Source organism: Janthinobacterium sp. GW460-12-1-14-LB5 (assembly GCF_059423585.1).
Genome location: NZ_JBWKYD010000021.1, coordinates 1 through 57671 on the forward strand (window position 1 = coordinate 1; position 57671 = coordinate 57671).

Genomic DNA, 57671 nt, shown 5'->3' on the forward strand with positions numbered 1-57671 from the left:
TAAATACCCCTTCAGGACAGATGGTTTATTTAATTTCGATCCAAAAAAACACATCATATCAGTCGATGACATGATTTCTATGGCACGAAACCTTTCAATAGAAGAACTTGAAAATCTTGTTAAAAAAACAGAGCAGTACATTAATACAGAAGGGAAAGTCAAGCAAACTCAATACGGGAAAATCTTCTTCATTTCTGCGACCTCGATCGCCGTACTATTTTATTTCGGAATGCAGTATAGAGATAATTTTATCTTGATTCCTGGAAGCAATCTAATTGAAAAAAAGATTAATCAGGCAAAAATTGAAGGTACAACCGCGACTACGGAAAGCGCTGATTTCGCAGTGGTGATTCCTTTTGCTCGCCCCAGCTTAACGAAGGAAGATGCACCGGACGGCTTCACTAACGTCATTGCACTTTCAAACTCATCGCCGTTAAAATCTAAAAATCAGGACCTTGTCTTTTCAGCAGGCAGATGCAGATTCATCGGAAGCATTACTTGGGAAGACAAAAATTCTCTCACGGCCTCGGCATCAATAACATCACTTAATTGTGTCTTGGACAACCGCGACACTTATGAACTTCAAAACAAATCTGGAATAGAGATTGGCTTTCTTGAACCAATCAATGCGCCTGCAACAAGACGTTTGCACTTGATCAAGGAGGATAATATCTTCACCTTACCAAAAGAGGAAAAATATTTACTTCGGCTAGCTCAACCTATTCAGGATCTTGAGTACAAAGGAAAATCTATTGTAGCGTGGTGAGTTTCATAAAATCCATCTCAAAATTATAGGCAATACATAGCTGTTGCTAAAAATGGCCGCCAAACAGTCCGCTGGGGGATATATGACGGTATTGGAGTCCTTGCCCTCTCACAACGCGAGGGCGTTGTCTTTAGCGACTGCAGCTACCTCAGTGTCGAACAAGAACCGATCATGATGCAATGCCGCCATCTGTCACCAGCATATCCCGATACTATGGCACGCTAGGGGCCGCAAACCCGTTAAGTCTATCGGTCGGCATGCTTACGGATTCTGCGCAAGCTATGATTTATTTCAAGCAATCATGAATCTTTCTCCAAGCCAATATCTATATACCAGACAAAGAAAGCCATATTGCTGTTCAGTGGCCGTAGTAATAACGAGCATGTTGGGTGCGATACCATGACACTTTAATATTCTCCCCAAACTCCAGCACCACCGCCCCCGTCACATCCGTGCGCAGCCGCGCAATGCCCATGTCGCCATAGCGCGCATACACTTGCGGCTTCGGATGTTTATAGCGGTTCCGGTGTCCGACCTGGAAAATTGCCAGGGCCGGATGGACGGCGTTCAGAAATGCCGGTGTCGACGAGGTGCCGCTGCCATGATGCGGCGCCAGCAGCACGTCGGCCGCCAGATCGCCTTCGGCCGAGCGCGCCAGCAATTGCGCCTCTTGCGCCGCCTCGATGTCGCCGGCCAGCATAATTGCATGCTTGCCGGCCGTGATTTTCACGGTGCAGCTGCGGGCGTTCGGTTTCAGGGAAATGTCCGTGTGGCTGGCGGGCAAGGGATGCAGCATGGCGAAGCGCACGCCTTCCCAGCTCCAGCTTTGACCGGTCACGCAATGCAGATACGGACGCCGGGCTTGGCGCCGGGCTTCGACGGCCGGGTGGCCATCGAACAGGGACGAAGCCAGCCAGCCCACGTCTATATTTTCCAGCAGAGAGATAGCACCGCCCGCGTGATCGAGGTCGCTGTGCGAGATGATCACGCCGTCGAGCTTGCTGATGCCCCGTGCGCGCAGATACGGCACGATGACACGGCTGGCGCCGTCGGAATCGAGACTGTAGGCGGGGCCCGTGTCGTACAGCAGTCGGTGATCGTGGGTTTCCACCAGTACGGCCATGCCTTGTCCCACATCAAAGGCCGTGATCCACATCTGGCCCGGCGACGGGCTCGATGGCAAGGCCGTCAGCAGCGGCAGCCAGCCCAGCATGCCGGCCCAGCGCTGCGGCCATCCCCGTGGCGCCAGCAGCCAGGCCGTGCCGAACAATGCCCAGCAAAAACTCCACCATGGCGGTGCCGGTGCGGTCCAGACGGCAAAGCGGCGCGCACCGAGCCACTCCAGCACCTGCGCCAGCATCTGCACGATGGCGTGCGCCAGCAACAAGAGCCCATCGGACAAAGGCGCCGGCAGCAGGCTGCCCGCCAGGGACAAGGGCGTGACGACCAGGCTGATGACGGGTATGGCCAGCGCATTGGCCACGGGGCTGACCAGCGAGACTTGTGAAAACAGCAGCATCGTCAACGGCACCAGCCCCACCGTCACCACGTATTGCGTATGCGCGCCGAGCGCCACGGCCGCGCGCAGGCGCCGCCAGCGGCCGGCGTTCTCCGGCAAGCGTGCCGTGGTGCGGCCCGCCGTCGCGTATAGCATGGTGGCGACGGCGCCGAACGACAGCCAGAAACCGGGCCACAGCACGGCCCACGGGTCGAGCAGCACGACCACGCCCAGCGCCAGGCACAGGATATGGACGATGCTGGTGATGCGCCCCAGCCACAAGGCCAGCGCCACCACCAGCAACATATACAAGGTGCGCTGCGCGGGCACGCCGAAGCCGGCCAGCAGCACGTACACAAATGCCGCCAGCGCACCGGCCAGCGCCGCCACCTTTTGCGCCGGCAACAGCAAGGGCAGTTGCCGGTCGGTAAAGAATGAGCGCCGCCACAGCGCGCCTGCGCCCAAGGCGAACAAGCCCGCGATCATGGTAATGTGCAAGCCCGAAATCGAAATCAAGTGGCTTACACCCGTGCGGTTGAACACTTGCCAGTCCGACTGCGGGATGGCGCGCTGATCGCCCACCACCAGCGCCACGATCACGCCCGCATACTGTTTATCTTCCAGGCTGCGCACTATGCGCGCACGCAATGCCGCGCGGCTCGCTTCCACCACATTGCCGAAAGCGGGCACGAAGGCGGCCACGCGCACGTTCGGCGTATCGGCGCGCGGCTGCGGCCGCACATAGCCTGTGGCGCGTACGCCCTGCTCCAGCAGCCATGCCTCGTAATCGAAACCCATGGGATTCGCGTTGCCGTGCGGACGCTGCAGCCGCACCGTCAGCCGCCAGCGCTCGCCCGGCTGCACGTCGCCCACCTCGTTCGTCACTTCATCGCGAAAACCCGCGTACCAGGACAGCGCGATCAAAGGCGGCACCTTCGCGCCAACTGCCTTCTCCACGGCAAAATTGAAGCGCACGCCCTGCTCGAAGCGGTACGGCAGGCTGGCCACCGTGCCCGTGACGATGATGTCCTGTCCTTCGTCAGCCAGCGCCAGTTGCGGCGCCATGGCGGCCTGGGCCAGCCAGGCGGCCCAAAAGTAGCCCAAGGCGGCGCCGTAGCACAAGCCATGGATGGCACCCGGGCGCCACTGCCATTGGCACATCAACAAGGCATACCCGGAGGCGACAACCATCAAGCCCAACAGTACCCAGCCGGCAACGGCCGGCAATTCTGCCTGCATCTGCAGCAGAGCCGCACCGCATGCAAAACCAAGGATGCCCATGCGCATGATACGGCCTTGCGTTCAAATGCCGACACGAAGAAATAGGTGCTGCCTGGGGAAGAATAGACTGTGCGGCCAAGGCCTGGCACTTCATCAGCTCTTGGTTGAGATGCGTCAATATCAAGCGACTTACTCTGGCGAAGAGCCGTAATTTTCTTGCATACAAGAAGCTTCCGCGTACGATGATCAAAAGCCCCCTCACTACTTGCAAGGAAAATCATGTACGAAAGCCACTATACGCATCACTTTTTCCGTCTGTGGGGCGCGCGGGAAGGCGCGGAGGGTCTCGCTCCAGACACTGTATTGCTGGGCAATAGCCAAAATGACTTCGATGCCAAGTTTGGCGATCTCGCGGGACAAGTCGGACTTCGCTACTTCCTGGTGGAATTCAAGACCGACCGCGCCGGCATCGCCCAGGAAGTCGGCATCACGGGCAAGCCTCACCGTCACGCGCTGTACCAGCATTTGCGCAATGACAGCAACTGTGAACTGTTGGCCAGCGTAGGCCATTTTGCGGGCTATCCGGAAAACGGTCTCCTGGTATTTGAACCTTACGGCCACGCTGTTGCTCAACGCCAACCACGCAAGGACATCGTGGACGGCATCATGCTCAACGACAAACCTTGGCATGCGCTCGATTACGCACGCAAGCCTCTCGCCTTCGATGCCTTTTACACCTTGCTCAATAATATCGATGGAAGCTTGACCACGGCGCCGTCTGGTTTTTTCAGCAATGGCATTGGCCTACCCTTGAAAAAATTCGAGGAATATATCGAATGCATGTACCAGCACCTGGAGCAGGTAGTGGACGACAAGGGCACCATGCTCCTGGGAATTACGCACCCCGGCACCGGCGTTTTCATTTACTTCAAAGAAACCGTACCACAGTTGATCACCAGGCTGCACTCGGCATTTAATGCGCTGCGAGCAACGATCCCGCCACGCCCAACGCCGCCTGCCAATCCAGCCGGCACCCCTTGATTTTCTAGCTTTTTCTTTCCCTATCATCCGTCATGTCCTCCTTTCGGCGCCACCGTGCAACGCCACGGCTGCGCCGCAAGGTGCTAGAGTCAGCGCAATTGCCACGCGGTATAATCGGCCTCGCTTACTTCAACACCCAGGCACGACATGACTTCCTCCGCACTTCCTCCCGATACCTCCACCGACCTTTCCGACAGCACTGAAGACAATAACGACGCCACCCTGGTCGCGGAACTGGGGGAACTGGCCGAGCATATCCGCCTGGTGAAAATGGAAGGCCGCGTCTTCGTGCGCTTTTCCGGCGTCGTCAAGGCCGGCCACCTGGTGGTGCCGTATGCACTCGTGCCGGCGCAGGGGGTGCTGGCGCGGCCGGCCAAGTGGCGCAAGATGGACCGCGAGACCAAACTGGCCCTGGTGCGCGAGCGGGCCAGTGCGGCCGTCTTCGAGGAACTGCGCCAGCATGTGGTCGATTTCGTCGCCGATATCGCGGGCCTGAGCGAGGACGTGGACACGGACCCGATGGTCTTCCTGCACACGCTGGCCGACATGCAGACGTCGGAGCCGGCCGGCATGGTGTTCGACCGCATCCGCCAGCGCTTCAATCACGCCATCGAGCGCCAGCAGGAGGAGCAGCACGCGGCGCGCACGCGCCAGAGCATCAACCTGGCCGAGTATCCGGCCTCGTTCGAGATGGCGCGCCGCCTGCCGCGCCGCTTCATCGCCCTGCTGGGCCCGACCAATTCCGGCAAGACGCACCGCGCCATGGAAGCACTGGTCAAGGCGAAAAGCGGCATCTACCTGGCGCCCTTGCGCCTGCTGGCACTGGAAAACTACGAACGCCTGCAGGACGCCGCGCCGCATGGCAAACCGCTGGCCGTGAGCCTGATCACGGGCGAGGAGCGCAGGGTCGTCGACGGCGCCACGCACGTGGCCAGCACGGTGGAAATGCTGGATACGAAAACCGTCGTCGAGGTGGCCGTCATCGATGAAATCCAGATGCTGGCCGACCCGGACCGGGGCGCCGCGTGGACGGCGGCCGTCTGCGGCGCGCCCGCCCACACCGTCTACCTGGTGGGGGCGCCGGAAGCGCGGCGCGCCATCGAAGCGCTGGCCGAGCGCCTGGACTGCCCGCTGGAAGTACATGTATTGAAACGCATGGCGCCCCTGTCGATGGAGCCGACGGCCGTGCGCAAGGTGCGCAACCTGCGCCGCGGCGACGCCGTCATCGCCTTTTCGCGCCGCGAAGTGCTGATGTGGCGCGACATGATCACGGAGACGGGGCTGTCCGTGGCCACCGTCTACGGCAACCTGTCGCCCGAGGTGCGGCGCGCGCAGGCGCAGCGCTTCCGCGACGGCACGGCCGATATCGTCGTCGGCACGGATGCGCTGGCGATGGGCCTGAACATGCCGATCGCGCGCATCGTCATGACCACCTGCGTCAAATACAATGGCCGCGAAGAGGAAGAGATTTCGGCCGCGCTGGCGCGCCAGATCGCCGGGCGCGCGGGCCGCTACGGCGTGCATGAAGAGGGCCTGGTGGCCGGCTACGACAACGATACGCATGAAGTGATGCGCGCGCTGCTGAAGGAAAAACTGCACCCGCTGAACACCAGCGGCTTCGCCGTGGCGCCCTCGCTGGAACACCTGCACCGGATTTCGTCCGTGACGGGCGAGCTGTCGCTGTCTAAACTGCTGCGCCGCTTCATCCACAATATCGACGTGCCGGACGGCTTTTTCTTCCCGCGCATCACGGAAGACCAGAAGGAGCGCGCCGTCTGGCTCGACACCCTGCCCCTTTCCGTGGCCGACAAATTTACTTTGTCGCTGGTGCCGATCTCCAGCAAGGTGCCGTCCTTGCAGACGGCGTGGGAGCACTGGGCGAAGAATCTGTCGCAGGGAAAAACGAGCACCTTGCGCCAGCACGCGTACGGCGGCGGCACGCAGAACCTGCAGCAGGTGGAAGACACCTGCCGCTACTATTCCGCGTACGCCTGGCTCAGCTACCGCCTGCCCGAATTCTTCCCCGATATCGCGGTCGCGCAAAACCTGTCGCGCGATGCGTCCGAACGGGTCGACTCCATCCTGCGCGCGCACAACGCGGCCTCGCGCGGGCGGTCGAAGAAATTCAAATAAGCGTCAGCTGACTGGCCAGAACCAGACCTCGCCGCAATCCCAGTAGCATTCGGTGCCGCACACCTTCACGCCGATGGACGGCAGCAGGATGTCGATATGCCCGCCCGCGCCGCCCAGGTAACCGGGAATGCGGAAGAAGGCGACAACGCCCTGGCGCTGGCCGATGCCGGCGTTGGCCGCGTCGCGAGCGAATTTTTCGGGCGCGCCGAACAGCGCGGGGCTGGCCAGCATGTGCGCCAGCCTGGCCTGTCCCGGTTCGATCAGCGCGCCCTTGAACGGCCCCCTGCGAATCGCCATGCGGCCTTTCAGCTGTATGCCCGCCTTGATCAGGGCCAGGCTGACGCGGATGGCGCAGGTGTTGGCAAAGCTGTCCTTGCCGATCAAATCGTCCCAGCCGATTTCACCGAACAGCGCCGCCTGGTCGACGGCGGCCACGCTCGAATAATTCTCGCGCAGCGTGATGAATGCAGGTTTCACGTCAGCCTCCCGTCGCCCCTGCACGGCAGGGAACATCAGGCCGATTGTACGAGGATGCGGCAGCCCCGCACTGAGCAAGGTCAAGCATTGGCTTGAGGAAAGCCAGCTACCCGCTAATGATGGGGACAGTTTGGAGACGGGCGACTTCCGGCCCTTGGCGTTGCACCACATCAATGCAAGGCGGCCGCCAGCGGCCTGGGTGACGACAATGACTGAGCTGGAACAAACATGTGCCAGCCGCGCTCTACCACCGCCACCAGATACGACCTATTCTGATCTCATTCCCTATGCGGGATACCTCGCCACCGGCGTTGCGTCTCCTGAACGCACCAGACAGCGCCGCATTTAAATCTTATACCGGGTTGACGACAATGTGCATTGAGGAGATCAAGAATTTTTCCACTATCGCCGCAGCGGTAATTGTACTGATTGGCAATCTGATACTTTTTGTGCTGGTTTTCAAAAAAGAAAGGCTATTTGAAACCGAGCGGCAAAAATTTTCATTAGTACTAACGAATGTTGAACAGCAGCACGCCAAGAAACTTCAGGATGAGCGACATGATTTTGAAAGGAAACAGCAGGAACTTGTCGAGGAGCAGAATAGACTGAACTATCAATACTCTCAGAAGCTGCAACGACAACGGGCCGAACTGGATGCCTGGAGAACTGGCTATGAAGTCGAAACAAAAATAAGGAATGACGCCCTGCGCAACCTCAGAACGGCCGTTATCACGCTGTTTGACGGCTTCCAGAACATGCTTCAGCTCGCAATGCGGGTGGATGACCAGGAAATTCTCGGGGTGCTTGCCAAGTGTGTTAAAGCGCTATCCGACCTCGATCACGCTATCGATGCGGCAAAGAGTATTGTGCGCAATGATATTGAAGCCGAGAAACTCCACCGATTACACATCATTAAGCGATTTTTCCTAAGAGTGATTCTGGACTTAACAAGAAGAAAAACAGAACGGATATCGCAAGCGCCGGCACTTCGGAAAATGGAGATCCGCCTGAAAAAACGTAAAGAAGTCACCATGCACTATCTTCAATCGGTCATGGAAGAGCGGCCCAGGGCACCCGACATTGGTGCCTCAGAATGACATGGTATTCCATGCATGAGAATGCCGAGCCGCACGCAGCCCCCTTACGGTTTGGCCGCCGCATAATGCAGCTTGAGCACCAGCCCGTTATGGTCATCGGCCATGTAGATATCGCCGTCCTGGCCCTGTTTCACGTCGACGGGCGCGCCCCTGCCCTGCTTGCCCTTGCGCTCCCAGTTGCCGATCAACTCGACGGACTTGCCCAGCGGCGCGCCGGCCTTGTCGGGCAGCAGCGCCACCAGGCGGTGGCCGTTGCTGCGGTAGCCGTGGTAGCCGATGATCAGGCTATTCTTGTACAGCGCCGGGAAGCGGCTGGCCGTATAAAAGGTCATGCCCAGCGGCGCGGCGTGGCCGGGCAGCAGACGCTCCGGCGCCGCATACTGGGCGTCGCAAGCCGTCTTCGGGTATTCGGGACTGGCCACATTGTCGTCGTAGCAGTATGGCCAGCCGTAGTGGCGGTCGGCCTTGATCAGGTTCAGCTCCTCATGCGGCAGGTTTTCGTCGCTTTTGAGTTGCGGCATGGCGGCCTGGATGGCGTCGCGCGCGTTTTCCGCCTGCCACAGTTCGCCCGTGGCCGGGTGGAAGGCCAGCGCCATCGAATTGCGCAAGCCGCGCGCGTGCGTGCGCCAGCTCGTCACCGTGCCGGCCGGCCAGGCCATCGTGTATTCGCGGATGGCGCCCAGCGCCTCAAGGCCTTCCGCCGAAGGACAGGCCTTGGCCGGATCGGGCGCCTTGCCATCGTTCTCGCAATGGTCGGTGCTCGAACCCACGTTCACGTACAGGTCGCCCTTGGGGCTGAAACGCATGTTCGTCAGCAGGTGCAAGCCCAGGCCCGGCAGGCGCGGCGTCTTTGCCGTGCCGCCGATGATGTCGGTGGTGGCGCGGGCGGGATCGCGCAGGTCGAAGCGGAAGATGCGCCCCACCTCGCCCACGTAGACCAGGCCGTCCGGCCCCTGCACGATGCCGTTCGGGCGATCGAGCTTGTCGAGCAGCAGCTTGCGCTCGTAGCCCGGCCCGGCCGCCTTGCGCTGCAACAGCCACAATTTGCCCTGCTTCGGCGTCCATCCCGCCATGTCCGTGACGAGGATGTCGCCGTTCGTCAGCGGCAGCACGCCGCGGGGGAATTTCAGGCCGTCGGCCAGCACGGCCACGCAAAAACCGGCCGGCGTGGTCACGTCGAGGCGCGGCATGCCGTCGCACTGGGCATTGACGGCCGCCAGGGCGGGCGCCAACGCGCTGGAAAGGCAGGCTGCCAGGGCGCCCGCGAGCATTTTCTTGTTCATGGTCTCATTCCATCAAGGGTAATCGGGACAGCACGGCGCGCGCGTTGGCGCTGGTCGCAGCCGCCACTTGCGCAATATCAAGGCCGCGCAATGCGGCCAGCACGGCGCCGATACGGGGCAATTCTTCGGGACTGTTGCGGCCCGGGTGGATCCAGGCGGGGGAAATGTCGGGCGCGTCCGTCTCCAGCACGATGGCGTCCAGGGGCAATTCCGTGGCCATGCGGCGTATCTGCAAGGCCCGCGTAAAGGTCATGGCGCCGCCGAAACCGAGCTTGAAACCGAGGGCTATATAGCCCTGCGCCTGCTGGAAGCTGCCGTTGAACGCATGCGCGATGCCGCCATTCGGGCGGATCTGGCGCGCGTGCTTGAGGACGATGTCCTGCGAGCGGCGCACGTGGGCCAGCACGGGCAAGTCGAAGTCGCGGGCGATCTTCAGCTGCTCGCGCAGGAAATGCTCCTGCTTGATGCGCATGGCCGGTTCGCACAGCATCGGAATGAAGAAATCGAGGCCGATCTCGCCGATGGCGACAAAGCGCGCGTCGTTCATGGCCAGCGCCACGGCTTCACGCAGGGCGATCAAGTCGTCTTCCGTGGCGTGCGGCACGTAGATCGGGTGGATACCGAGCGCATAGCAGGCATTGGGCGCCGTTGCCGCCAGATCGCGCACGATGCTGAAATTGGCCCGCTCGACGGCAGGAACGACGATCATCGCCACGCCCTGCGCGGCCGCGCGCGCCGCCACCTGCGGCGATTCGCTGCCGAATTCGTGCGCGTCGAGGTGGCAGTGCGTGTCGATCCACATGGCGGCTCCTTAGTACTGGTACGGCTGCAGCCCTTCGTCCGTCAGGCGCAGCACGCGGTCGCAGCGCCTGGCCAGTTCGATATCGTGCGTGACGATGACGAAGGCCGTGCCCAGGGTGCGCGACAGTTCCAGCATCAGGTCGAAGATCTGTTCGGCCGTGGCGTGATCGAGGTTGCCCGTCGGCTCATCGGCCAGCACGCAGGCCGGCTGCGTGACGAGGGCGCGGGCCAGGGCCACGCGCTGGCGCTCGCCGCCCGACAACTCGCCCGGCGTGTGCGTGACGCGCTTGGCCAGGTTCACGCGCGTGAGAATCTGCTGCGCCAGCTCGGTGGCCGGGGCGCGCTTCATGCGCCGTATCATCAGCGGCATGGCGACGTTGTCGAGCGCGGAAAACTCGGGCAGCAGGTGGTGAAACTGGTAAACGAAGCCCAGCGAGGCGTTGCGCAAGTCGCCGCGCGCCTTTTCGCTGAGGGTGGCGAAATCCTTGCCCAGCAGGGTCACCTTGCCGCTGGTGGGCGTATCGAGGCCGCCCAGCAGGTGCAGCAGGGTCGACTTGCCCGAGCCGGAGGCGCCGACGATGGCGACGCGCTCGCCGCGGTGGACGTCGATGTCGATGCCGGCCAGCACCTGCACCTTGTAGCTGCCCTGCGTAAAAGTCTTGCCCAGGCCGCGGCAGCTAAGGACGGCAGAATCGGCGGTGGCGCCGTTGGAGGCAGGTTTGTTCAGATCGGTCATGGTCGTAGTCAGTGGTTTATTCATAGCGCAGGGCTTCCGCAGGTTTGACGCGGGCGGCCCACCAGCTTGGGTACAGGGTCGCCAAAAAGGCGAGAATCACGGCCAGCACGCCGATCTTGGTGACGTCGGGCCAGCGCAGGTCGGACGGCACGGTGCTGATGAAATAGATGTCCTTGGAGAGGAACTGCACGCCCAGCAAATGCTCGATGAAGGGCACGATGACGTCGATGTTCATGGCCACCAGCACGCCGCCGCCCACGCCCAGGATCGTGCCCAGGATGCCCACCAGCGCGCCCTGGATCATGAAGATCTTCATGATGGAGCGGGGCGAGGCGCCCAGCGTGCGCAAAATCGCGATATCGGCCTGCTTGTCCGTCACCGTCATCACCAGGGTCGAGACGAGGTTGAAGGCCGCCACGGCGATGATCAGGGTCAGGATGATGAACATCATGCGCTTTTCCGTCTGCACGGCGGCGAACCAGTTGGCGTTCAGCTTGGACCAGTCGCGCAGCCACAGGTCGCCCGGCATGGATTTCTTCAATTCGGCGGCCACTTGCGGCGCCTGGTTCATGTCGGCCAGGCGCAGACGCAGGCCGGACGGGCCGTCGAGGCGCAGCAAACGCTGGCCGTCTTCGATATTGATGAAGGCCAGGCCGGCGTCGAATTCATTGTGGCCCGCCTGGAAGATGCCGCTGACGGTGAAGCTGCGCATGCGCGGCAGCACGCCGGCCGGCGTGACCTGGCCCTGCGCCAGCATCAAGGTCACTTTTTCGCCGAGGTTGACGCGCAAGGCGCGCGCCAGCTCGATGCCCAGCACGATATTGAAGGTGCCCGGCTGCAGGGCCTTGAAGCTGCCCATGCGCGTCTGGCCGGCCACGTCCGAGACGTTCGGCTCTTCCTCGGGCAGCACGCCGCGCACGATGGCGGGACGCAGCGCATCGTCGCGCAGCAGCATGCCTTGCGTTTCCACAAACGGCGCCGCGCCCTTCACGGCGGGATTCTTGAAGGCTTGCGCCGCCTCGGCGCGCCAGTCGGGCATGCTGCCGCTGTTGTCGAACACTTCCACGTGGGCCAGCACGGACAGCATGCGGTCCGTCACTTCCTTCTGGAAGCCGTTCATCACGGACAGCACGACGATCAGCGCCGCCACGCCCAGGCCGATGCCGGCCATGGAAATGAGCGAGATGAAGGAGATAAAACTGTTGCGGCCACTGCGCTTGCCGGCCCGCGTGTAGCGCAGGCCAACCAGCCATTCGAAGGGAAGATTTTTTAACATGCTTGTGAGGTGATTGATTCTTGTATAAGCGACATGCCACCGTACTGACCCAACAGCGAAGTGCCGGGGTCGGACCCTGAGGGTCCGACCCCAGGTTCTGCCTTGGGGCTGATTTTCTTATTCATAGCGCAGCGCCTCGGCCGGCTTGACTCTGGCGGCGCGCCAGCTCGGGTAGATCGTCGCCACCAGCGCCAGGCCAAAGGCGATCAGGCCGATCTGCGCCACGTCCAGCCAGTGCACGTCGGACGGCACGGCGCTGATCTGGTAGATTTCCTTGGAAATGAAGTGCAGGCCGAAGATGCCTTCGATGAAGGGCACGATGACGCCCACGTTCAGCGCCAGCACGACGCCACCGATGACGCCCAGGGCACTCCCCAGCAAGCCCACCAGCGCGCCCTGGATCATGAAAATCTTCATGATGGAGAACGGCGAGGCGCCCAGCGTGCGCAAAATGGCGATGTCGGCCTGCTTGTCGGTGACCGACATGACCAGGGTCGAGACCAGGTTGAACGCGGCCACGGCGATGATCATGCTGAGGATGATGAACATCATGTTCTTCTGGCTTTGCACCAGCGCATACCAGCTGGCGCTGGCGCGCGACCAGTCGCGCATCCACAGCTGGCCCGGCATCGAGGCCTTGAGTTCGCGCGCCACCTGGGGCGCCTGGTTCATGTCGTGCAGGCGCAGGCGCAGGCCGGACGGGCCGTCGAGCTGCAGCAGCTGCTGCGCATCAGCCATATTGACGAAGGCCAGGCTGCCATCGAGTTCATTATGACCTGCCTCAAAGATGCCAGCCACCTTGAGCGCGCGCATGCGCGGCATGACGATGCCGTTGGCCGGGTCGCCGGCCCTTGGCTCGCGCTCCAGCATCAGGGTCACGTTCTGCCCCACCTGCACGCCCAGCGCCTTGGCCAGGTCGATGCCCAGCACGATGTTGTACGAACCGGGCGTGAGATCCTTGAAACTGCCCTGCTTCATCTGGGCGGCCACGCTGGAAACGGTGGCTTCCTGCTGCGGCAGCACGCCGCGCACGATGGACGGGCGCATGGTTTCGTCATTGAGCAGCATGCCCTGGGTTTCCACGAACGGCGACACGGCTTTCACTTGCGGGTTGGCGTAGGCGGCGCGCTCCTGCGCCTGCCAGTTGGGCATGGAGCCGCTCGTGTCGAACACCTCGACGTGGGCCAGCACCGACATCAGCCGGTCGGTGACTTCCTTCTGGAAGCCGTTCATGACGGAGAGGACGACGATCAGGGCGGCCACGCCCAGGCCGATGCCGGCCACGGAAATGAGGGAGATGAAGGAAATGAAGCTGTTGCGGCCACTGCGTTTCCCGGCGCGCGTGTAGCGCACGCCGACCTGCCACTCGAAAGGAAATTGTTTGATGATGCTCATGCGCTCCCGCGACAACGATGATATGCGAGCGCGCAGTGTGCCACACAATGGGCATTTTATGCATGAACTCTGCGTGAAACAGGGCACCCCGCGCTATTTCCGGCCCCGCGCCGGCCCGAAAACCGGCAACAACTGCCGCGCCAGCGCATGTTGACGCCGCCCGGGCCGGACGGCGCCATCAGCCGACGCGCCGCAACAACAACTTCAACTAGTTACATGCGCAACAAAAAGTACGTCCATATACTTGTTTATCGACGGCGCCGGTTTCATGGGCAGCTCATCCGCGTTTGCCTTGCCTGGAACTGCGCCCGCCATGCCAACGCCTTTCACTACAACACGACACTACTCGATAGGATATCTATGACATTCGCGCGCTCAGGCGTCCTGGCGGCGCTCATCGCGGCCGCCTCCGCCATGCCGGCCCTTGCACACGCTGCCGACGGCACCATCACCTTCACGGGCCAGGTCACGGCCCAGACCTGCACCATCAACGGCGGCGCCGGCAAGGACTTCACCGTCGCACTGCCCCCGGTCTCGGCCTCCTCACTCTCGATTGACGGCGCGACGGCGGGCCGCACGCCGTTCCAGATCGTGCTGACGGCCTGCACGTCGGCCACGGGCAATGTGTCAGCCTATTTCGAAGCAGGCACGACCATCGATACGGCGACGGGCCGGCTGAAAAATGCGGCGGGTACGGCGACCAAGGTGCAAATCGGCCTGCTCAACTCCGACGCCACCACCGCGATCGTGCTGGGCGCGGCACAGGCGGCGCAGAACTCGCAGAGCATGGTGATCGCCAGCAACACGGCCACCCTCAATTACTTCGCCCAGTACGTGGCGAGCGGCGGCGCGGCCGGTGTCGGCACGGTCAGTACCTCCGTCATGTACACGATGTCCTACCAGTAACTACCAGTAACCATCAGGAATTGACGCGGTGTCAAGCGGTGCCCCGAAAATGCGCCGGTTGGCGAAGAGACAGAACGAAATACGAATGCAATATGTAATTAAAATTACAAGATACGCGATGGCAAAATGACAGTGCGCAACAAATTATCCAGAACGATTGCGGTTTTCGCCTTGTCATGCATGATGGCGGGCGCGCATGCGTCTGTCGTGATCGGCGCGACGCGCGTGATCTATCGCGCCAGCGACCGCGAAGTCACCATCAAGCTGGCCAATGAAGGCAATGCGCCGGGACTGGTGCAGGCGTGGCTCGATACGGGCAATCCGAACGCCCTGCCGGACGAGTCGAAAGTGCCGTTCACCTTGCTGCCGCCGCTGTTCCGCCTCGATCCGAAGAAAGGCCAAAGCCTGCGCCTGATCTACACGCAGGAACCGTTGCCGCAAGACAAGGAATCCTTGTTCTGGCTCAATGTGCTCGAAGTGCCGCCGCGCGCCGGCGCCGCCGCCAACGGGGACAGTCCGAATTTCCTGCAACTGGCGTTCCGCACGCGCATCAAGCTGTTCTTCCGTCCCACGGGACTGCCGGGCAAGGCGGACGATGCCGCCGCCCTCGTGCGCTGGCGCTTCAAGCGCCTGGAGAATGGCCGCTACGTGCTGGAGGGCAATAATCCCACGCCGTACCACGTGACGTTCAGCAAGCTCACCGCTGCCGACGGCCTGGCGAGCTGGAGCAACGACACCGGCGCCATGCTGGCCCCCGGCACCAGCGCGGACTTCGACCTCGGCAACGCCGCGCCGCGCGCCGCCGTGCCCACGCAGGTCGACTACACTTATATCAACGATTATGGCGCCGGCGTGAGCGGCAAGGCCCTGCGCAAGGGCACGACCGAGTAAGCCATGCGTACCCGGGAACAGTCTGCGCCCCCGCGTGCCGGAACGCGGCTTGCGCTCAGGCGCGGCCACGCCGTGCTGCTGGGCGCGCTCGCCGCATGGGGCGCCCCGCCCGCCTGCGCCGCGCCGCCCGCGGTGGCCGATGTTGCCGAAGTGCAATTCAACAGCGATTTCCTGATGAAGCCGCAGGGCCAGAGCGTCGACGTGGCGCGTTTCGCGCGCGGCAATCCGGTGCCGCCCGGCGCCTACACGGTCGACCTGTACGTCAACGGCCGTTGGGTGGGCCACGATGCGCTGCGTTTCGTCACGCATGCGGGCGCCGCCAGCGCCACGCCGTGCCTGGACAGGACCGCGACCGCGCGCCTGGGTCTCGACCTGGAGAAGCTGTCCGCCCCGGCGCGCGCCGCACTGGCGGCCCCCCCGGGCGGACTCTTGCGCGAATCTAGCCGACCTGGTCGACGGCGCGACGCAAGCGTTCGACCTGTCCGAGCTGCGGCTCGACCTGGGCATTCCGCAAGCCTCGCTGCTGCGCCAGCCGCAAGGCTACGTGAGCCAGGAATTCTGGGACGAAGGCGTCGCGTCGGCCACGCTCGGCTACAGCCTGAATACCTTTCACGTGGCCGGCGCCGGCGCGGCGGGCACGCAGACCTACCTGGGCCTGAACGGCGGCGTCAATCTCGGCAGCTGGCACCTGCGGCAAAATACCGCGCTGACGTGGCAGACGGGCGGGCAGCGCAGCCGTCAGAACATCGCCACCTACCTGCAGCACGAGCTGCCCGCCCTGCGCAGCCAGCTGACGCTCGGCGATGCCTTCACCGACGGCGCCGTGTTCGACAGCATCGGCATACGCGGCGTGGCCCTCGCCAGCGACGACCGCATGCTGCCAGGCTCGCTGCGCGGCTATGCGCCGCTGATACGCGGCGTGGCCTTGAGCAATGCCCGCGTCAGCGTGACGCAGAACGGCAACAAGCTGTACGAGGCCACCGTGGCGCCAGGCCCCTTTGAAATCAACGACTTGTACGCCACCGGCTACGGCGGCGACCTGCTCGTCACGGTAACGGAAGCCGACGGCAGCGTGCACGGTTTTCCCGTGCCGTACGCGTCGGTGGCGCAATTGTTGCGCCCAGGAACCACGCGCTTCCACGTCGCCGCCGGCCAGTTGCGCGACGCGCAGTCGAACGGACGCCCCCATCTGCTGCAGGGCACGGTGCAGCACGGCTTCAGCAATTTTCTCACCGCGTATGCGGGCATGATCGTTGCCGATGGCTACCTGGCCGGCTTGCTGGGCACGGCGTTCAACACGCCCGCAGGCGCCGTCGCCGTCGACGTGACGGGCGCACGCGCGCGGATTCGCGGCCTGGACGGCACCACGGGCCAGAGCGTGCGGCTCGGCTACAGCAAACTGCTGCCCGCCACCGGGACCAACTTTGCGCTGGCCGCCTACCGCTACTCGTCGAGCGGCTTCTGGGCCTTGCGCGACGCCATGCTGGCGCGCAGCGAAGCGGCCGCGGGACGCGACCCGGGTGCCGTCGGCCGCCGGCGCAACCAGCTGCAACTGACCATGAACCAGAGCCTGGCGGACGGCTGGGGCAATGCCTATGTGCTGGCGTCGACGCAGGATTACTGGAACCGGGGCGGCGCCACCGTGCAGTTCCAGCTGGGCTACAACAATACGCGGCGCGCGCTCGGCACCAGCCTCAGCTACAACGTGTCGCTGTCGCGCCAGCGCAACGGCCTGACGGGACAAATGCAGAGCCAGGCCTTCGCCAGCGTGTCGCTGCCGCTCGGCACGGACGAGCACGCGCCGGCCTTGTCGACGTTTCTCATGCACAACAATACAAACGGCTCGTCCGCGCAGGCGATGCTGAACGGCTCGGCCGGCGCGGATAACGCCTACACGTACGGCGTCATGGCGAATCGGGCGCCGGGTTCCAGCACGGTTGGCGCGAACGGCCAGTATCGCAGCCCGTACGCGACCTTCTCCGCCAGCGCCAGCGGCGGCGCGGCGTATTCGCAGCTGTCGGCGGGGGTGACGGGCGCCATCGTCGCGCACCCGGGCGGCGTGACCCTGGCCAACAACCTGGGCGACACGATAGCCGTAGTCGAGGCGAAAGGCGCGACTGGCGCCCGCGTCAGCAATGCGGCCGGCGTGCGCATCGACGGCTTCGGCTATGCGGTGATTCCATACTTGTCGCCGTACAGCCTGAACACGGTCGACATCGATCCGAACGGAATGCCTCTCGACGTCGAATTCAAGTCCACCAGCCAGCAGGTGGCGCCGCGCGCGAATGCGGTGGTGATGCTGCGCTTCGACACGCTGACGGGCCGGGCGGCGGTGATCGCGGCCCGCTTGCCGGACGGCGCGGCGCTGCCCTTCGGCGCGGCGGTGTATGACGCGCAGGGGCAAGGCGTGGGCGCGATCGGCCAGAACAGCCGCATCTTCGTGCGCGGTGTGGCCGACGAGGGCATGCTCACGGCGAAATGGGGCGACGCCGCCGACGAGCAATGCGCGTTCGCGTATCGCCTGCCGCCCAAGGGCGAAGACAGGGGCGCGTATGCGCATATCGACGCCGTGTGCCGTGCGAAGGGCGTCATGGCAAGCCAGGCAATGGCGCGGCGGTCCAACGGAGGAACAATACAATGAACAGCCTGCTTTCATGCTACTTTAGCAAGAAATTGTCCGGTGTGCCGCTCGTGTGGGCCGCCAGCTGTGCCGGCCTGATCTTGAGCGCGCCGGCGCAGGCGAAGAATTGCACGATCACCCCCGCTGCCACGACGATCACCTTCGGCACGGTGACGGTGCCGCGCAATGCGCCGGTGGGCACGCAGATCGGTGCGACGCAAACTTCGTCGGGAACGTGGACGTGCCCGGCGAATCCTTCTACAAACCCCGACCTCCCCAACATACACGGCTACAACGTGGGCATTACCCCGTCGCGGGCCGCCATCAGCTTGCCCGCCACGTGGGTATGGGATACCGGCATCGCGGGGATCGGCATCGAAGTGATGGACACGACCTACCTTGGTCCCGACAACTATAACGGCCTTATCTCCAGGCTGGGCTACACGGGCGGAATTAACTATTATGTGCCCTTCGTCGAGCCCGCCCTGACGTATACCAGCACCTTGGCGAGCGGCTCCTTCGGGTTCAGGTATCGGCTGGTCACCACCGCCGCGCCGGTGACCGTGGGCGGCCCGATTCCCACGATTGAGCTGGCTTCCCTGGGCAGCAACGACCGCACCGGCGGTGGTTCGACGACCATGACGACCGACGTCAAGATTTATCTGGGCAGCACGACGATCATCGCGAATGGCGCCACGTGCACGCTGAGCGCGCCAGCGAGCGTGGTCTTGCCGGCCGTCAAGGCAAGCGCATTGAACCCGGCCGGCACGGCGGCGGGCGACACCGCCTTCAGCATCGATCTCTCGTCCTGCCCGGCCGGCGTGAACGTCTACATCACCTTGACGGACATGAATGGTGCCGACACCACCACCAGCAACCTGAACCTCACGGCCGATTCCAGCGCGCAAGGCGTGAAGCTGCGCGTGTCGAACAGCGGCGGCCCCGTGAAATATGGACCGGCCTTGCCGGACGCGGGCAATACGAACCAGTGGCTGGTCGGCGCGTCGGCCAGCACCATGGCCATCGCGTTGAAAGTGCAATACATCTCGACGGGGCCGGTGACGGCCGGCACGGTAAAGGGGCAAATGCAGTTCACGATGAGCTATCAGTGAGCCATCTGACCACAGCTGCGCGCGGATCGTTTTATTGCATTAAGAGAAAGTCTGACGCGCCGGCAAACGATGCCGCCCGCGGCAAAAAAACCATGCGCCCTTCTCGCGCGGCGCCACAATCGCCTACAATCTCGGGATGAATCAACTTACCCTCGTCCTGCCCTTCGCCTTGCCCAATGCCGAACTGGCTGCCGACCTGCTCAAGGTCTTGCAGGCGCCCGCGCTGGCGGCCCTGCTGTCGCGCACGTCCACTTGCCATTTAGAAACTTTTGACAACGCCAGCCGCCTGCTGCCGCACGAAGCGTGGCTGGCGCACGCCTTGACCCTGTCGCCCGCGCCCAACGGCGAAGCGGCGCACGCGGCCTTTGCGGCCCAGGCCATGCGCGGCTACGGCCTCGTGCCGGAACCGGGCGGGCGCTATTTCCTGCTGCATCCGGCCCACCTGGCCATTGCCCGCAGCCATATCAGCCTCGATGAGTTGCGCCAGCTCAAGCTGGGCGAAGCGGAAAGCCGCGCCCTGTTCGACATCGCGGCCCCGTATTTCGACGAAATCGGCCAGCCGCTGGCATATGGCGACGCGGGCACCTGGTTCATGCGCGCCGATGGCTGGTCCGACTTGCAGTGCGCCACGCCGGATGCCGCCACCACGCAAGACCTGTCCGTGTGGATGCCGGAAGGCGAGCACGCGCGCGCCGCGCGCCGTTTGCAAAATGAAGTGCAGATGCTGTGGCATGAACATCCGGTCAATGCGGCGCGCGAGGAACGGGGCTTGAAAGCCGTCAATGCGTTCTGGATCTGGGGCGCCAGCGTCGCCACGGCGCAAGCTCCCCGCTGCGCCGCCAGCCTGCATACCCGGGACGCGCCGGGCTGGCTGGCCGCGCTGGCGGAACCGGCGCAGCGCGATGCCAGTCTAAACAGTGTGCTGGCAAGCCAGCGGGACGCCATCGTCGTGCCGGGCGGCCTGATCGAAGCGGCGCAGGCCCAGGAATGGGGCATGTGGCTGCAGCAATTGCAAGCGCTGGAAGCGGACTGGTTCGCCCCCCTGCTGGCGGCCCTCAAAGATGGCCGCCTGGGACAGCTGCGCCTGGTGCTGAGCCACCGCGACGCCTGGCTCGACGTCACCACCAGCAAGCATGCGCAGCGCAAATTCTGGCGCGCGATGACCCTGAACAAGTTGAAAGCATCATGACCCGTACCCGCATCGCCACCCGTCCCTGCCCTTACCGCGAATCCGAATTGCTGCGCCAGGGCGGCATCCATCCCGTGCTGGCCCGGCTGTACGCGTCACGCGGCCTGTCCGATGCGAAAGAACTGTCGAGCGAACTGGCGGCCCTGATGCCGCCGTCCGGCTTGCTGCACATCGGCGCGGCCGGCGTCTTCCTGGCCGACGCAATTGCCGCCAAGAAACGCATGGTCATCGTGGCCGACTACGATTGCGACGGCGCCACCGCCTGCGCCGTGGCCATCCGCGGCTTGCGCGCCATGGGCGCCGACGTCGATTTCATCGTGCCCAACCGTTTCGAGTACGGCTACGGCCTGACGCCGGAAATCGTCGAGCTCACTGCCCGCGAAAAGTCGCCCGACATCATCATCACCGTCGACAACGGCATCGCCAGCATCGACGGCGTGGCCGAGGCGAACCGGCGCGGCATTCAAGTCGTCGTCACCGACCACCATTTGCCGGCCGACACCCTGCCCGACGCGGCCGTCATCGTCAACCCGAACCAGCCCGCCTGCGGCTTCCCCAGCAAGCACCTGGCGGGCGTGGGCGTCGTGTTCTACGTGCTGCTGGCCCTGCGGGCCGAGCTGCGCCGCCGCGGCATCTTCGATGCGCAAACGCAACCCAAGCTCGACAACCTGCTCGACCTGGTGGCGCTGGGCACGGTGGCCGACGTGGTGCGCCTCGATACCAACAACCGCATCCTCGTCGCGCAAGGCCTCAAGCGCATGCGCAAGGGCAATATGCACGCGGGCGTGGCCGCCCTGTTCCGCGTGGCGGGCCGCGAAGCGCGCAGCGCCACGCCGTTCGACCTGGGCTTTGCCCTGGGACCGCGCCTGAATGCGGCCGGCCGCCTGCAGGACATGTCGCTGGGCATCGAATGCCTGGTCACGGACGACGAGGGCCGCGCCTGGGCGCTGGCCCAGCAATTGAACGACATCAACCTGAAGCGGCGCGAAATCGAGGCGGAAATGCAGGATACGGCCCTGCTGCACCTCGACGATTTCGAACCGGCCAACAGCAGCACCATCAGCGTGTTTGACGAATCCTGGCACCAGGGCGTGATCGGCATCGTCGCTTCGCGCCTGAAAGAAAAATTCTACCGCCCGACGATTACCTTCGCACCGGGCGCCGATGGCTGGATCAAGGGTTCCGGACGCTCGATTCCCGGTTTTCACTTGCGCGACGCGCTCGACCTCGTGTCGAAACGGGCGCCGAGCCTGATCGACAAGTTCGGCGGCCACGCCATGGCGGCGGGCCTGACCATCCGCGCCGACGCCTTCGAGGCGTTTTCGCAAGCGTTCGAAGCCGTGGGCCAGGCCTGGCTCAGCCAGCAACAGCTGGAACGTGTGGTGGAAACGGACGGCCCGCTGGAGGACGCCTACTACACGACGGCCTTCATCGAGCTGATGGATGGCCAGGTGTGGGGCCAGGGCTTCGCCCCGCCCGTCTTCTGCGACGAATTCCGCGTCGTCAGCCAGCGCATCTTAAAAGAACGCCATTTGAAACTGTTGCTGGAAAAGAACGGCGTGCGCTTCGATGCCATCTGGTTCGGGCATACGGACGCCCTGGGCGAACGGACAAGGGTCGCCTTCCGGCTCGATGCGAATGAATACAATGGCACGACCAAGGTGCAGCTCATGGTGGAGCACGCCGAGCCTGCGTAGTGACACCTGACAGTACCTACTGCGCGTTGGTATAGGCCGCCTGCGATGCTCACCGTACTAGAAGTACGGTTGCGCTTCTCGACCGCCTCTCCCTTCCGCTCGCTACGGTTCTGTCAGGCGTTGCGAATTTTGTGGTCTTATTGCTATGTCTCATGTTTACGTGAAACAATGTCGCACCAAACCACAGCGACGGCAGGAACAGCGATTCACACCACCTGAAAGTTATCCAGCACCATGTTGACCGGCCTGAACCACCTCACCCTGTCCGTGCGCGACGTGGCGCGCAGCGTCGCCTTTTACCGCGACCTGCTGGGCCTGCGCCTGCATGCGCGCTGGGACCGGGGCGCCTACCTGTCGGCCGGGGATTTGTGGCTGTGCCTGTCGCTGGATGGACAGGACACAGCTGCGCTGGCCAGCCCCGCCTATACGCACTATGCGTTTTCCATTTCGCAGGACGATTTTCCCGCCTTTGCCGCCCGCCTGCGCACGGCTGGCGTGGCGGAATGGCAGCAAAACAGCAGCGCCGGCGATTCCCTGTATTTCCTCGACCCGGACGGCCACCAGCTGGAAGCCCATGCGGGCAGCCTGGCGCAGCGGCTGGCGGCGTGCCGCGCAGCGCCGTATCAGGGCATGACGTTCGAAGATTGACGTAAAATCGGTATATTTGACAAATTCGTTAAAATATCAGGCGACACAAGCACCGTTACCGTGAAAAAACACTGTCACCCATCGATAAGCCTCTGATAACCTTGCTTTTAAGTCTTAATAAAGCTGACAAGATTCCACCTGACAATAGGCAAATTCGCCACATTTTATTGCAAAAATAAAAATATTGATTGAAAATAGTTAACACTTATTTGTCGTATTCGCTAGAATCGATAACGCATCAGCTAATCCTGAAGATGCATGATCAGTTCTGAGGGCAAACCCGTCGAAAGGCGGGGACGCAAAGCCACCGGCCTACCGCGCGCAAGCGCCACGGCAGCGGGGCTGCCAATGCCCAGGACCGGGACCGCCAGAGCGCGGCGCCAGGCCTGGATGCATTGTCGAGATGTGGCCCTCGCCCAACTCGGAGAGTTTCGCCATGAAAAAAATCATCCCCCAGCATTCCCGTCACGGGCGCCTGCTGCTGGGCGCGACTGCCGCGCTCGTGCTGGGCGCCTGCGGTCCCGGCCAGGAGACCTCGGCGCCGCCTGCCGCCATCGCCACGGCGGCGACCCATTTCAATGTCGAGGTACCCGTCATTCCCGCCGCCGTCGGCGCACTGGTGGTGCAACCGATGTTCCATGCTGCCCCCGCCCTGCTCGATGCGCCAGACGGGCGCGACAGCGCCAACAGCAGCGGCTCGGCCCACTGGCGCCCGCACTTGCAGAACGTGCCCGGCGCCATGACGGACATGAGCACGCGCCGCCTGACGGCGCAAAAAATCGCCGTCGCGGAACAGACGGCACAGGATATCGCGCCGCTGGCCAGCGACGGCTCAGGCCCGGCCGCCCCCATGGCCGGCAGCAGCGTGGTAGCCACCTATTCTCCCGCGCAAATCCGCGCCGCCTACGACCTGCCCGCCCTGCCGGCGGCAGGCACGGCGCTGACGCCGGCCCAGGCGGCCCAACTGGGCGCGGGGCAGACGATCTACATCGTCGACGCCATGCACAACCCGAACGCGGCCGCCGAACTGGCCATCTTCAACCAGAAATTCGGCTTGCCCGGCTGCACCACCAAGGCCATCGCCACGAATGCCACCCTGCCCCTGCCGCCCGCCCCGGCCAGCGGCTGTGAATTTTCTGTTGTCTACAACACGCCATCGAGCACCATGACGGCCACCGCGCCCGCCTATAACTCGGGCTGGGCCATGGAAATCGCGCTCGATGTGCAATGGGCGCATGCCACGGCGCCGCTGGCGCGCATCGTGCTGATCGAGGCGCCCGATGCGTCCGTCAACAGCCTGCTGGGCGCCGTGCGCCTGGCCAACCTGATGGGCCCTGGCGTCGTCTCGATGAGTTTTGGCGCCGCCGAAGGCAGCTGGACGGCTTCCGTCGACAGCGCCTTCACGGGCAAGAACATGAGCTACCTGGCCGCCACGGGCGATTCGGGCAGCGGCGTGTCCTGGCCTTCCGTCTCGTCCAACGTGCTGGCCGTGGGCGGCACCACGCTCAGCTACAGCGGCAGCGGCGTGCGCAGCGAAGCAGCCTGGTCCGGCACGGGCGGCGGCATCAGCGCCTACACGGCCCTGCCCACCTACCAGACGGCCAGCGTGCCCGGCCTGACCAATCTGCTGCGGCGCAATGTGGCCGACGTGGCCTTCAATGCCGACCCCGCCACGGGCCAGTACACGGCCGTGATGGCGCCCGGCAGCAGCACCGCCAGCTGGCTAAGCATCGGCGGCACCAGCCTGTCCACGCCGCAATGGGCCGGCCTGATCGCCATCGCCAACGCCAGCCGCGCGCTGCAGGCGAAAACGGCGCTCGGATTGCCGCACAGCATGCTGTACGGCCAGATCGCCACCGTGCCCGGCACCTTTGCCAGCAGCTTTGCCGACATCACGCGGGGCAGCAACGGCACCTGCAGCGTGTGCACGGCCAGGATCGGCTATGACCCGCTGGGCGGCCTGGGCACGCCGAACGTCAAAAGCCTGCTGGCCAGCCTGTCGGGCACGCAGATCGCCCCCGCCGCCCCCGTCGTGGCGCCGGCCGGCATCAGCGGCACGGCCGGCAAGCCGCTGTCGTTCACCGTCTCGGCCACCGCGTCCAATCCACTCAGCTACACCATGCTGGGCGCGCCGGCCGGCATGAGCATTGCCGCCACGGGCGTGGTCAGCTGGACAGCCCCCGTGGCAGGCACGTATGCCGTGACCATGGTGGCCAGGGATAGCGTCAGCGGCCTGACCGGCCAGGGCGTGTACAGCATCGTCATCGCCCCCGTCGCGCCGCCCGTCGTCGCCGCTGGCGCCATCACGGGCAAGGTGGGCACGGCGCTGGCGTTCAATGTCAGCGTCACGGCCGCCAATCCCGTCAGCTACGCGCTCGCCGGCGCGCCGGCCGGCATGTCCATCAGCAGCGCCGGCCTCGTGAGCTGGGCCGCCCCCGTGGCGGGCACCTATGCCGTCACCGTGACGGCCAAGGATACCAAGACGGGCCTGAGCGGCAAAGGTCTCTACACGGTGGCCATCGCCGCCCCGCTGCCGCCCGTGGTGACGGTCGCCAGCGTCAGCGGCAAGCCCGGTGTGGCCCTGTCGTTCACGGCCACGACGGTGGCGCCCAACGCCGTCACGTACAGCCTGTCGGGCGCACCGTCCGGCATGGCCATCAGCGCCGCCGGCGTCGTCAGCTGGGCCAAGCCCGTGCTGGGCAGCTACAGCGTGACCGTCACCGCCAAAGATACGAAAACGGGCTTGACGGGCAAGGCCGTGGCCACGGTAAAAATCGCCGCCGCCGGCCCCACGATCAGCGCCGCCCCCATGACGGGCGTAGCGGGCAAGGCCATGAGCGGCAGCATCGTGCTGACGGCGCCTGGTGCAACCTGGCTGCGGATCTCGATCGACGGCGCGCCGCTGGGCATGCAGTTTTCCATGAGCGGCCTGACCATCACCGCCTACTGGCCGCAACCGGTGGCCGGCAGCTATACGCTGAAGGTGGTGGCGCTGGACAGTAACGGCTTGACGGCGCAGCTGACCGTGCCGGTGAGCGTCACGGCAAAATAGACTGCCGCAACGCGGCCTGCCAACGGGGCGCAGCGGGACACACGTCCCCTGCGCCCCGTTTTTCATGCGCGCGGCCCTTGCAGCGAATCCAGAAAAGGAGTATATATAGTCCATAAACAGAGTTTTATTGAAGGACATCCCATGAATCTCGCCTACGCCTACCCCAAGAGCCGCTTCGAGCCGGCCATCCTCGTGGACCTGAACGCCAAGGCCGAGCGCGAACGCTTGTCGCAAGCGGCCCTGAAAGGCTTCTTCAAGCTGGCCGCCGCCTGGAAGTTGCGCGACGACGATGCGCGCGAACTGCTGGGCGGCCTGTCCAGCAGCGCCTGGTACGAGTGGAAAAAGCACCCGGACCGCGTGCTGGAAGTGGACCGCATCACGCGCATTTCGTATTTGCTGGGCATTTATAAAGCCTTGCACATCCTGTATGGCGACAAGCTGGCCGACGAATGGGTAAGTTTACCCAACAAGAACCCCGTGTTTGGCGGCCGCACGCCGTTGTCGCAGATGCTGGCAGGCGGTCTGCTGGCCATGCAGACCGTGCGCAAGCTGCTCGACGCGCGCCGCGGAGGGCTGTAATCGTGCCTGCCACCCCGCATGCCCACCTGCCGCCGCTGGCCGCCCTGCGCCAGATCGACACCTGCCGCCTGATTCCCTCGCGCTTCGCCGACATGGAAGATTCCGTGCTGGCGCCGCTGGCCGAGGACGACGGCCACCTGCGCGAGCTGTTCGAACTCGATAACGCGACGAATGCGCGCCTGGTGGCCGAGTACGGCGGCGCGCCAGGAATTGGCGTGGACGAACTGGTTTTTGGCGTGCCGAACTTTCGCATCATCAATGCCGCCTACACGTATGCCCGCCCGGAAGGGGCGCGTTTCAACGATGGCGAGCGGGGCGCCTGGTATTGCGCCTTCGACATGACAACGGCGCTGGCCGAGATCATTTTCCACAAGACCGTGGAATACCAGGAAATCGACTATTTCGACGACAGCGTCAGCTACCAGTCGCTGCTGGCCGATTTTTCCGCCAGCTTCCACGACTTGCGCGGCCAGCAGCGCTACCAGGCTTGCCTGGACCCGGCCAGCTACATCGCCTCGCAAGACTTGGCCGCCATCCTGCTCGACGCGGGTTCCATGGGCGTGATCTTCCCCAGCGTGCGGCACGCCGGCGGCACCAACCTGGCCTGCTTCCGCCCCGCCCTGGTGGGCAATGTTCGCAAAGGCGCCGCCTATCGGTTAACATGGCGGGGTACGCCGACGCCGCGCGTGGAAATCCTCCCAGGATAGCTGCGCGGCACGGCACCCGACTCACCGCAACCTGATCTCACATGCAAACCAATCCTGAAAAAGACACCGAACTGCGCCTCAAAGTGAACAGCGAAACGGCCCGCCTGGCCTGGAGCGAGCTGGAAAAGCACTTCGCCCAGGGCAACGTCGTCTGGGTCGCCAATGAACTGGACCTGGTCGAAGTGGCCGTGCGCATCTCGCACGACGACAAGGCCACCATCACGCAATGGATGGCCGACGGCAAGGTCGCCAAGGTCTCCGACCAGCAGGCGCTGGACTGGCAGGCGGCCGATGCGGCCCTGTGGGCCGTCGTCGTCAGCCCGTTCATCCTGGTGCAGCAGGAAAAGCCGACCAGGCACTGATACCTAAAGGCTGCGCTCGACCATCAGGCGCAGCGACGCGCTGCCATCGATGCGCGTCACGCTGTCGCTGCGGCCCTCCTCATCCACATACGATTGCCCTTGCAGCTGCTGCTGGCGCAGCAGGTTGGCCGCCGACAGGCGCACGCGTGTCTTCGCGTCCGGCTGCCACAGCGCATACGCGTCCAGGGTGCGCCGCACGCCCGCATCGCTGCTGGCATGCGCATCGAGCCGCGCCAGGCCGCCCGTCTGCACGTGCAGATTGCCGCCCATGCTCATCCCAGGCGAGAGCCGGTAATCGAGTCCCAGGTTGAGCGTGGCCGGCACCTGGCTGGCCAGGCGGTTGCCGGGACCCGGCACGGCGGCGACACTCGACCAGTTGCGCCCCGCGTTGGCGCGCACGTCGAGGTCGGGCGCCTGCGCCCACCAGGTGCGCAAGGGGAACTTCACATCCATCTCGATGCCGCGCACCGTGGCCGTGCCGTTGTTGAACGGGCTGGCCGTCCAGAGGCCATCGCGCTGGAACAAGCGCTGCACGGTGACGTCGCTGATGCGCCGCGCGTAGCCCGACAGGCTGGCCACGCCGCTCTTGCCGAAATAGCTTTCCCAGGCCGCGTCCAGCCCCCACGCCAGTTCCGGGCGCAGGTCGGGATTGCCCTGGAAATCGGGATTGTTGGCGCTGTTGCCATTGTTGATGGTGTAACGGCGCGGCACCAGGTTGCGCGTGGCGGGCGCCTTGTAGGTGCGCGCCAGCGCCAGCCGCAGCTGGTCGCGTTCCTGCTCCGGCAGCTTCCACAGCAGCTGCGCCACGGGGCTCCAGACCTTGGCCTGCGTGCGCACCTCGCTCAGGGTGCGGCCCTCGGTCGCCGTCTGCAAGCCCTCCCAGCGCACGCCCGCATACATTTGCAGGCGCGGCGTCACGTCCCACTCATCCTGCGCATACAGGGCCAGGCGCCGCACGTCGGCCGTGTAATCCTCATCGAGCGCGTACGGCGCGCCGCCGGCAAGATAGGTGTCGCGCTGGCGGCGCGACTCGCTGCGGCGTATCAGGCTGCCGTCCCAGCCCAGGCTCAGGGCGTGCCCGCCGCCCAGCCGGCCCAGGTATTTGCCGCTGCTGTTGACGCTGTCGTCGACGGCGTCGGAGACCACGCCGCGCAGCAGCAGGGGCGCGCCATCGGCCGCATCGCCATGAAACGCGTAATCCGTGTCGCGCCGGTTGTGGTTGACGCCCAGTCTGGCCGTCAGCTTGCCCGCCGCCCCCAGCGCGTGCGACCAGCTCACGTCGCTGCGCGCGGAAAACACGCTCGCTTGCGAGGTGGCGCCATTGCGCGGATACGCCGTGGGCATGCCCAGCAAGACCGTTTCGCTGGCCACGCCGTCAAATCCCGTGCGGTACCAGTCCAGCAGGCTTTGCCAGGTGACGGTGTCGCCCTTGTCCAGGGTCCAGTGCAGGCGCGGCGTCAGGCTGGCCTTGTTGACGGACGAGGCATTGCGCGTGCGCGTGTCGCGCAGCGCCAGCGGCGTGCCGGCCGGCCCGGACGTCGTTTCAGTCGTGCCGCCCGCCACGTCATCGGCCGTGCGCTCGACCGCCCCCGTCAGCGCGTAGGCGAAACCGGGCAGCTTGTCCGCCACGCGCAGCGATGCGGCAGGCTGCCAGCGGCCATCCTGCCGCCCCGCACCCAGTTTCCATTCGCGCTCGGCGCCGCTGGCACCCTTGCGCAAGACCACGTTGATGCTGCCGGCGACGGCCTGCATGCTGTATTCGGCCGTCGCGCTGCGTAAAATCTCGATACGCTCGATCATCTCGGGCGCGATCGATTCGATGGAAAAACCCGGTGGCGCCGGTTCGCCGTTGATCAGCATCTGCGTGTAGCCGGCGCCCAGGCCCCGCATGCGCACCTCGCTGCCGACGACGGACACGCCGGGCTGGCGCTTCAGGGCCGCCGCCAGGCTGGCGTCGCCATATTGGGCAAGATCGTCGCGGCTGACGATGATTTTCGCGGCCGTGTCGTCGCGCCGCTGCTGCAGGCCGCTGGCGGCGGTAATTTCAACTTTCTGCAGCGGCGCCTCGTCGGCGCAGGCAGCGGCCGGCAAGAGCAGAAAAAGGAGAGGGAAAGTCGGGCTGGCGCTGCGCATGATGCCTTTTCTACACTGCGGGTACGGGAGCGCGCAGTGTAGAGGATTTGACAATGCGCAGCAAGCGCATTGTCAAGCCAGCTTCAGTGCCCGCCGCCCAGGTAGGCCGCGATCACCTTCGGATCGTTTTTCAGGCTTTCCGCCGGCCCGTGCACGGAGATGCTGCCGTTTTCCAGCACGTAGCCGTAATCGGCCACGTTCAGGGCGGCGGCGGCGAATTGTTCGACCAGCAGCATGGTCACGCCCTCGGCCTTCAAGCGCGTGATGATGCGGAAGACTTCTTCCACCAATATCGGCGCCAGGCCCATCGAGGGCTCGTCCAGCAGGATCACTTCCGGGTTCAGCATCACGGCGCGGGCCATGGCCAGCATCTGCTGCTCGCCGCCCGACAAGGTGCCGGCCAGCTGGTCGCGCCGCTCCTTCAGGCGGGGGAACAGTTCCAGCGCCTTGTCCAGGTCGCCCTTGATGTCGCCTTTCGGGCGCGCCCGCGTAAAACGGGGAAAAGCGCCCAGCAGCAGGTTGTCCGTCACCGACATCGAGGCGAATACCCTCCTGCCTTCCGGCGAATGGGCCAGTCCCGCGCGGGCGATGCGGTGCGAATCGAGCCCCGTGACATCCTTGCCGCCCAGGGTGACGCTGCCGGATTTGGGTTTGAGCATGCCGGAAATGGCGCGCATGGTGGTGGTCTTGCCGGCGCCGTTCGAGCCGATCAGGGTCACCAGCTTGCCCTTCGGGACGTCGAGCGAAATGCCGTGCAGGACTTCGACTTTGCCGTAGGCGGCGTGCAGATTATGAATGGTCAGCATGGTCTTCCTCTCAGTGCGCCGCGGGGCTCAGGGTGTCGGCGCTGCCGCCCAGGTAGGCTTCGATCACTTTCGGATCGCTCTGGACAAGCGCGGGCGCGCCCTCGGCGATCTTCTGGCCGAAGTCCAGCACCGTCACCACGTCCGACAGGGCCATCACCACGTCCATGTGATGCTCGATCAGGATGATGGTGATGCCATGTTCGCGGATCTTGCGGATGATGGCCATCAGTTCCTTGATGTCGGGCGCCGTCAGGCCCGCCGCCGGTTCGTCGAGCAGCAGCAAACGGGGGTTGAGGCCCAGCGCGCGGCCGATTTCCAGCAGCCGCTGCTTGCCGTACGGCAGATTGCGCGCCTCTTCGTTGGCCAGGTCCGCCAGGCCGACGAATTCCAGGATGCTGGCGGCCCGCTCGCGCGCGGCCTTCTCTTCGCGCTTGTAGCGGGGCGTATGCAGCATCACGTCCAGCACGTTCGACTTGAATGTGTTGTGCAAGCCCACCAGCACGTTCTCGGTGGCCGTCATCTCGCCGAACAGCTGCACGTTCTGGAAGGTGCGCGCCACGCCGCCCAGGGCGATTTCGGACGGCGTGCGGCCGGAAATGACGGCGCCGGCAAATTCCACCTTGCCCGCCGTCGGCTTGTAGATCCCCGTGAGCACGTTCATCATCGTGCTCTTGCCCGAGCCGTTCGGCCCGATCAAGCCGTGCACGGAGCCCTGCGTGACGTTCAGGTCCACCTGGTTCAGCGCTTTCAGGCCGCCGAACTGCATCAGGGCCTGCTCCACGCGCAGCAGGGTGGCGCCCTGCTGCCCGCCTTGCGCATGATCAAACGGCGCCACGCCGTGCGAAGCGACGGCTTGCACATGGCGCCGGCCCTTGCCGATAAAGCTCATCAAAAAGCCCACGATGCCGTCCTGCAGGTAGTACACGACAAATAAGGTCATCAGGCCGAAGATGGTCAGACGCCAGTCGACCATGTTGTCGAGCTTGTAAGAATACGCGGCCAGGCCGATGGTGGCCACCAGGGGCACGAGCACGCCGCGCACGGTCGAGCGCTTTTTCGCCAGCATGAAGGCGGAACCGATCACGCCCAGCACGGCGGCGGAGACGGCGATCTTGCGGAACAATTCGATGTCCGACAAGAGGCTGGGCAGCATGACGACGATCAGGGCGCCGATCAGCGCGCCCGAGCGCGTCTTGCGTCCGCCCATGATGACGGCCAGCAGGAACAGGATCGTCAGCTCGAAGTTATAGGTATTCGGCGAAATATACTCTTCCGAATACGCATACAGGCTGCCGGCCAGGCCCGCGAAGCCGGCGCTGATGACGAAGGCATACACCTTGTAGCGGTAGACGGACACGCCCATGCAGTCCGATGCGATGGGGCTGTCGCGCAGCGCCTCGAAGGCACGGCCCAGGTTCGACTTCAGGATGCGGTGCACCACCACCAGCGAGATCACCAGCAGCGCGGCGACCATGTAGTAGTACTCCACTTCCGTCAGTTTGTGGCCGAACAGGACGGGCTTGTGAATCTTGATGCCCATCGGCCCTTCCGTCAGGAAGCTCATCTCGTTGATCAGGATTTGCACGATGGTGCCGAAGGCCAGCGTCACCATGGCCAGGTAGGGTCCCGTCACGCGCAGGGCCGGCAAGGCCAGGATGGCGCCGAACAGGGCCGCGCCCGCGATACTGGCGGGGATGGCCAGCCAGAACGACACGCCCAGCTTGAACACCAGCACGCCCGTCACGTACGAGCCGATGCCGAACAGGCCGGCGTGGCCCAGCGACACCTGCCCCGTGTAGCCGACGACGATATCGAGGCCGAACAGCAGGATGGCGTAGATCAGGATGGTCTCGGCCAGGTGGATGTAATAGGGGTTCGGGATGACGATGGGGAACAGCGCGAGCGCGGCCAGTCCCGCCGCGCTCAGCGCCAGCATGGTGATTTTCTTGTTCATGTGGTCCTCAGACTTTCTTGATCGCGGCTTTGCCGAACAGGCCGGACGGCTTGACGGCCAGTACCAGCAGCAACAGCAGCAGGCCTGGCACTTCCTTGTAGCCCGTGGAGATGTAATAGCCGGTGGTCGTTTCCGCGATGCCCAGGATCAGGCCGCCCACGATGGCGCCCACGCCCGAGGTCAGCCCGCCGATGATGGCCACGGCAAACGCTTTCAGGCCCAGCGAGGCGCCCATGGTGGCCCCCGTCAGGGTCAGCGGCGCCACCAGCACGCCCGCAAAGGCGGCCGTGGCCGACGACAGCGCATACGAAAACGTGATGACCATGCCCGTGTTGATGCCCATCAAACCGGCCGCGTCGCGGTCGTTGGCCGTCGCCACGACGGCCTTGCCGTAGATGGATTTGCGGTTGAACACTTCGACGGCCAGCATGATGGCCAGCGCGCCGACGATGACGGCCACCTGCATCTGCTGCACGTTGGCGCCAAACACCTGGAACGGCGCGGCCGACAGCGGCGACGGGAACATCAGGTCATCCTTGCCCCAGATGTTTTCCGCCACGTTCTTGAAAATGATGGCCAGCGCGATGGTCGACATGATCCAGCCGAATTCGGACTTGATCTTGATGGCGGGCCGCACGCCTATCCATTCGACGAACACGCCCTGCAAGGCGCCGAAGACGATGACGATGGGGATCATCAGCAGGTAGCTCATGTACGGGCCGCCGTGGATGGTGCCCACCAGGGACAGGCCCACGAGCGCGCCCAGCATCAGGGATTCGCCCTGGCCGAAGTTGAGGGTGCCCGATGTCGCGAAGGTCAGCTGGTAGCCGAAGGCGATGACGGCATAGATCATGCCCAGCGCGATGCCGCTGAAGACGAGCTGCAGGAAGATTTCCATGGTATTCCCCGAAGGATGGAGGATAAAAAAATGGCCAGTCCTGATTCCTCAAGGCTGGCCACTGCGCGGCGAATGTCTGCCAGGCTTATTTCGCGAGGACGACTTTGCCGTCCTTGACTTCGCCAAACACGGTCAGCTCGGCCGTGATCGCTTCATGGTTGGTCTTGCTGAACGGCTTGTTGTAGGTGGTGACGGCGCCTTCCACTTTTTCACTCAGGTTTTCCAGCGCGGCGCGCACTTTCGGGCCATCCGTGCCGCCCGCCTGCTTGAAGGCCGCGGCCAGCAGGTAGATGGAATCGTAGCCTTGCGCAGCCGAGACGGCCGACGGCATGCGTCCGCCCGACGGCTTGTAGGCGGCCACGTAGGCGTCGATGAAGGCCTTGCGCTTGGGCGTGCTGGCATCCTGGATGAAGGTTTGCGGCATGCGCGTGCCATTGCCGTTCTTGCCCGCGTTGTCGATGAAGTTACCCATGGCCAGGGTCCAGCTGCCGATCAGCGGCACTTTCCAGCCCAGTTTTTCCATGCCGTTGGCGATCTGCGCCAGTTCCGGGCCGATGCCGTAGGTCAGCACGACTTCCGCCCCCGCCTGCTTGGCTTTCAGCAGCTGGGCCGTCATGTCGACGTCCTTGATGTTGTATTTTTCAACGGCGACGGGCTTGATGCCCTTCTTGTCGAGCGCCTTTTCCAGGTCTTCACGGCCCAGCTGGCCATAGTTGGTGGAGTCGGCCAGGATCGCCACTTTCTTGAACTTGCGGTTCTCGATCGCCTCATGCACGATCATGCCGGACTGGATGGTGTCATTGGCCGCATTGCGGAAGATGTAGTTTTCCGGCTGGTCGGCGAATTGCTTGGTGACGATGGAACCCGTCGCCACATTGTTCATGACGGGAATTTTCGCTTCCTGGTAGAAGCGCTGCGAAGCGAGGGCCACGCCCGTATTGATGTAGCCGACGGTGGCGGCGACCTTTTCCTTGTTGATCAGTTCCTGGGCGATCTGCACGCCGCGTTCGTTCTTCGCTTCGTCATCGCGCTCGATCAGCAGCAAGGAACGGCCCAGTACGCCACCCTTGGCATTGATTTCCGCGACGGCCAGCTTGACGCCGTCGCGCATCGACACGCCCATCGGCGCGGAACCGCCCGTAAACGGACCGGACACGCCGATCTTGATGGGGTCGGCTGCGACGGCCGCCTGCGAGAAACCCAAAACCAAACTTGCCACGAGCAATTTCTGTTTCAAATTCATTGTCATCTCCTCTAATACAACGTTTTTAATGCCACTTATTTTTATAGTCGTACGCTGGATAACCGCCCCATCGATAAATCATTGTAGGTGAGTAAACATGCACCAGCAACAACTACATATGACGCGTCGCAACATGCGAAAAAGACCGCATTACCCGTCCGATGTCAGTCTTTTGTAAGGAAAATATGGCGCAAATTGGCGCACCTGCGCCATTCGGCAACAGCCCTGCCGCCGATACGGGACGGCCAGGCGACTTCGACAGCGAGCTGATCTGGCGCAATACTGCTACTCCTCAGCATGCTAATGTCGGCCATGCCAGCGCGTGCGCGCCGGACCCGTCAGCCACTGCTACCGCATGGAGGCCATATGCAGCGCCCGTCGACATCATCCCTCTTCCCCCTGCTGCTTGGCGCCAGCCTGCTGCTGGGCGGCTGCGCCACCGATCTGGCGCCCGTGCGCACCTTTGCCGAACAGACGCAAAAGATGTCGGTTCACTTCGAGCCCATGCTGGCGGGCGGCGTCCACAGCTGCATGGACAAAGCCATGCGCAAGCGTTTGATCCTGGCCGAGCGTTTCGATGCGCAAGCCAGCGAACAGGCGGCGCGCGCCGATTGCGCCGCCCTCGCGCAGGCCAGCGCGTCGGTCGCCAGCCTGAACGACGTCCTGTTGCGCTATGCGCACACGCTGGCGGCGCTGGCCGACGACAAGCTGCCCGTCTACAAGGAAGAGTTTGGCGGGCTCGGCGAGGCGCTGGGCGGCCTGGCGCAGCCGGGCGCCAGCGCGCCCCTGCTCGATGCGGACAAGCTGTCCAAGGTCGTCAAGCTGAGCGAGCACCTGAGCCGCCTGGCCACGCAGCGCCTGCAGAAATCGGCCCTGCGCGAACTGCTCGACGAGCAGGAAGCCATCGATATCGTCGGCAATGCGCTCAAGGAGTATGCGCTGCGCGGCTACCGCGCCGGCTTGCAGGATGAATTGCGCGACCTGGCCCTGCTGCGCGGCGCCGTCGATAACGCCGCGCCGCGCGAACCGCTGGCCGCCAACTACATCCGCACGCGCTTGCACCTGGAAGGCCGGCAGTTGCAGGAAAGGGAAAAGATCGCCGCCGCCTACGTCGCCGCCGTCGATGCGCTGCAGGCGAGCGTGGCCGCCCTGCGGGCCAATCTCGACCGCCTGCAGGCGCCCGAACTGGAACGGCAACTGGCGCGGTTTTCACGCGACGTCGAAACACTGCAGCGGCAAGCGGCCTTCTATGCCCCGGCCCGCTGGTAAATGGCAGGCCCACCGGAGAATCCCATGTCCCCCCTGACCGAACTGACGAAAGAGCAAAGCTACGCCATCGCCGACAGCCTGGCGCAGGCGTCAAGCCTGGTGCTGGAATTGCGCATCCGCGAACGGGAAGCGCTGGCGCCGGACGAGCGCGCGCTGCTGGAGCAATATGAAAACCACCTGGACCAGATGGTGGCCCTGTTCCGCGCCTATGGCATTTACCTGACGGCCGAAGGCGCCGAGCAGGCGCGCGTCGATATCGACGGCGCCATCGCCAGGGGCAAGCAACAGCTCAAGCGCATCGCCGACGTCAAGGCCGCCATAGTCGCGGCGGCCAGACTGGTCGACCTGGGCGCGGCCATTTTGTCGCGCGACCCGTTTGCCATCGGCGAGGCGGCGGCCAGTTTGCGGGCCAAGCCTAAAAAAGACGCTCAGGCTTGACCCGGCCGCCGGGCAAGCGGCTTACTCGATGCTGAGCACGCCCTGGTCCGAACTCTGATGCGTCCCGGCGCCATCGGCCGCTTCGGCCAGGCTCCAGGCGTAGCCGCCGGCCGCCGGCGCCGACGTCAACGCGTAGTGCGCGCCCGGTTTCAGTCCGGTAGCCAGGATGGCGCCGCCGGCCTGGGTCGAGACCCAGTCCATGCGGGCGGCGGGCGCCACTTCGCGGTTGAACAAGGCGTGCAACTGCCCGCCCAGCAGCAGTGCCTCCGTGTTGGCTGCCGCCGGCAGGCGTATCGCGCTCGGCGCAGCGGCCGGCCCCGTGCCGCCGTCATTGTCGGCAACGGCCAGCACATGCAGGAAGTACTCGGGCGCGTTCAGGGCGGGCGCCGCGGGCGCCGCCACTTCCAGGCGCCAGGCGCCGATATCGCTGGTCCACGATTGCTGCTTGCTGACCAGCGGCGTCTGATTGCGCCACAGATAACTGCCATCGGCCTGGCGCCGGCGCACGGTGAAGCGGCAATCGGCGCCGTTGGCGGCAACGGCGCCCGTTTCGAGATCGGTCTGCGCACAGCCATTGCCCCCCTCCTGCGCACCGCCCACCTTGCGCACGCTGGCATTGAGCGGCAGGATCGTCTGCGCCGTCAGCATGCCGCCGCCATTGCGAATGGTGACGATGCGCTCCTGGCCCGCGTTGTAGCCCAGCTGGTACTGGCCATTGCCCAGCGCCGTCACGCCCGGCGCGCCCGATACGGGATCATTTGCAGTGTGCAGCAGGAAGGTCGCCGGCAAGGCCTGCTTGCTGCGCACGCTGTCGAAGACGACAGTGACCGGCTTGCCCCAGAACGATGGCGAGCGCAGGAACAGCACATTGCGCACGAAACCGTTGGCCATATCGAGCTTGCTGGACGCATAGGCCTTGCTTGCATTGCCGCTGGTGTAGGTGTACTGCGGCGTATTTTCGTAACGGATGATGCCGTCGAGCGCATTCGGGCCCGCAGGGCTGATTTCCTCGATCGTCGGATAGCCCTGTCTCGGCGCATAGAACCATTGGCCGCCGTCATTGCTGAATTCCCTGTCTCCGCGCGTGAACCGCTCGTTCTTGTCGAATATCAGCAGCGTATTGTGGGCAATGCTGCGCGTGTAGTAGTTCCACCAGTGGTTGCTGCCATATTCTTCATACAAGCCCGTGTCGAGCAGCAGCGGCGCCTTGTAATTGAGCGAAAAACTGTTCTGGTCGAAGTGCTGGTGATTTTCCGCGATAAAGGAAGTCGATTTGAATTCCAGCAGCGTGGCATTCGCATAGTCCCAGGTATCGCGCATCAGCACCTGGCCCGACGTCCTGAAATGGCGCGACAGTTCCAGCGATTCCAGCGGCGCCGCCGGCAGTTGAACGGGCCACAGCAGCCGTTCCAGTATCAGGGCATCGTGCGCGCTGCGCGACGCCACGACATGCTCGCGATAAAACTTCCCGGCCACGCCATCGGCCGTATCCGTCACCGCGCCCAGCGCCAGCTGTCCGATCAATGTGCTGCCGAGCGGCGTCGTGAAATTGTCGCCGCTGGCGGGAAAGCTGCCGTCATGGCGCAAGCCGTAGATATACGGATAAATCAGCCTGGCTTGCCAATCGGCCTGCAACAGGGGCGCCGCCCCCGTACTTTCCAGCGCGCTGCGCCACAGGAGCAGGCGCTCGGGAATGCTCGATACGCCATAGGCAAAGCCCATATGGTGGCCGCCGTCGACCGAAATCAGGGCGCGTGCCGCAAGAAAGCCCTTTTCGTAGTGCGCATACGATGTTTCAATCATCGGCAACACTTCCGGATGCTCGTCGACGATGGCCAGCAAGCCGACGGTGACATTATTGACGGCGCTGAACGGGTGGCCGCTGATATAGAAACCGGCGATGGACGGCTTCGATTCGCTGCGGTCCCAATGTTCATACACGGGCTTCTTCTTACAATCAAAACTGGTGCTGGTGATATATAACTGCTGATAGCCGCACATCGAGACAAACAGATTCTCGTGCCCCTTGCCCGTATCGGCGGCGATCGTTTCCTTGATTCGCTGCGCCGTCAGGTCGCGGTAGGTGCCGAAACCCACGGCGTCGGGCACGGCGCGCGCGCCCGTTTCGGCAAACAGCCAGTCGTACAGGATGCCCATGGCGCCCACCCGTCCGCCCGACGACCACTCGCCGCCGGCCACGGCGGGCGTCACCAGCAGCTTGTCGAGGTAATTCAGGGCGCCATCCAGATATTTCGCATTGCCCGTCAGGCGGTAGGCCATGGCCAGCATCTGCGCAGTTTCATAAATCGTGCCGCGGCTGCCGGTAGCCACGTTGCACACGTCCGGCACGCCGCTGGCAGGGGGAATCAGCGGACAGGCCTGAAGCGTGGCCACCCGTCCGTCGACACGCTCCATGAAGCCGTACCAGGCCTTATTGAGCAAAGCATCCATCGCCGGTGCCTGCCACAATTCATGGCCAGCGCCATCGAGCAAACGGAAATTGCGCATGGTTTCATTGCGCCGCATGCCTATCCTGCTGATCTGCCCATCCGCCTTCCATTCCATCGGTGGCGTGGCGCCGGTGCCGTCGACCGTTCTCCAGCCCATGGGCACGGCAACGCCATTGACTCTCAAGTCAATTTTATGGGTCTGGCTATTCCATGACAACTGGATGTTCGACCAGACATCGGGTTTTAAATCGATCCTGGCGACAGACAGATACTGGGCCAGTCCATTGACCTGGAAGCCGACCTGAAAACCGAGGCTTTCCCCCGCCGCACCGGCCGGGCTATCGTAGGAATCGACGTGGCGGATAAAAAAGCCGTTGCGGCTCGGACTGAATTCGCCAAAAACCGGCTGGTTGACGCTATCGAGCGCATCCTTGCGCCCGGCGAACAGCTCCAGGCTGATGCTGCCGCCTGCGGCGGGAAACGCGGCCGGCAGATTCGGCAATTGCGGTTTCAGCGCATCGAAACTGGCTTGATTCAGGAATAGCCGCGGATGGCCCTGCTTGATGGGCGCTGGCAATTGCGCCATCGCGGAAGAGGCAAGCAGGCAAAACATGCCCAGCACGGCATGCGCCATTTTCCTCGGCAAGAACGGCACACCGCTGTGGCGATGGCGAAACATTGTTTTCTGTTGGCGAATCATTTGACTTTGCACACGGGCTCCCGGAATCAACCAGTTAATAAAAAAACCATATGGCGAATACTGCCATACAATTTTTCAAAAAAGCCAATAATGACCATCAAATAACAAATTATTGAAAGAAAATATAAGCAGTAGGAATTACCACGAAGAATTAATATTTCCGATCAAAAACAAACAATTCCTTCAACACATTCCAATTGCACCAGGCCTGCCCCAGGCAGCCGGCCATGCCTTCAAGGCTCGGGCGGACGGTGCCCCATCGCATGCGTGGCCATCTTCAGGTACAGGAACGATTGCTCCTCGCTGTGCGCGTAGCCCATCTGCCCTTCGGCCAGGGCCACGGATTTCTGCTGCAGCGCTTCCGGGTAGTCCAGGTCGCAGGCGGCGTCGAGCCAGTAGCGCGCCCGGGCTTCGTCGGTATCCTGCAGCATGTTCGCCACGATGAACATGGCCGGCGCCACGCCCCGTTGCGCGGCCAGTTCCAGCCAGCGCAGCGCGGCGGCGCCGTCCTGCGGCCCGCCCATGCCGTTCTTGTGCATCAGGCCCAGGTAATACGCGGCGGGACCGCTGCCCTGCCCCGCCTCCCGTTCGAACAGGATGCGCGCCTGCGGCTGGGCCGCGGCTCCCGCGCGCATCAAGGTCTTGGCCTGGGCCGTGAGATCCTGCCCTGCCGCCGCCAGCGGCGATACGGCCAGGGCGACGACGCACAACCAGGCCTTCATTTCGACAGGTCCACTTGATACAGCGCAAAGCCCTTGCCGGCGCCATCATCAGGCTTCAGCTGCGTCACGTTGCCGATGCCGGCCGCCCTGGCCAGCTCGATCACGCCCGGCGCCGAGTGGAACACTACCGGACCTTTCGTGGCAACCCTGGCGAATCGCCAGCTGCGCGCCGCGCCGTTTTTCGCCCGCGTCAGGTTTTTTTCTTGCGTCACATAGGCGATCAGCAGTTCGCGGTTGTTGTCGGGCGAGGCCACCACCGTCTTGCTGCCGTCGAGGCCAGGGAAATTGCCGCCGCCGCTGGCGCGGTAGTTATTCGTCGCGATGAGGAACTCCTGGCTGGAATCCACGGGCTTGCCCTTGTAGGTGAGCCCCTGGATGCGCCGGCCCGGCGGCTGCGTGACGTCGATCTGGTAGCGCACGGCGGCGCTGGTGATCGTGTCGAAGTTGTAACTCGGGTGGGCCGTGTTGACCAGTTCCTGCGCTTCCAGCTTGTTCGGGTCGATGGTGTTGAAGCGCCGCGCCGACTGCTCCAGCCAGGCTTTCAGCTCCGCGCCATTCATCTTCACGCCGTACAGCGCGTTCGGATACAGATACAGGTCGGCCGCGTTATTGAGCGCCACGTTGCCCGCCTTGACGTCCGTGTAGTCGGATACGCCCGCCGAGCCGCTCTTGAACGGCGACGACATCGACAGCACGGGCAAGTGCGCGTACTGCGGCAGGTTCGCCTTCACATACGCGGCCAGATAGCCCGATTGCGCCTGGTTTACCACTTCGATGGCACTCACGTCGCCCACGTCGGCGAAATACGTCGACATGCGGAAATCCGTGGCGCCGACCGGTGTCTGTACATAGGCGATGGTGGCCGCGTGCTCCTCGGCCACCAGTGCGGCGATGGCGGGATCGGGAGTGACATAACTCTTGTCCGCGTTCTGGATGCCGCGCGCTTCCACCGTGGTGGCGCTCTTGTCGACCACCCACCGCTTGCCGTCATGGCGCAGGCGCAAGCCGATCACGCCCAGGTGCTTGCCCCACAAATTGGCCATCACGGTGGGCACGCCGTTGACCAAGCCACGGGCCTTGTCGACGCCGGGCAGATTAAACTGCGGCACCGTGCTGGCCGCGTTCGGGAACAGCTGGTGCGAGTGGCCGATCAGCATGGCGTCCACGCCCGGCACTTGCGACAGGTAGTAATTGCCGTTTTCCATGGTCGGCGAATACGGGCTGTCATCGAGACCGCCGTGCGAAATGGCCACCACCAGCTCGGCGCCTTTCGCGCGCATCTCGGGAATGAATTTTTCCGCCGTCTCGCGCACGCCCTGCGTGTAGACGCGCCCTTCCAGCCAGCGCTTGTCCCAGGCCATGATGGTGGGCGGCGCGAAGCTGATGATGCCCACCTTCACGCTGCTGGTCACCGGTTTTCCGTCGGGACCGGTGGCCGTGATCTGCTTGTCGATGATGTGATATGGCGCAAACAGGGGCTTGCCCGTCCTGGCGCTGTAGACGTTGGCCAGCACTTGCGGGAATGCGGGGCCGGCGCAGCGCGGTTTGCCGGCATCGACGCTGTCGACGTCGAAGCGGTTGCCCGTCACCTGGCTCAAAAACGCCAGGCCGTAGTTGAATTCATGGTTGCCGATGCCGCCGCCGTCCACTTTCAGCAAGTTCATGGCCTTGTAGATGGCCAGGGTCTGGTCGCAGGCCAGCGGTTTCACGAGGGCCTGGTAGTCGGCCAGGGCCGTGCCCTGGATGGTGTCGCCGTTGTCGAGCAGCAGATTGTTCGGAAATTGCGCGCGCGCCTGGGCGATCAGCGCCGCCGTGCGTTCCAGGCCGATCGACGGCTCCGCCTGCAGCTTGTAGTAATCATAACTGAGCACGTTCGCGTGCAAGTCCGTCGTCTCCAGCAGGGCCAGGGTGGCGCTGCTGCCGGCCGGCGCGGCCGATGGCGCCGGGGCGGATCCCGTGGCGGCGGGCGGCAAGGCGCCGCAGCCGGCCAGCAGCAGCGGTAACAGGGCGAGACGGGGAAGTTGAAGCATGATGTATTCCTGTGGAAAGACAATATCGCCAGCATCATACGCAGCACGCCAGCCATCTTCAAGGCAAAAATATTGTCGCAAATACAGCAAAATCGGCATTTTATTGCCCCGCGCGGCGGCAATTGCGCCGCGGCGGCAGCGGAAACGCGCCGCGCTCGCGTATAATTCAAGGTTTGATTTCACCATAGAAGACCAGAACATTATGGAAGCCGAACGCATCAATATCATCTCCGCCCTGCTCAACGACCTGACGGTCCGCGAAGCCGAACTTCGGAGGTATCTTTGACTTCACTGTCAAGTCGGAGAAACTAGAGCAAGTCAACGAAGAGCTGGAAGACCCCACCGTCTGGAACGATCCCAAGCGCGCCCAGGACCTCGGCAAGGAGAAGAAGGCGCTGGAAGCCATCGTCTTCACCCTGGCCAAGGCCGATGCCGACCTGCGCGACACCCGCGACCTGTTCGACATGGCCCGCGAAGAAGGCGACGACGAGACGCTCGAAGCGATCGAGCAGGACGTGCAGGAAATCCGCAAGGTCATCGAAAGCATGGAATTCCGCCGGATGTTCAACAATCCGATGGACCCGAACAACTGCTTCATCGACATCCAGGCCGGCGCCGGCGGCACGGAAGCCCAGGACTGGGCTTCGATGCTGCTGCGCCAGTACCTGCGCTATTGCGAACGCAAGGGTTTTAAAGTTGAAATCCTCGAGCAGTCCGACGGCGAGGTCGCCGGCATCAAGACGGCCACTTTGAAGGTCGAGGGCGATCACGCCTACGGCTTCCTGCGCACGGAAACGGGCGTGCACCGCCTGGTGCGCAAGTCGCCATTCGACTCGGCCAACGGCCGCCATACGTCGTTTACGTCGCTGTTCGTGTATCCGGAAGTCGACGATTCGATCGAGATCGACGTCAACCCGGCCGATATCCGCGTCGATACCTACCGCGCGTCGGGCGCCGGCGGTCAGCACATCAACAAGACCGACTCCGCCGTCCGCATGACCCACGCGCCGACCGGCATCGTGGTGCAGTGCCAGAACGACCGTTCGCAGCACCGCAACCGCGCCGAAGCGATGGAAATGCTGAAAGCGAAACTGTACGAGCATGAACTGCGCAAACGCATGAGCGAACAGCAAAAGCTGGAAGACTCGAAAACGGACGTGGGCTGGGGGCACCAGATCCGCTCCTACGTGCTGGACCAGTCCCGCATCAAGGACTTGCGCACCGGTTTCGAGACGGGCAATACCAAGGGCGTGCTCGATGGCGACATCGACGACTTCATCTCCGCCTCGCTCAAGCAAGGCGTGTAAGGATGAACGCATCCGCTCCGGCACTGGCAAAGCAGGCCTTCCTGTTCGACATGGATGGCACGATCGTCGACAACATGGCCTTCCACACGACATCGTGGCTGGCGTTCTTTGAACGCCACGGCCATGCGCTGGACGCGGACGCCTTTTTCCGCGACACGGCGGGACGGCAGGGGCACGAAATCATCGCCAAGTACCTGGGCGAGGATGCCGACCACGCCACCCTGCTGGCGGAAAAGGAAGTCGTCTACCGCGAACTGTATGGCCCGCACCTGGCGACAGTGCTTGGCTTCGACCGGCTGATCGCCAGCGCGCGCCAGGCTGGCGTCGGGCTGGTGGTGGGCACGGCCGCGCCGGACGAGAATATCGCATTCACGCTCGACGGCCTGGACCTGCGCCACCGCTTCGACGCCATCGTCGGCGCCGCCGACGTGGAACGGGGCAAGCCGCACCCGGACGTTTTCCTGAAAGGCGCGCTGCTGGCCGGCGCGCTGCCGCAAGACTGCATCGTCTTCGAAGACGCGCCCCTGGGCGTGGAAGCGGCGCGCCGCGCCGGCATGCGCGTCGTGGTGCTCACCACCACCCTGCCGGCCGAGGCGTTTGCCGGCTTCGACAACATCATTGCCATCGTGCCGGATTTCTCCGCACTCGACGTCGACGCACTGTTTGCCAGCGTGGCGCCAGCGCTGGCGCCACATCATCAATAATCACCAACGAAGAACACCATGACTACGGATATCCAAGAACAAGCCGCCGCCCCCGATGAAAACAAGATCATCGCCGAGCGCCGCGTCAAGCTGGCAGCACTGCGCGAACAAGGCGTCGCCTTCCCGAACGATTTCCGCCCCGAGCACAAGGCGGCCGACCTGCACGCGCAATACGGCGGCAAGACGCGCGAAGAGCTGGAAGCCGAACCTGTCACCGTGGTGCTGGCCGGCCGCATGATGCTCAAGCGCGAAGCCGGCAAGAAAGCCGCTTTCGCCACCTTGCAAGACGCTTCCGGCCCGAAGGCCGACGGCCGCATCCAGATCTACGCCACCCTCGACCTGACGGGCGAAGCGGCCATGGCCGCCCTGCACCACTATGACCTGGGCGATATCCTGGGCGTGACGGGCACCCTGTTCAAGACCAAGACGGACGAGCTGACCATCAAGGTCACGGAACTGCGCCTGATCACCAAGTCGCTGCGCCCGCTGCCGGACAAATTCCACGGCCTGGCCGACCAGGAAACCAAGTACCGCCAGCGCTACGTCGACCTGATCATGAACGAAGAGACGCGCCGCACCTTCAAGGCGCGTACCGCCGCCATCTCGTCGATCCGCCGCTTCATGGAAAAGAACGAGTTCATGGAAGTGGAAACGCCGATGCTGCACACGATTCCGGGCGGCGCCGCGGCCAAGCCGTTCATCACGCACCACAATGCGCTCGACATGCAGATGTTCCTGCGCATCGCGCCCGAGCTGTACCTGAAGCGCCTGGTGGTGGGCGGCTTCGACCGCGTGTTCGAAATCAACCGCAACTTCCGCAACGAAGGCGTGTCGATCCGTCACAACCCTGAATTCACGATGATGGAATTCTACGCGGCCTACACCGACTACAAATGGCTGATGGATTTCACGGAAGCCGTCATCCGCCAGGCCGCCATCGACGCGCACGGCACCGCCACCCTGACCTACGGCGGCCGCGAGCTGGACCTGGCAAAGCCGTTCCACCGCCTGACCATCGTCGAAGCGATCAACAAGTACGCTCCAGGCTACACCGCCGGGCAGTTGAACGATGCCGAATTCATCAAGGAAGAGCTGAAAAAATTCGGCGTCAAGCCGTTTGCCACGGCCGGCCTGGGCGCGCTGCAACTGGCGCTGTTCGAAGAGACGGCTGAAGCGCAGCTGTGGGAACCGACCTACATCATCGACTATCCCGTCGAAGTGTCGCCACTGGCGCGCGCTTCCGACACGGTGGCCGGCATCACCGAACGCTTCGAGCTGTTCATGGTGGGCCGCGAAATCGCCAACGGCTTCTCCGAGTTGAACGACGCGGAAGACCAGTCGGCCCGCTTCCTGGCGCAAGTCGCCGCCAAGGACGCCGGTGATGAAGAGGCGATGTTCTACGACGCCGACTACATCCGCGCGCTGGAATACGGCATGCCGCCAGCCGGCGGCTGCGGCATCGGCATCGACCGTTTGATGATGATCATCACGGATTCGCCGAACATCCGCGACGTCCTGCTGTTCCCTCACCTGCGCCGCGAAGAATAATCACGGACGCCAGCCGATAAAAAGCCGCCTGATTTTGCGATCAGGCGGCTTTTTTACTTGTGCGGCATGCCGTCAGCCGGCCAGGGTCACGCGCTGGTGGCTGCGGCTGGCCTGCTGCGCCGCCAATGCCGCCGCCAGCGCGCGCATGCCGTCGTCGCCGGTGGCGGCCGGCTGCCCTTCGCCGCGCATGGCGCGCTGGAAGGCGCGCACCGAGCGCACGTACAGGTTTTCATGCTCGACGGGGATGTCGACGCTGCCGCCGTCGCGCGTCAGGCTGATGCTGCCGACGGGGCGCTGCGTCATCACGCCGGTGGCGAAGATGGTGCCCTTGCTGCCGATGATTTCCACGCCGGACAGCGAATACGGCGCATTGAACGCGTCGTGCACCTGCACCAAAGTGCCGTTATCGAACTCGATGACGGCCATCAGGCCCTCTTCCAGCCCGGCCACCGTCATGCCGCCGCTGGTGGCGCAGGCCGTGACGTGGCGCGGCTCCGAGTCCAGCAGGAAGCGCAGGGTGTCGACGTCGTGCACGAACATGTCGAGCGTGACGCCGCCCGACTCCGGCGCGTCCAGGCGCCAGCCGCGCAGGTGCTGCGGCAGGTTGTTCGCGTGCAGCACGCGGCAATACAGGGGCTGGCCGATCTCGCCCGCGCGTATCAGCTCGCGCACCTTGCCGTGGCTGGCGGCGTTGCGCAGGTGATGGTTAATCCCCAGCACCACGCCCGCTTCGGCGCAGCCGTCGACCATGCGGCGGGCATCCTCCAGGTTCAGCGCCAGCGGTTTTTCGCACAGCACGTGCTTGCCCGCGCGCGCCGCCTGCAAGGTCTGCGCCATGTGCCATTCGTTGGTGGTGCTGATGTACACGGCATCCGCGCCCGGATGCGCCAGCGCCGCATCGAGGTCCGTGTAGCTGGCGGCGATGCCGAACTGCCCGGCAAAGGCGGCGCCGCGCACAGCATCCCTGCTGACCACGGCCAGCACTTCGGCATCGCCCTGCTGGCGGATCGCGTCGACCATCCATTCGCGCGCCACGGTGCTGGCGCCGACCAAAATCCATCCGGTTTTCTTCATTCGAATCTCCAGTTAAAAAGTGTGGCGCAGGCCCAGGTTCCAGGCCTGGTTGCCGGTGCCGTTGTCGGTGGCGTTGCCCACCAGGTAGGCGGCGCCATTGCGGTTGTCGATGTGGGCATAGGCCGCATACAAGGTGCTGCGCTTCGACAGCGCATAGGTGTAGCCGATACCGAGCTGGCTGGCGTCGCCGTTGGCGGCGCGCCGGTCGTCGCGCCGCACGTACGAGAACAGGACGCGGTGCGGGCCAAAAGGCACGGTGGCGCCCAGCATCAGGTCCGCGCTGTCGACCGTGGTGGCGGCGCCCGCCGTGCTCTTGCTGACGGCGACGGCACCATGCGCCTTGAGCACGCCGAAGTCCCAGGTGGCGCCCAGCACCGTGTTTCTCGCCGTCCCCGCCACCAGCGCGCTTGACAGGGTGTTGGCGTCCTGGTGCGCCATGCGCACATACAGCGGCCCGCTGGCATAGGTGGCCGCCGCGCCCATGTAGCGCCTGGCAGAAGCGTCGCCCGGCACTTCGCCAAAGCCGTACGCCAGTTCGCCGGACAGTCCCCCGCGCACGGGCGAGCTGTAGGTGATGCTGTTGTCGACGCGGCTGATGTAGCCGGCCGTGAAGACGTTGCTCATCCTGCCCGCAAAACCCAGGTAAAACGGGTCCAGCGCCCCCAGGCTGCTATCGATGAAGGTGTACTGGCGGCCCAGCCGCAAGGTGCCCGCCGCGCCGGCGAGGCCGACGAAGGCCTGGCGCCCGAACAGCAGGCCGCCCTGGGCCGAAGCGCCCGTGTCGGCCAGGATGCCCGCATCCATCGTAAAGATCGCCGTCATGCCGCCGCCCAGGTCTTCGCTGCCCTTGAAACCCAGGCGCGAACCGTTGGCGATGCCGCTGGTCAGCTTGAGCACCCTGCCCCCGGGGCCGCCGCTCTCGGACACCACGCCCAGGTCCGCGATGCCGTACATGGCCACGTTCGACTGCGCCGAGCACAGGCCGCCGCAGGCGCCCGCGCCGATGATCATTGCCCTTGCTACCTTGTTCTTCATTTCTTTCCCTGTCTGTCTTTTTATGGATACTGTTCTTAGCTGACCAGGTGGCGCGGACGCTCGCCGCGCAAGCCGGCCAGCAGGTTGTCCACGGCCTGCTGCGCCATGGCGTAGCGCGTTTCGTGCGTGGCCGAGCCGATGTGCGGCAGCGCCACCACGTTGGCCATGCCCGGCAGCGGATTGTCCGGCGCCAGCGGTTCGCGCTCGAACACGTCGAGACCGGCGCCGTGGATGGTGCCCTGCTGCAGCGCCTCGATCAGCGCCGCCTCGTCGACGATGCGCCCGCGCGACCCGTTGATGAAGATGGCGCCGGGGCGCATCAGCGCGAATTCGCGCCGGCCCATCATGCGCTCCGTCTGCGCCGTCAGCGGCAGCACCACGCAGACGAAGTCGGAGCCGGCCAGCAGCTCGTCGAGTGCCACCTGGCGCGCGCCCAGCGCCGCTTCCACTTCCGGCACGGCTTCGCCGTTCACGTACAGCACCTGCATGCCGAAGCCCAGCGCGGCGCGGCGGGCGACGGCGCGGCCGATGCGGCCCATGCCCAGCATGCCGATGGTCTTGCCGTGCACGTTGACGCCATACTGGCTTTCGCCCACGCTGCGCGTCCAGCGTCCGGCCTTGACGAATTCGGCCAGTTCGACGACCCTCCGCGCGCTGGCGAGGATCAGCGCGAAGATCGTGTCGGCCGTCGTTTCCGTCAGCACGTCCGGCGTATTGGCCAGCAAAATGCCCCGTTCGCGCAAATAATCGACGTCGAACTGGTCGACGCCCACCGAAATGGTGGAAATGATGCGCAGGTCAGCGGCCGGATCCAGCAGTTCGCGGTCCAGGCGCACGCTGGCGCCCAGCAAACCATGCGCGCCGCGGATGGCGGCGGCAAACGCGGCGCGGTTGCCTGCGTCGATCGCCTCGAAATACGTCACCTCGCATTCGGCGCGCAGGCGCGCCAGCAGCGGTTCGGCCAGCTTTTTATACACAAGCACATGTTTTTTCACGAGTTTTCCCCTGTTCGGTTCAAGATTGGCCCAGCGCGTCGAGCTGGGCGCGGGTCGGCAAGCCTTCCATGTCGCCAGCCACCTGGATGGCGAAGGCGCCGACCCGGTTGGCGCGCCGTACCGCCTGCGCCAGCGGCAAGCCTTCCAGCAAGGCGCTGACCAGGCCGGCCGCGAAGCCGTCGCCGGCGCCCACCGTGTCGACCACGTGGGCCACGGGCTCGCCCGGCACCATGCCGCTGTCGCCATCGGCCGTGCGGTAATAGGCGCCCTCGGCACCCAGCTTGATGACCACCAGGCGCGCGCCCCGCTGCAGGTAAAAGCCGGCGATGTCGTGCGGCAGGTCGTGGCCGGTGAGGATTTTTCCCTCCCCCAGGCCGGGCAGCACCCAGTCGGCCCTCGCGGCGAGGCGGTTGATCTGTTCCACCATGACGGCTTGCGACGGCCACAGCGAGGGCCGCAGGTTCGGATCGAACGACACGGTGCGTCCATGCTCGCGCATGAAATCGATGGCCTGGCTGGCGAACGCCAGGCTGGTGGCGGACAGCGCCGCCGCCACGCCCGTGGCGTGCAGGTGGCGCGCCGACAGGAAATAGGCGGGGTCGAAGTGCTCGGGCGCCAGCCGGCTGGCGGCGGACCCCTTGCGGAAGTATTCGACCAGCGGATCGGCGCCGTTTTCGGCCCGGGCCTTGAGCTGGAAGGCGCTGGTCTGGCCGGCGACGGCGACGACGCGGCTGCAATCGACGCCCTCGGCCTGCACGCTGGCGCGGATGAAGCGGCCAAAGGAATCGTCGCCCACGCGGCTCAGCCAGCCGACTTTCAAGCCCAGGCGCGCCAGGCCGATGGCGACGTTCGTCTCGGCGCCGGCCAGGCGGCGCGTGAAATGCGCCACGGCCGCCAGGTCGCCCGTTTCCTCGGCCACGAACATCGCCATCGCTTCGCCATAGGTAACGACGTCGAGCGCATGCGCTCCATGCATCATTTCGTGTTCCCTCATGCGGCCTCCAGCATCTGGATGTAGCGGCCCGTTTCGGCCACTAGGTCTGCGCCCTCGAGCGGGAATTCGATGGCCCGCTGCACGCCCGGCGCAAAGTGCGCGAAGACGGCGCGCCAGGCCGGATCGGCGTCGGAGACGGCGCAGGCGGACAGCCGGCCTCCGTCATCGAGAACGGCCTTGCAATGCACATAGCGCACGTACGGCGCCAGCAGGCGCGCCGCCTGCTGCGCATCCTCGCCCACCCAGCGCCAGTTGCCGATGTCGAAGGTCAGCCCCACCGGCAGCCCGATTTCGCGCGCCGCCGCCAGGAAGCGCGCCATCGGCGCCAGCGCCCCGCCATGGGCCGTCTGGTCGTTTTCCACCAGCAGCGCCACGGGCGCGGCCGCCAGCCGGGCGCTCAAGGCGTGCAAGTCCGGCGCGGCCGGGTAATGGCCCAGCGACACCTTCAGGTAGCGCGCGCCCAGGCGCGCCGCCTCGTCCAGCATCTGCTGCAGCAGCGCATGCCGCAGCAGCCCGTCCGCGTCCCACAATTCGATGGGCGTGGAATACACGGAATACAGGCCGCGCGCGGCCACCGCCGCGCCCATGCGCGCCAGGTCCGGCAAGTCGGAAGTAAACAGCTCGCGGCGGATCTCGATGCCGGCGCCGCCCGCATCGGCCACCACGTCGATGAAATGGCTTTGCCCCAGCTGCCTTACCCTGCTTGCGCCATAGGCCGACGCCGCCACCAGCACGGGGCTCATTTGATCGCTCCCGCGCCGACGAACTGGCGCGCTTCGGGCGTTTGCGGGTTGCTGAAGAACGCTTCCGACGGCCCGCTTTCCCACACCAATCCCTGGTGCATGAAGACGGTGACGTCGGCCATGCGCCGCGCGAACTCCATCTCGTGCGTCACCAGCAGCATCGTCATGCCCGCCTGCGCCAGCTCTTCCATCACCTTCAGCACTTCCTGCGTCAGTTCCGGGTCGAGCGCCGACGTCACTTCGTCGAACAGCATCACCTGCGGCTCCATCGCCAGCGAACGGGCGATGGCCACGCGCTGCTGCTGGCCGCCCGACAGCTGCTCGGGATAGGCTTCGCGCTTGTGATCGAGGCCCACCTGCTTGAGCACGCGCAATGCCGTGGCGCGGCCCTGGGCGTCGGGCACTTTCTTGACGATGCGCGGCGCCAGCATGACGTTTTCTTCCACGGTCAGGTGGGGGAACAGGTTGTAGCTCTGGAAGACCATGCCGACGTCCTTGCGCAAGTCGAGCAGGTGCTCCTGGCGCGCCGTCAGCGTATGGCCGGCGACGACAATGCTGCCGCTGTCGATGGTTTCCAGGCCATTGATACAGCGCAACATGGTGCTCTTGCCGGAACCGCTGCGGCCGATCACGGCGATCACCTGGCCCCGCTCGACGGCGAACGACACGCCCTTGAGCACGTGGTTGGCGCCGAAGCTCTTGCTGATATTGTCGATTTCAACGATGGGCATGGAATTTCCTTTCCAGTGAATGGCTGTAGCGCGACAGCGGATAGCACAGCGCGAAGTAGATCAGGGCGACGATGGGGAAGACGATGAACGGCAGGAAGGTCGCATTGCTGACCAGTTGCCCTGCCCGCGTCAGTTCCACCACGCCGATGATCGAGGTGATCGAAGTGTTCTTGATGATCTGCACCATGAAACCCACGGTCGGCGGCAGCGAATGGCGCAGCGCCTGCGGCAGGATGACGTAGCGCAGCTGCTGGTAGCGGTTCAGCGCCAGCGCGGCCGATGCTTCCCACTGCTGCCGCTGCACGCCTTCGATGCAGCCGCGCCAGATCTCGCCCAGGTAGGCGCTGGCAAAGATCGTCATCGCCGCGCCTGCCGCGATAATCGGCGACAGCTTGTAGCCGAACAGGGCCAGCCCGTAATAGGTCAAGAACAGCACGATCAGCACGGGCGTGCCCTGCACCAGCTGGATGTACAGGGCGCTGATGCAGCGCAGGAGCGGGCTGCGCGCCGTGCGCAGCAGCGCCACCGCAAAGCCGGCGATGCCGCCCGTGATAAAGACGAGCAGCGACAGGCCGATGGTCCAGCGCGTGGCCTCGAGCAGGAATTGCAGGTTATCCCAGGAAAAATCACTGATCATGTCAAGCTCCCATGCGCGCCGCGCCCAGACGGCGGCGGCGTTTAAAGACGATCTGGCCCAGCACCCAGAAGCCGAAGCGGAACAGCAGGGCCAGCAGGATGTACAGCACCATCACGACGATGTAGATCTCGAAGCTGCGGAAGGTTTCCGCGTCGAGCAGGTGGGCGGCGGCGGTCAGCTCCTCGGCGGAAATGGCCGACACGACGCTTGAAGCGAGCATCATCAAGGTGAACTGGCTGGCCAGCGCCGGATAGACTTTTTCCAGCGCCGGCAGCAGCACCACGTGGCGCATCACCTGCCAGCGCGTCATGCCCAGCGCCTGCGCCGCCTCCAGCTGCGACGGATGCACGGCGCCTATGCCGGCGCGCACGATTTCCGCCGCGTAGGCGCCCAGGTTGACCGTCATGGCGACGAGCGCCGCGCCGTTGGCATCGAGCTGCAAACCCAGCGACGGCAAGCCGAAGTAGATGATGAACAGCTGCACCAGGAACGGCGTGCTGCGGATGACCTCGACATACGCGCGCACCACGGCGCGGGCATAGGCGGGACCGTTCTTCAGGATGACGGCGGCGCACACGCCCACCGCCAGTCCCAGCACCATCGCCAGGGCGCTCAGGCGTATCGTCAGCGCCGCGCCCCACAACAGGCGGTCCAGCGATTGCATGACGAGTTCGAAATGAAATTCATACGGCATACTCAACTCCTTGTCTGCGTGCGCATCCCCGGCCGCGCCACCATGGCGGCGCGCCGTGCGGACGGGCACTTTCCTATGCGGCTGGCGGTATCAGAAGGTCGGCAGTGCCGGCAGCGGCGCGCCGCTCCACTTGCGCGCGATGGCGTCGAGTTCGCCGTTCAGCTTGACGTAGTAGATGAAGTTGTTGAGCCACTGGTGCAGCTCGAAGTCGCCGCGGCGCACCGCCATCGAATTCGGTTGCAGCGAGTAGGCGAAGCGGACCTCGATCTTGCCCGCGCCGCGCGTCTTGATGATGTCGAGCGCCATCGTGCTGGGAATCGAGACGGCGTCGACCTGTTTGCTGAGCAAGGCCTGGGTGACGGTGGCGTCATCCTCGAAACGCACGATATTGGTGCCGGCCGGGGCCATGCGGCTCAGCGCCGTGTCGTTCGTGGTGCCGCGCGTCACGCCCACCTTCTTGCCCTTCAAGTCGGCCAGGGCCTTGAATTTGCCGCCCACCGGCGCGACGATGGCCAGTTCGAACGCGCTGTAGGGCATGGTGAACATCAGGGTCTTGGCCCGTTCCGGCGTGGGCGCCAGGGTCGCCACGAGGAAATCGACCTTGCCCGACTCCAGCGACGGCACGCGCGACGGCGCCGTCAGGGGCACCACTTCCACGGGCAGGTTCAGGTATTTGCCGATCAGGTTGGCGACGTCGACGTCATAGCCGACGGGCGCGCCCTTGGCGTCGATGCTGCCGAACGGCGGCGTGCCGCTGACCACGCCGATGGTCAGCTTGCCTTTCTTGATCAGGTCGCCAAGCGTCTGGGCGCCGGCATCGGCCGCCGCACCGAGGGCAAACGTTGCTGCCAGTGCACATGCCAGTGCTTTCGAATAGAACAGTGTCGTCATCTTCATGTTTCCGTCTCCTGTGATCCCGGTACCGGCCTCGTCGAGGCACTTCCGGGAATATTGTCAAATGGACGATTCAGATCGTCTCTTGCCGTGTAGTACCAACTTCCTGCCATTGCCCTGCCTGACTCCCCCTTTTCCGTATGAACACACTTTATGAAACCGGTTCCATAACTTATCCAAAAAAAAGGGCAAGGCCCTTTTTCCCGTCAAGCGCCGCCGCCCTTGTCCGCTTTCCCGCCCTGGGTGGAATTGCGCACAATCAACTTACCCGGCAACAACACCTCGCGCGGCGGGCATTGCTCGCCCTGCAGGCGGGACAGCATGCACGTCATCGCCGTAAAGCCGATTTCATAGGTCTGCTGCTCGATCGTGCTCAGGCCCGCCAGCGGCGACCACGGCAATTCGTCAAAGCCCAGCAAGCCCACGTCCTGCGGCATGCGCAATTCGAGGCGCTGCAGCATCAGCGCCAGTTCCAGCGCCACCATGCCGTTCGAGGCCAGCAGCGCCACGCGGCGGCCGCGCCACTGCGCCAGGCATTGCCGCACCTGCGCGTCGATGGCAGGCCGGTCATCCAGGTCCACCGCCAGCACTTCGCCCACGCAGCCCGGATGCTCGGCCATCACGGCCTGGAAACCTTCGGCGCGCATCAGCCGCGAGCTGACGCCCGTCAAGGGCGGCGCAATGAAGGCGATGGCATCGAAACCCTGTTCGATCAGATGCGCGGTGGCCAGCCGGCCCGCCTGCACATTGTCCAGGCCCACCAGATCGAAATCGGCGCCCTCGATGCGGCGGTCGACCAGCACGATGGGCATGTCCGCCTGCTGCAAGTCGGACGATTCGATGTTGCGCCCCTGCGTGTTGACGATCAGCCCTTCCACGCTGTACGAACGCAGCGCGGCCAGCGACTGGCGTTCGCGCTGTTCGTCATTGCCGGTATTGCATAAAATCAAGGTATAGCCATGTTGCTGGCAAGCCGCTTCCACGCCTTGCAGCACGGCCACCGTGTAGGGATTGAGCATGTCGGCCACGACCATGCCGATCAGGCGCGTGCGTCCGCGCTTGAGGCCGCGCGCCATCTGGTTCGGCTGGTAGCCGAGGCGCGCGATGGTGCTGGTGATCTGCTGGCGGATGTTTTCCGACAAAGCGTCCAGTTCGCCGCCGAGAAAGCGCGACACGCTCGTCTTCGACACGCCCGCCTCGCGCGCCACCTGGGCGATGGTCACGGGCCGGGCCGGTTCGCCGGAGACTGTTTTTTTACTGCCGCGTACTGAATCCAAGGGTGCTCTCCACTACCTGTTAATCTGCATATTCTTATTTTGGAACCGGTTCCAAAGATAGCACCCACGCATCGATGACGCAAGCGATTTGATTGCCTGTGGCGGCGAAGGAACACGCTGGGGGCATGGATGGGAACGCGGATGAAAAAACGCCGCCCGCCCCTTGCAAACGCGGGAGCGGGCGGCGCGATGGTGTCAAGACTACTGGACCACGGTATAGCAAGGCACGTAGGCCGTGCCCGCCAGCTTCATGCGGTGCTGCGCCACGAACGAGGCCAGCAGCGCATCCATGGGGCCGGCGATGGATTTGTCGCCGTGGATCTCGAAGTTGCCATGTTCCTCGATCGAGCGGATGCCGTCATCCTTGACGTTGCCCGCCACCACGCCCGAGAACGCGCGGCGCAGCTGGGCCGCCAGCAAGTGCGTGGGCTGGTTCTTGTGCAGGCTCAGGTTGCGCATGTTTTCATGCGTGGGCTGGAACGGCTTCTGGAACTCGTGGTCGATTTTCAGCAGCCAATTGAAATAATACGCGTCGCTGTGCGCCTTGCGGAATTCGCGCACCTGGCGTATGCCTTCGAGCATTTCGCGCGCCACCAGTTCCGGGTCGTCGATGATGATTTTATAGCGCTGCTGCGCTTCCGGGCCCAGGGTGTCGCTGATGAACTGGTTGATCTGCACGAAGTACTCGCGCGACGTTTCCGGTCCCGTGAAAATCAGCGGGAAGGGAATCTCGGCATTGTCCGGGTGCAACAAAATACCGAGGATATACAGGATCTCTTCGGCCGTGCCGGCGCCGCCGGGGAAGACGACGATGCCGTGGCCGGCGCGCACGAACGCTTCCAGGCGCTTTTCGATGTCCGGCATGATGACCAGGTCATTGACGATGGGGTTCGGCGACTCGGCCGCGATGATGCCCGGCTCGGTGATGCCCAGATAGCGGCCATTGTGCAGGCGCTGCTTGGCGTGGCCGATGGTGGCGCCCTTCATGGGGCCCTTCATGGCGCCCGGGCCGCAGCCGGTGCAGATGTCGAGGCCGCGCAAGCCCAGCTGGTAGCCCACTTCCTTCGAATAATTGTATTCGGCGCGGTTGATCGAGTGGCCGCCCCAGCACACGACCAGGTTCGGGTTGAGCTGGGTTTGCAGCACGTTGGCGTTGCGCAGGATGTGGAAGACGGCGTCCGTCACGCCTTCCGTGCTCTGCAGGTCGAATTTCGGGTTGCCCGTCACTTCATCGCTGACGAAGATGATGTCGCGCAGCACGGCAAACAGGTGCTCGTGGATGCCCTTGATCATCTTGCCGTCGACAAAGGCGATGGCCGGCGCGCCCTTGATGTCGAGCTTGATGCCGCGCTCGCGCTGGATGATGGAAATCTCGAAGGATTGATATCGCTCAAGCAAGGCACGGCCATCGTCGATGGTGCTGCCGCAATTCAAGACCGCCAGCGCGCAGCGGCGGAAAGTGTTGTACAGGCCGCCCTGGCTGGTGTCGAGTAGTTTATTGACTTCAGTCTTGGAGAGCACGTCCAGGCGGCCTTCCGGTGAAACCAGAGTATCGATAACGTCGTGTTCCATAATGCGAAAAATCCTTTAAAAATCGATGCTCGAAGGTGTTGCAGCCTCAAAATGTGTTGCAGCCTCAATATACGACAAGTCGGGCAAGTTGTGCTGTGGTGCCGCAAAATCGCCGGAGAGGAGCTTTGCCTGAAACCGGTTTGACCAATATGAAACAGTCATTCTTGCTAATGCGAATCGAAATCTTCGCTCAGCGCAATTTGTAGATTAGAATGCCAGCCTATTGGAATTCCCGAGCGTACGGTTCTTCATGAGAGTCCCCGCCGCCCGCAGGCTTCCATAAGTTTGTTTTATCGATTGACTATAATAATTTTTCAGGAGGAACCGCATGAGCGGTGCGACTACGCCCAACAAGGAAGCCGTTATTCCCGAGTTCAAGCAGATTATGGGCCATCCAAGCCCATTGTGGATGTTGTTCATGACTGAATTCTGGGAACGCTTCGCGTTCTACGGAGTTCGCTGGGCGCTGGTACTGTACATCGTGGCCCAGTTCCACGCTGGCGACGGTTCGGGACAGGCAGCGGCCAACCTGACCTACGGTTCCTTCCTCGCGCTGGTGTACGCCGGCGCCCTGTTCGGCGGCTACATCGCCGACCGCGTCATCGGTTACCAGCGTTCCATCCTGCTGGGCGCCGTCTTCATGGCTGCCGGCCTGTTCTGCATCTCCGTGCCGAACCAGGACATCTTCAACCTGGGCCTGGCCACCATGATCGTCGGTAACGGCATGTTCAAGCCGAACATCTCGACCATGGTCGGCAAGCTGTACACGACCGCCGATCCGCGCCGCGACAGTGGTTTCACGATCTTCTACATGGGCATCAACATGGGCGCCATGGTCGCGCCCGTCTTCACCCAGTGGCTGGCCGAGTCGATCTTCGGCACCAGCGCCATGCCGTCGTACAAGATGGTCTTCATGGCTTCCGGTTTCGGCATGCTGATCAGCCTGGTATGGTTCTTCATCGGCCGCCGCGCCCTGAAGGGCATCGGCGCACCGGAAGCCGGTTCCGGCAACCCGATGCGCGTCGTCTGGGTGGCCGTCGGCTCCCTGTGCGTGATCCCGCTGATGTACTTCCTGCTGACCGTCGGCGCTGAAAAGCTGCAAATCGTCCTGACCGTGCTGTTCGTCGGCCTGGCCGTGATGCTGATGATCGAAGGCATACGCAACGGTAAAATTGCGCGCGACCGCGTCATCGCCATGCTGCTGATCTTCGTCTTCAACATCCTGTTCTGGATGTTCTTCGAACAGGCTGGCAGCTCGTTTACTTTCCTGGCTGACAAGATCGTCAACCGCGACCTGGGCTTCTGGATCTTCCCGACCGCCTACTTCCAGACCGTC

General features: G+C 64.0%; 48 protein-coding genes, 1 pseudogene and 1 riboswitch (1 of these 50 running past the window's edge). Of the genes and pseudogenes, 23 read left to right on the forward strand and 26 right to left on the reverse strand.

All coding sequences use genetic code 11. From position 1 onward, the window contains the following. The coding region (locus tag AC07X6_RS20780; RefSeq protein ID WP_494792211.1) for a hypothetical protein at positions 1–766 on the forward strand (766 nt) is incomplete at its 5' end. A gap of 358 nt (positions 767–1124) precedes the next feature. Here the strand turns inward: AC07X6_RS20780 and AC07X6_RS20785 are convergent. Beyond that, positions 1125–3551, reverse strand: coding sequence for a DNA internalization-related competence protein ComEC/Rec2 (locus tag AC07X6_RS20785; RefSeq protein WP_494792212.1), 2427 nt, complete (start codon positions 3549–3551; stop codon positions 1125–1127). A gap of 213 nt (positions 3552–3764) precedes the next feature. Between AC07X6_RS20785 and AC07X6_RS20790 the strand changes: the two genes are divergently transcribed. Then, on the forward strand, positions 3765–4526 hold the full coding sequence (locus tag AC07X6_RS20790) for a hypothetical protein (RefSeq protein WP_494792213.1): 762 nt from the start codon (positions 3765–3767) through the stop codon (positions 4524–4526). 147 nt (positions 4527–4673) lie between these two features. Beyond that, positions 4674–6659, forward strand: coding sequence for a helicase-related protein (locus AC07X6_RS20795; RefSeq protein WP_494792214.1), 1986 nt, complete (start codon positions 4674–4676; stop codon positions 6657–6659). A 3-nt stretch (positions 6660–6662) separates the two neighbouring features. Here the strand turns inward: AC07X6_RS20795 and AC07X6_RS20800 are convergent, their stop codons facing one another. Then, on the reverse strand, positions 6663–7136 hold the full coding sequence (locus AC07X6_RS20800) for a T6SS effector amidase Tae4 family protein (protein ID WP_230539523.1): 474 nt from the start codon (positions 7134–7136) through the stop codon (positions 6663–6665). Positions 7137–7366: 230 nt separating this feature from the next. Here AC07X6_RS20800 and AC07X6_RS20805 point away from each other — a divergent pair, with 230 nt between their 5' ends. Beyond that, positions 7367–8233, forward strand: coding sequence for a hypothetical protein (locus AC07X6_RS20805; RefSeq protein ID WP_494792215.1), 867 nt, complete (start codon positions 7367–7369; stop codon positions 8231–8233). A gap of 44 nt (positions 8234–8277) precedes the next feature. On the opposite strand, the gene AC07X6_RS20810 is transcribed toward AC07X6_RS20805, so the two are convergent. The 5 genes from AC07X6_RS20810 to AC07X6_RS20830 all read right to left on the reverse strand — a co-directional run bounded on the left by AC07X6_RS20810 (position 8278) and on the right by AC07X6_RS20830 (position 13724). Next, a complete protein-coding gene (locus tag AC07X6_RS20810; protein ID WP_494792216.1) occupies positions 8278–9516 on the reverse strand; it encodes a PQQ-dependent sugar dehydrogenase in 1239 nt (412 codons plus the stop codon). A gap of 4 nt (positions 9517–9520) precedes the next feature. Beyond that, positions 9521–10318, reverse strand: a complete 798-nt coding sequence (locus AC07X6_RS20815) for a TatD family hydrolase (RefSeq protein ID WP_494792217.1) — start codon at positions 10316–10318, stop codon at positions 9521–9523. 9 nt (positions 10319–10327) lie between these two features. Next, entirely contained in the window at positions 10328–11053 is a 726-nt protein-coding gene (gene lolD / locus AC07X6_RS20820) for a lipoprotein-releasing ABC transporter ATP-binding protein LolD (protein ID WP_070310878.1), read from the reverse strand. Between the two features lie 16 nt (positions 11054–11069). Then, positions 11070–12329, reverse strand: a complete 1260-nt coding sequence (locus AC07X6_RS20825) for a lipoprotein-releasing ABC transporter permease subunit (protein ID WP_494792218.1) — start codon at positions 12327–12329, stop codon at positions 11070–11072. Between the two features lie 117 nt (positions 12330–12446). Continuing rightward, positions 12447–13724 carry a lipoprotein-releasing ABC transporter permease subunit gene (locus tag AC07X6_RS20830; protein WP_494792219.1) on the reverse strand — a complete coding sequence of 426 codons (1278 nt, stop codon included), beginning with the start codon at positions 13722–13724 and terminating at the stop codon, positions 12447–12449. Positions 13725–14084: 360 nt separating this feature from the next. Between AC07X6_RS20830 and AC07X6_RS20835 the strand changes: the two genes are divergently transcribed. The 12 genes and pseudogenes from AC07X6_RS20835 to AC07X6_RS20890 all read left to right on the forward strand — a co-directional run bounded on the left by AC07X6_RS20835 (position 14085) and on the right by AC07X6_RS20890 (position 27487). Beyond that, entirely contained in the window at positions 14085–14630 is a 546-nt protein-coding gene (locus tag AC07X6_RS20835; RefSeq protein ID WP_494792220.1) for a fimbrial protein, read from the forward strand. 207 nt (positions 14631–14837) lie between these two features. After that, the gene (locus AC07X6_RS20840; RefSeq protein ID WP_494792221.1) at positions 14838–15521 is read left to right on the forward strand and encodes a fimbria/pilus periplasmic chaperone; all 684 of its coding nucleotides are present in this window, start codon (positions 14838–14840) and stop codon (positions 15519–15521) included. Between the two features lie 174 nt (positions 15522–15695). After that, positions 15696–15842 (forward strand): annotated as a pseudogene (locus tag AC07X6_RS20845) (FimD/PapC N-terminal domain-containing protein); the annotation flags it as partial. After that, positions 15829–18162 carry a fimbria/pilus outer membrane usher protein gene (locus tag AC07X6_RS20850; RefSeq protein ID WP_494792222.1) on the forward strand — a complete coding sequence of 778 codons (2334 nt, stop codon included), beginning with the start codon at positions 15829–15831 and terminating at the stop codon, positions 18160–18162. The pseudogene AC07X6_RS20845 and the gene AC07X6_RS20850, both read left to right, overlap by 14 nt. Next, positions 18159–19253 carry a fimbrial protein gene (locus AC07X6_RS20855; protein ID WP_494792223.1) on the forward strand — a complete coding sequence of 365 codons (1095 nt, stop codon included), beginning with the start codon at positions 18159–18161 and terminating at the stop codon, positions 19251–19253. Before AC07X6_RS20850 ends, AC07X6_RS20855 begins: the two co-directional genes overlap by 4 nt. Before the next feature lie 136 nt (positions 19254–19389). After that, positions 19390–20442 (forward strand): hypothetical protein, encoded by a 1053-nt coding sequence (locus tag AC07X6_RS20860; protein ID WP_494792224.1) that lies wholly within the window; start codon positions 19390–19392, stop codon positions 20440–20442. Further along, positions 20439–22139 (forward strand): single-stranded-DNA-specific exonuclease RecJ, encoded by a 1701-nt coding sequence (gene recJ / locus AC07X6_RS20865; protein ID WP_494792225.1) that lies wholly within the window; start codon positions 20439–20441, stop codon positions 22137–22139. The genes AC07X6_RS20860 and recJ overlap by 4 nt, the downstream gene beginning before the upstream one ends. Positions 22140–22373: 234 nt before the next feature. Further along, positions 22374–22787: a fosfomycin resistance glutathione transferase gene (fos, locus tag AC07X6_RS20870; protein WP_494792226.1), complete on the forward strand. Its 414-nt coding sequence runs from the start codon at positions 22374–22376 to the stop codon at positions 22785–22787. 263 nt (positions 22788–23050) lie between these two features. Then, positions 23051–23137, forward strand: a riboswitch (cyclic di-GMP riboswitch). Positions 23138–23223: 86 nt separating this feature from the next. Continuing rightward, on the forward strand, positions 23224–25839 hold the full coding sequence (locus tag AC07X6_RS20875; RefSeq protein ID WP_494792227.1) for a S53 family peptidase: 2616 nt from the start codon (positions 23224–23226) through the stop codon (positions 25837–25839). Between the two features lie 141 nt (positions 25840–25980). Continuing rightward, the gene (locus AC07X6_RS20880) at positions 25981–26418 is read left to right on the forward strand and encodes an MbcA/ParS/Xre antitoxin family protein (RefSeq protein ID WP_086148046.1); all 438 of its coding nucleotides are present in this window, start codon (positions 25981–25983) and stop codon (positions 26416–26418) included. A gap of 2 nt (positions 26419–26420) precedes the next feature. Continuing rightward, the gene (locus AC07X6_RS20885; protein ID WP_494792228.1) at positions 26421–27125 is read left to right on the forward strand and encodes an RES family NAD+ phosphorylase; all 705 of its coding nucleotides are present in this window, start codon (positions 26421–26423) and stop codon (positions 27123–27125) included. A 41-nt stretch (positions 27126–27166) separates the two neighbouring features. Then, entirely contained in the window at positions 27167–27487 is a 321-nt protein-coding gene (locus AC07X6_RS20890) for a DUF2288 domain-containing protein (protein WP_070254191.1), read from the forward strand. Between the two features lie 3 nt (positions 27488–27490). On the opposite strand, the gene AC07X6_RS20895 is transcribed toward AC07X6_RS20890, so the two are convergent. From AC07X6_RS20895 to AC07X6_RS20915, 5 genes are all read right to left on the reverse strand, one after another. Then, entirely contained in the window at positions 27491–29620 is a 2130-nt protein-coding gene (locus tag AC07X6_RS20895; RefSeq protein ID WP_494792229.1) for a TonB-dependent receptor plug domain-containing protein, read from the reverse strand. A gap of 83 nt (positions 29621–29703) precedes the next feature. Next, on the reverse strand, positions 29704–30426 hold the full coding sequence (locus AC07X6_RS20900; RefSeq protein WP_494792230.1) for an ABC transporter ATP-binding protein: 723 nt from the start codon (positions 30424–30426) through the stop codon (positions 29704–29706). Positions 30427–30436: 10 nt separating this feature from the next. Then, the gene (locus AC07X6_RS20905) at positions 30437–32380 is read right to left on the reverse strand and encodes a branched-chain amino acid ABC transporter ATP-binding protein/permease (RefSeq protein ID WP_230539507.1); all 1944 of its coding nucleotides are present in this window, start codon (positions 32378–32380) and stop codon (positions 30437–30439) included. A 7-nt stretch (positions 32381–32387) separates the two neighbouring features. Then, positions 32388–33278: a branched-chain amino acid ABC transporter permease gene (locus tag AC07X6_RS20910; RefSeq protein WP_010398938.1), complete on the reverse strand. Its 891-nt coding sequence runs from the start codon at positions 33276–33278 to the stop codon at positions 32388–32390. 85 nt (positions 33279–33363) lie between these two features. Next, positions 33364–34521, reverse strand: a complete 1158-nt coding sequence (locus tag AC07X6_RS20915; protein WP_230539506.1) for an ABC transporter substrate-binding protein — start codon at positions 34519–34521, stop codon at positions 33364–33366. 366 nt (positions 34522–34887) lie between these two features. Here AC07X6_RS20915 and AC07X6_RS20920 point away from each other — a divergent pair, with 366 nt between their 5' ends. Then, positions 34888–35790 (forward strand): hypothetical protein, encoded by a 903-nt coding sequence (locus AC07X6_RS20920; protein WP_494792231.1) that lies wholly within the window; start codon positions 34888–34890, stop codon positions 35788–35790. Between the two features lie 24 nt (positions 35791–35814). Then, positions 35815–36228 carry a hypothetical protein gene (locus AC07X6_RS20925; protein ID WP_494792232.1) on the forward strand — a complete coding sequence of 138 codons (414 nt, stop codon included), beginning with the start codon at positions 35815–35817 and terminating at the stop codon, positions 36226–36228. A gap of 21 nt (positions 36229–36249) precedes the next feature. Here the strand turns inward: AC07X6_RS20925 and AC07X6_RS20930 are convergent, their stop codons facing one another. From AC07X6_RS20930 to AC07X6_RS20940, 3 genes are all read right to left on the reverse strand, one after another. Beyond that, complete coding sequence (locus AC07X6_RS20930; RefSeq protein WP_494792233.1) at positions 36250–39357, reverse strand: heparinase II/III domain-containing protein; 3108 nt, start codon at positions 39355–39357, stop codon at positions 36250–36252. Positions 39358–39611: 254 nt separating this feature from the next. Next, a complete protein-coding gene (locus tag AC07X6_RS20935) occupies positions 39612–40100 on the reverse strand; it encodes a tetratricopeptide repeat protein (protein WP_494792234.1) in 489 nt (162 codons plus the stop codon). Beyond that, entirely contained in the window at positions 40097–42130 is a 2034-nt protein-coding gene (locus AC07X6_RS20940; protein WP_494792235.1) for a bifunctional 2',3'-cyclic-nucleotide 2'-phosphodiesterase/3'-nucleotidase, read from the reverse strand. The genes AC07X6_RS20935 and AC07X6_RS20940 overlap by 4 nt, the downstream gene beginning before the upstream one ends. Between AC07X6_RS20940 and AC07X6_RS20945 the strand changes: the two genes are divergently transcribed. From AC07X6_RS20945 to lysS, 4 genes are all read left to right on the forward strand, one after another. After that, complete coding sequence (locus AC07X6_RS20945; protein ID WP_230539647.1) at positions 42129–42416, forward strand: hypothetical protein; 288 nt, start codon at positions 42129–42131, stop codon at positions 42414–42416. The genes AC07X6_RS20940 and AC07X6_RS20945 overlap by 2 nt on opposite strands. Continuing rightward, positions 42333–43437 (forward strand): peptide chain release factor 2 gene (gene prfB / locus AC07X6_RS20950; RefSeq protein WP_139143151.1). Its coding sequence is split into 2 segments (ribosomal slippage): positions 42333–42413 and positions 42415–43437, totalling 1104 coding nucleotides; the frame shifts between segments, so codons are not numbered across the junction. The genes AC07X6_RS20945 and prfB overlap by 84 nt, the downstream gene beginning before the upstream one ends. Before the next feature lie 2 nt (positions 43438–43439). Then, a complete protein-coding gene (locus AC07X6_RS20955) occupies positions 43440–44141 on the forward strand; it encodes an HAD family hydrolase (RefSeq protein WP_494792236.1) in 702 nt (233 codons plus the stop codon). 18 nt (positions 44142–44159) lie between these two features. Beyond that, complete coding sequence (gene lysS / locus AC07X6_RS20960) at positions 44160–45689, forward strand: lysine--tRNA ligase (protein WP_077405689.1); 1530 nt, start codon at positions 44160–44162, stop codon at positions 45687–45689. Between the two features lie 72 nt (positions 45690–45761). Here the strand turns inward: lysS and AC07X6_RS20965 are convergent, their stop codons facing one another. From AC07X6_RS20965 to ppnN, 11 genes are all read right to left on the reverse strand, one after another. Next, positions 45762–46763 (reverse strand): Gfo/Idh/MocA family protein, encoded by a 1002-nt coding sequence (locus AC07X6_RS20965; RefSeq protein WP_494792237.1) that lies wholly within the window; start codon positions 46761–46763, stop codon positions 45762–45764. A gap of 12 nt (positions 46764–46775) precedes the next feature. Continuing rightward, positions 46776–47798, reverse strand: coding sequence for a porin (locus tag AC07X6_RS20970; protein WP_494792238.1), 1023 nt, complete (start codon positions 47796–47798; stop codon positions 46776–46778). Between the two features lie 35 nt (positions 47799–47833). Then, positions 47834–48793, reverse strand: a complete 960-nt coding sequence (locus AC07X6_RS20975; protein WP_494792239.1) for a 2-hydroxyacid dehydrogenase — start codon at positions 48791–48793, stop codon at positions 47834–47836. Between the two features lie 19 nt (positions 48794–48812). Continuing rightward, the gene (locus AC07X6_RS20980) at positions 48813–49772 is read right to left on the reverse strand and encodes a sugar kinase (RefSeq protein ID WP_494792283.1); all 960 of its coding nucleotides are present in this window, start codon (positions 49770–49772) and stop codon (positions 48813–48815) included. Between the two features lie 11 nt (positions 49773–49783). Continuing rightward, complete coding sequence (locus AC07X6_RS20985) at positions 49784–50530, reverse strand: sugar phosphate isomerase/epimerase family protein (protein ID WP_494792240.1); 747 nt, start codon at positions 50528–50530, stop codon at positions 49784–49786. Beyond that, positions 50527–51261 carry an amino acid ABC transporter ATP-binding protein gene (locus tag AC07X6_RS20990; protein WP_034755389.1) on the reverse strand — a complete coding sequence of 245 codons (735 nt, stop codon included), beginning with the start codon at positions 51259–51261 and terminating at the stop codon, positions 50527–50529. The genes AC07X6_RS20985 and AC07X6_RS20990 overlap by 4 nt, the downstream gene beginning before the upstream one ends. Next, on the reverse strand, positions 51248–51898 hold the full coding sequence (locus tag AC07X6_RS20995) for an amino acid ABC transporter permease (protein WP_230539494.1): 651 nt from the start codon (positions 51896–51898) through the stop codon (positions 51248–51250). Before AC07X6_RS20995 ends, AC07X6_RS20990 begins: the two co-directional genes overlap by 14 nt. Position 51899: 1 nt before the next feature. Next, positions 51900–52592 carry an amino acid ABC transporter permease gene (locus AC07X6_RS21000; protein ID WP_076571138.1) on the reverse strand — a complete coding sequence of 231 codons (693 nt, stop codon included), beginning with the start codon at positions 52590–52592 and terminating at the stop codon, positions 51900–51902. Between the two features lie 90 nt (positions 52593–52682). Then, positions 52683–53489, reverse strand: coding sequence for a transporter substrate-binding domain-containing protein (locus AC07X6_RS21005; protein WP_494792241.1), 807 nt, complete (start codon positions 53487–53489; stop codon positions 52683–52685). Between the two features lie 203 nt (positions 53490–53692). Then, positions 53693–54763, reverse strand: coding sequence for a LacI family DNA-binding transcriptional regulator (locus AC07X6_RS21010; RefSeq protein ID WP_494792242.1), 1071 nt, complete (start codon positions 54761–54763; stop codon positions 53693–53695). A gap of 201 nt (positions 54764–54964) precedes the next feature. Next, positions 54965–56335 (reverse strand): nucleotide 5'-monophosphate nucleosidase PpnN, encoded by a 1371-nt coding sequence (ppnN, locus tag AC07X6_RS21015; protein WP_034782951.1) that lies wholly within the window; start codon positions 56333–56335, stop codon positions 54965–54967. 385 nt (positions 56336–56720) lie between these two features. Between ppnN and AC07X6_RS21020 the strand changes: the two genes are divergently transcribed. Beyond that, a protein-coding gene (locus tag AC07X6_RS21020) for a peptide MFS transporter (RefSeq protein ID WP_494792284.1) crosses the window boundary here: on the forward strand, positions 56721–57671 show its 5' portion. Its footprint extends 498 nt past the window's final position; 951 of the gene's 1449 nt are visible here — the first part of the coding sequence; it begins with the start codon at positions 56721–56723; the stop codon falls past the right edge of the window.

Bases quoted from the DNA above. Each gene is read 5' to 3' on its own strand.
- AC07X6_RS20995 (WP_230539494.1), bottom strand. From the start codon at position 51,898: ATGATCAGTGATTTTTCCTGGGATAACCTGCAATTCCTGCTCGAGGCC.
- AC07X6_RS20835 (WP_494792220.1), top strand. From the start codon at position 14,085: ATGACATTCGCGCGCTCAGGCGTCCTGGCGGCGCTCATCGCGGCCGCC.
- AC07X6_RS20785 (WP_494792212.1), bottom strand. From the start codon at position 3,551: ATGCGCATGGGCATCCTTGGTTTTGCATGCGGTGCGGCTCTGCTGCAG.
- AC07X6_RS20935 (WP_494792234.1), bottom strand. From the start codon at position 40,100: ATGAAGGCCTGGTTGTGCGTCGTCGCCCTGGCCGTATCGCCGCTGGCG.
- lysS (WP_077405689.1), top strand. From the start codon at position 44,160: ATGACTACGGATATCCAAGAACAAGCCGCCGCCCCCGATGAAAACAAG.
- fos (WP_494792226.1), top strand. From the start codon at position 22,374: ATGTTGACCGGCCTGAACCACCTCACCCTGTCCGTGCGCGACGTGGCG.
- AC07X6_RS20955 (WP_494792236.1), top strand. From the start codon at position 43,440: ATGAACGCATCCGCTCCGGCACTGGCAAAGCAGGCCTTCCTGTTCGAC.
- AC07X6_RS20925 (WP_494792232.1), top strand. From the start codon at position 35,815: ATGTCCCCCCTGACCGAACTGACGAAAGAGCAAAGCTACGCCATCGCC.
- AC07X6_RS20855 (WP_494792223.1), top strand. From the start codon at position 18,159: ATGAACAGCCTGCTTTCATGCTACTTTAGCAAGAAATTGTCCGGTGTG.
- AC07X6_RS20880 (WP_086148046.1), top strand. From the start codon at position 25,981: ATGAATCTCGCCTACGCCTACCCCAAGAGCCGCTTCGAGCCGGCCATC.
- AC07X6_RS20980 (WP_494792283.1), bottom strand. From the start codon at position 49,772: ATGATGCATGGAGCGCATGCGCTCGACGTCGTTACCTATGGCGAAGCG.
- AC07X6_RS20830 (WP_494792219.1), bottom strand. From the start codon at position 13,724: ATGAGCATCATCAAACAATTTCCTTTCGAGTGGCAGGTCGGCGTGCGC.
- AC07X6_RS20815 (WP_494792217.1), bottom strand. From the start codon at position 10,318: ATGTGGATCGACACGCACTGCCACCTCGACGCGCACGAATTCGGCAGC.
- AC07X6_RS20940 (WP_494792235.1), bottom strand. From the start codon at position 42,130: ATGCTTCAACTTCCCCGTCTCGCCCTGTTACCGCTGCTGCTGGCCGGC.
- AC07X6_RS20920 (WP_494792231.1), top strand. From the start codon at position 34,888: ATGCAGCGCCCGTCGACATCATCCCTCTTCCCCCTGCTGCTTGGCGCC.
- ppnN (WP_034782951.1), bottom strand. From the start codon at position 56,335: ATGGAACACGACGTTATCGATACTCTGGTTTCACCGGAAGGCCGCCTG.
- AC07X6_RS20850 (WP_494792222.1), top strand. From the start codon at position 15,829: ATGCGGGCGCCGCCAGCGCCACGCCGTGCCTGGACAGGACCGCGACCG.
- AC07X6_RS20910 (WP_010398938.1), bottom strand. From the start codon at position 33,278: ATGGAAATCTTCCTGCAGCTCGTCTTCAGCGGCATCGCGCTGGGCATG.
- AC07X6_RS20860 (WP_494792224.1), top strand. From the start codon at position 19,390: ATGAATCAACTTACCCTCGTCCTGCCCTTCGCCTTGCCCAATGCCGAA.
- AC07X6_RS20895 (WP_494792229.1), bottom strand. From the start codon at position 29,620: ATGCGCAGCGCCAGCCCGACTTTCCCTCTCCTTTTTCTGCTCTTGCCG.
- AC07X6_RS20970 (WP_494792238.1), bottom strand. From the start codon at position 47,798: ATGAAGAACAAGGTAGCAAGGGCAATGATCATCGGCGCGGGCGCCTGC.
- AC07X6_RS20890 (WP_070254191.1), top strand. From the start codon at position 27,167: ATGCAAACCAATCCTGAAAAAGACACCGAACTGCGCCTCAAAGTGAAC.
- AC07X6_RS20905 (WP_230539507.1), bottom strand. From the start codon at position 32,380: ATGAACAAGAAAATCACCATGCTGGCGCTGAGCGCGGCGGGACTGGCC.
- AC07X6_RS20965 (WP_494792237.1), bottom strand. From the start codon at position 46,763: ATGAAGAAAACCGGATGGATTTTGGTCGGCGCCAGCACCGTGGCGCGC.
- AC07X6_RS20915 (WP_230539506.1), bottom strand. From the start codon at position 34,521: ATGAATTTGAAACAGAAATTGCTCGTGGCAAGTTTGGTTTTGGGTTTC.
- lolD (WP_070310878.1), bottom strand. From the start codon at position 11,053: ATGACCGATCTGAACAAACCTGCCTCCAACGGCGCCACCGCCGATTCT.
- AC07X6_RS20945 (WP_230539647.1), top strand. From the start codon at position 42,129: ATGATGTATTCCTGTGGAAAGACAATATCGCCAGCATCATACGCAGCA.
- AC07X6_RS21005 (WP_494792241.1), bottom strand. From the start codon at position 53,489: ATGAAGATGACGACACTGTTCTATTCGAAAGCACTGGCATGTGCACTG.
- AC07X6_RS20825 (WP_494792218.1), bottom strand. From the start codon at position 12,329: ATGTTAAAAAATCTTCCCTTCGAATGGCTGGTTGGCCTGCGCTACACG.
- recJ (WP_494792225.1), top strand. From the start codon at position 20,439: ATGACCCGTACCCGCATCGCCACCCGTCCCTGCCCTTACCGCGAATCC.
- AC07X6_RS20795 (WP_494792214.1), top strand. From the start codon at position 4,674: ATGACTTCCTCCGCACTTCCTCCCGATACCTCCACCGACCTTTCCGAC.
- AC07X6_RS20900 (WP_494792230.1), bottom strand. From the start codon at position 30,426: ATGCTGACCATTCATAATCTGCACGCCGCCTACGGCAAAGTCGAAGTC.
- AC07X6_RS20985 (WP_494792240.1), bottom strand. From the start codon at position 50,530: ATGAGCCCCGTGCTGGTGGCGGCGTCGGCCTATGGCGCAAGCAGGGTA.
- AC07X6_RS20875 (WP_494792227.1), top strand. From the start codon at position 23,224: ATGAAAAAAATCATCCCCCAGCATTCCCGTCACGGGCGCCTGCTGCTG.
- AC07X6_RS20790 (WP_494792213.1), top strand. From the start codon at position 3,765: ATGTACGAAAGCCACTATACGCATCACTTTTTCCGTCTGTGGGGCGCG.
- AC07X6_RS20810 (WP_494792216.1), bottom strand. From the start codon at position 9,516: ATGAACAAGAAAATGCTCGCGGGCGCCCTGGCAGCCTGCCTTTCCAGC.
- AC07X6_RS21000 (WP_076571138.1), bottom strand. From the start codon at position 52,592: ATGCCGTATGAATTTCATTTCGAACTCGTCATGCAATCGCTGGACCGC.
- AC07X6_RS20990 (WP_034755389.1), bottom strand. From the start codon at position 51,261: ATGCCCATCGTTGAAATCGACAATATCAGCAAGAGCTTCGGCGCCAAC.
- AC07X6_RS20930 (WP_494792233.1), bottom strand. From the start codon at position 39,357: ATGTTTCGCCATCGCCACAGCGGTGTGCCGTTCTTGCCGAGGAAAATG.